General features: G+C 73.2%; 42 protein-coding genes and 1 pseudogene (1 of these 43 running past the window's edge). 26 read left to right on the top strand and 17 right to left on the bottom strand.

The genetic code is table 11. The features are described 5' to 3' along the window. Positions 1-681 carry the 3' portion of a LacI family DNA-binding transcriptional regulator gene (locus tag ACFV1W_RS23445; RefSeq protein WP_380419170.1) on the top strand. 354 nt of this gene lie to the left of the window's left edge, so 681 of the gene's 1035 nt are visible here — the last part of the coding sequence; its start codon lies beyond the left edge, outside the window; its stop codon occupies positions 679-681. A 17-nt stretch (positions 682-698) separates the two neighbouring features. On the opposite strand, the gene ACFV1W_RS23440 is transcribed toward ACFV1W_RS23445, so the two are convergent. Next, positions 699-2228: a cellulase family glycosylhydrolase gene (locus tag ACFV1W_RS23440; protein WP_380419169.1), complete on the bottom strand. Its 1530-nt coding sequence runs from the start codon at positions 2226-2228 to the stop codon at positions 699-701. Positions 2229-2335: 107 nt separating this feature from the next. Continuing rightward, complete coding sequence (locus ACFV1W_RS23435) at positions 2336-4351, bottom strand: glycoside hydrolase family 6 protein (RefSeq protein WP_380419168.1); 2016 nt, start codon at positions 4349-4351, stop codon at positions 2336-2338. 370 nt (positions 4352-4721) lie between these two features. Between ACFV1W_RS23435 and ACFV1W_RS23430 the strand changes: the two genes are divergently transcribed. Both ACFV1W_RS23430 and ACFV1W_RS23425 read left to right on the top strand, forming a co-directional pair. Further along, positions 4722-7703: a glycoside hydrolase family 48 protein gene (locus ACFV1W_RS23430; RefSeq protein ID WP_380419167.1), complete on the top strand. Its 2982-nt coding sequence runs from the start codon at positions 4722-4724 to the stop codon at positions 7701-7703. A 380-nt stretch (positions 7704-8083) separates the two neighbouring features. After that, complete coding sequence (locus ACFV1W_RS23425; RefSeq protein ID WP_380419166.1) at positions 8084-9556, top strand: endo-1,4-beta-xylanase; 1473 nt, start codon at positions 8084-8086, stop codon at positions 9554-9556. 201 nt (positions 9557-9757) lie between these two features. On the opposite strand, the gene ACFV1W_RS23420 is transcribed toward ACFV1W_RS23425, so the two are convergent. Then, positions 9758-10789 carry a LacI family DNA-binding transcriptional regulator gene (locus tag ACFV1W_RS23420; RefSeq protein WP_380419165.1) on the bottom strand — a complete coding sequence of 344 codons (1032 nt, stop codon included), beginning with the start codon at positions 10787-10789 and terminating at the stop codon, positions 9758-9760. Between the two features lie 208 nt (positions 10790-10997). On the opposite strand from ACFV1W_RS23420, the gene ACFV1W_RS23415 reads away from it, so the two are divergent. From ACFV1W_RS23415 to ACFV1W_RS23400, 4 genes and pseudogenes are all read left to right on the top strand, one after another. Then, a complete protein-coding gene (locus ACFV1W_RS23415) occupies positions 10998-12290 on the top strand; it encodes an ABC transporter substrate-binding protein (RefSeq protein WP_380419164.1) in 1293 nt (430 codons plus the stop codon). Then, positions 12287-13190 (top strand): annotated as a pseudogene (locus tag ACFV1W_RS23410) (carbohydrate ABC transporter permease). Before ACFV1W_RS23415 ends, ACFV1W_RS23410 begins: the two are co-directional and overlap by 4 nt. Then, a complete protein-coding gene (locus ACFV1W_RS23405; RefSeq protein WP_380419163.1) occupies positions 13190-14008 on the top strand; it encodes a carbohydrate ABC transporter permease in 819 nt (272 codons plus the stop codon). Before ACFV1W_RS23410 ends, ACFV1W_RS23405 begins: the two are co-directional and overlap by 1 nt. An 86-nt stretch (positions 14009-14094) precedes the next feature. Continuing rightward, positions 14095-16386 (top strand): glycoside hydrolase family 3 N-terminal domain-containing protein, encoded by a 2292-nt coding sequence (locus ACFV1W_RS23400; protein WP_380419180.1) that lies wholly within the window; start codon positions 14095-14097, stop codon positions 16384-16386. 30 nt (positions 16387-16416) lie between these two features. On the opposite strand, the gene ACFV1W_RS23395 is transcribed toward ACFV1W_RS23400, so the two are convergent. Beyond that, positions 16417-17382, bottom strand: coding sequence for an alpha/beta hydrolase family esterase (locus ACFV1W_RS23395; protein WP_380419162.1), 966 nt, complete (start codon positions 17380-17382; stop codon positions 16417-16419). 1076 nt (positions 17383-18458) lie between these two features. Here ACFV1W_RS23395 and ACFV1W_RS23390 point away from each other — a divergent pair. Continuing rightward, entirely contained in the window at positions 18459-19178 is a 720-nt protein-coding gene (locus ACFV1W_RS23390; RefSeq protein ID WP_380419161.1) for a FadR/GntR family transcriptional regulator, read from the top strand. Positions 19179-19578: 400 nt separating this feature from the next. Here the strand turns inward: ACFV1W_RS23390 and ACFV1W_RS23385 are convergent, their stop codons facing one another. After that, on the bottom strand, positions 19579-21717 hold the full coding sequence (locus ACFV1W_RS23385) for an alpha-galactosidase (RefSeq protein WP_380419160.1): 2139 nt from the start codon (positions 21715-21717) through the stop codon (positions 19579-19581). A gap of 521 nt (positions 21718-22238) precedes the next feature. On the opposite strand from ACFV1W_RS23385, the gene ACFV1W_RS23380 reads away from it, so the two are divergent. Then, positions 22239-22640, top strand: a complete 402-nt coding sequence (locus ACFV1W_RS23380; RefSeq protein ID WP_380419179.1) for a nuclear transport factor 2 family protein — start codon at positions 22239-22241, stop codon at positions 22638-22640. Positions 22641-22688: 48 nt separating this feature from the next. On the opposite strand, the gene ACFV1W_RS23375 is transcribed toward ACFV1W_RS23380, so the two are convergent. After that, positions 22689-23255, bottom strand: coding sequence for a PadR family transcriptional regulator (locus ACFV1W_RS23375; RefSeq protein WP_380419159.1), 567 nt, complete (start codon positions 23253-23255; stop codon positions 22689-22691). A 146-nt stretch (positions 23256-23401) separates the two neighbouring features. Further along, entirely contained in the window at positions 23402-24154 is a 753-nt protein-coding gene (locus ACFV1W_RS23370) for a DUF72 domain-containing protein (protein WP_380419158.1), read from the bottom strand. 212 nt (positions 24155-24366) lie between these two features. On the opposite strand from ACFV1W_RS23370, the gene ACFV1W_RS23365 reads away from it, so the two are divergent. The 3 genes from ACFV1W_RS23365 (at position 24367) to ACFV1W_RS23355 (ending at position 28613) form a co-directional block, all read left to right on the top strand. Further along, the gene (locus ACFV1W_RS23365; protein ID WP_380419157.1) at positions 24367-26073 is read left to right on the top strand and encodes an immunity 49 family protein; all 1707 of its coding nucleotides are present in this window, start codon (positions 24367-24369) and stop codon (positions 26071-26073) included. 190 nt (positions 26074-26263) lie between these two features. Further along, positions 26264-27883, top strand: a complete 1620-nt coding sequence (locus tag ACFV1W_RS23360; RefSeq protein ID WP_380419156.1) for a hypothetical protein — start codon at positions 26264-26266, stop codon at positions 27881-27883. Between the two features lie 175 nt (positions 27884-28058). Continuing rightward, positions 28059-28613: a hypothetical protein gene (locus ACFV1W_RS23355; RefSeq protein WP_380419155.1), complete on the top strand. Its 555-nt coding sequence runs from the start codon at positions 28059-28061 to the stop codon at positions 28611-28613. 207 nt (positions 28614-28820) lie between these two features. Here the strand turns inward: ACFV1W_RS23355 and ACFV1W_RS23350 are convergent, their stop codons facing one another. Continuing rightward, a complete protein-coding gene (locus ACFV1W_RS23350) occupies positions 28821-29900 on the bottom strand; it encodes a glutamate--cysteine ligase (protein ID WP_380419154.1) in 1080 nt (359 codons plus the stop codon). Positions 29901-30011: 111 nt separating this feature from the next. Here ACFV1W_RS23350 and ACFV1W_RS23345 point away from each other — a divergent pair, with 111 nt between their 5' ends. Next, positions 30012-31478: an aminotransferase class I/II-fold pyridoxal phosphate-dependent enzyme gene (locus ACFV1W_RS23345; RefSeq protein ID WP_380419153.1), complete on the top strand. Its 1467-nt coding sequence runs from the start codon at positions 30012-30014 to the stop codon at positions 31476-31478. A 64-nt stretch (positions 31479-31542) separates the two neighbouring features. On the opposite strand, the gene ACFV1W_RS23340 is transcribed toward ACFV1W_RS23345, so the two are convergent. Beyond that, positions 31543-32349 carry an AraC family transcriptional regulator gene (locus tag ACFV1W_RS23340; RefSeq protein WP_380419152.1) on the bottom strand — a complete coding sequence of 269 codons (807 nt, stop codon included), beginning with the start codon at positions 32347-32349 and terminating at the stop codon, positions 31543-31545. 92 nt (positions 32350-32441) lie between these two features. On the opposite strand from ACFV1W_RS23340, the gene ACFV1W_RS23335 reads away from it, so the two are divergent. The 3 genes from ACFV1W_RS23335 (at position 32442) to ACFV1W_RS23325 (ending at position 34679) form a co-directional block, all read left to right on the top strand. Then, on the top strand, positions 32442-33110 hold the full coding sequence (locus ACFV1W_RS23335; protein ID WP_380419151.1) for an alpha/beta fold hydrolase: 669 nt from the start codon (positions 32442-32444) through the stop codon (positions 33108-33110). Positions 33111-33215: 105 nt separating this feature from the next. Then, complete coding sequence (locus ACFV1W_RS23330) at positions 33216-34004, top strand: phytanoyl-CoA dioxygenase family protein (protein ID WP_380419150.1); 789 nt, start codon at positions 33216-33218, stop codon at positions 34002-34004. 120 nt (positions 34005-34124) lie between these two features. Further along, on the top strand, positions 34125-34679 hold the full coding sequence (locus ACFV1W_RS23325; protein ID WP_380419149.1) for a hypothetical protein: 555 nt from the start codon (positions 34125-34127) through the stop codon (positions 34677-34679). Between the two features lie 93 nt (positions 34680-34772). On the opposite strand, the gene ACFV1W_RS23320 is transcribed toward ACFV1W_RS23325, so the two are convergent. Beyond that, positions 34773-35876: a glutamate--cysteine ligase gene (locus ACFV1W_RS23320; RefSeq protein WP_380419148.1), complete on the bottom strand. Its 1104-nt coding sequence runs from the start codon at positions 35874-35876 to the stop codon at positions 34773-34775. A 257-nt stretch (positions 35877-36133) separates the two neighbouring features. Here ACFV1W_RS23320 and ACFV1W_RS23315 point away from each other — a divergent pair, with 257 nt between their 5' ends. Together ACFV1W_RS23315 and ACFV1W_RS23310 are read left to right on the top strand one after the other, a co-directional pair. Beyond that, the gene (locus ACFV1W_RS23315; protein ID WP_380419147.1) at positions 36134-38503 is read left to right on the top strand and encodes an Orn/Lys/Arg decarboxylase N-terminal domain-containing protein; all 2370 of its coding nucleotides are present in this window, start codon (positions 36134-36136) and stop codon (positions 38501-38503) included. 246 nt (positions 38504-38749) lie between these two features. Next, on the top strand, positions 38750-39133 hold the full coding sequence (locus ACFV1W_RS23310) for a hypothetical protein (RefSeq protein ID WP_380419146.1): 384 nt from the start codon (positions 38750-38752) through the stop codon (positions 39131-39133). A 144-nt stretch (positions 39134-39277) separates the two neighbouring features. On the opposite strand, the gene ACFV1W_RS23305 is transcribed toward ACFV1W_RS23310, so the two are convergent. The 3 genes from ACFV1W_RS23305 to ACFV1W_RS23295 form a co-directional block, all read right to left on the bottom strand. After that, complete coding sequence (locus ACFV1W_RS23305) at positions 39278-40534, bottom strand: sugar ABC transporter permease (RefSeq protein ID WP_380419145.1); 1257 nt, start codon at positions 40532-40534, stop codon at positions 39278-39280. Then, complete coding sequence (locus tag ACFV1W_RS23300) at positions 40531-41319, bottom strand: ATP-binding cassette domain-containing protein (RefSeq protein ID WP_380419144.1); 789 nt, start codon at positions 41317-41319, stop codon at positions 40531-40533. The genes ACFV1W_RS23305 and ACFV1W_RS23300 overlap by 4 nt, the downstream gene beginning before the upstream one ends. Before the next feature lie 170 nt (positions 41320-41489). Continuing rightward, positions 41490-42584, bottom strand: a complete 1095-nt coding sequence (locus tag ACFV1W_RS23295) for a sugar ABC transporter substrate-binding protein (protein WP_380419143.1) — start codon at positions 42582-42584, stop codon at positions 41490-41492. A gap of 579 nt (positions 42585-43163) precedes the next feature. Here ACFV1W_RS23295 and ACFV1W_RS23290 point away from each other — a divergent pair. From ACFV1W_RS23290 to ACFV1W_RS23280, 3 genes are all read left to right on the top strand, one after another. Further along, entirely contained in the window at positions 43164-44387 is a 1224-nt protein-coding gene (locus ACFV1W_RS23290) for a GDSL-type esterase/lipase family protein (RefSeq protein ID WP_380419142.1), read from the top strand. A gap of 157 nt (positions 44388-44544) precedes the next feature. After that, the gene (locus tag ACFV1W_RS23285; RefSeq protein ID WP_380419141.1) at positions 44545-45285 is read left to right on the top strand and encodes an ATP-binding cassette domain-containing protein; all 741 of its coding nucleotides are present in this window, start codon (positions 44545-44547) and stop codon (positions 45283-45285) included. Beyond that, positions 45282-46064 (top strand): ABC transporter permease, encoded by a 783-nt coding sequence (locus ACFV1W_RS23280; RefSeq protein ID WP_380419140.1) that lies wholly within the window; start codon positions 45282-45284, stop codon positions 46062-46064. Before ACFV1W_RS23285 ends, ACFV1W_RS23280 begins: the two co-directional genes overlap by 4 nt. Before the next feature lie 90 nt (positions 46065-46154). Here ACFV1W_RS23280 and ACFV1W_RS23275 read toward each other — a convergent pair whose 3' ends face one another. Further along, entirely contained in the window at positions 46155-47000 is an 846-nt protein-coding gene (locus ACFV1W_RS23275) for a TauD/TfdA family dioxygenase (RefSeq protein WP_380419139.1), read from the bottom strand. Between the two features lie 4 nt (positions 47001-47004). After that, positions 47005-48507, bottom strand: a complete 1503-nt coding sequence (locus tag ACFV1W_RS23270) for an IucA/IucC family protein (RefSeq protein ID WP_380419138.1) — start codon at positions 48505-48507, stop codon at positions 47005-47007. A 48-nt stretch (positions 48508-48555) separates the two neighbouring features. Here ACFV1W_RS23270 and ACFV1W_RS23265 point away from each other — a divergent pair, with 48 nt between their 5' ends. After that, a complete protein-coding gene (locus ACFV1W_RS23265; protein ID WP_380419137.1) occupies positions 48556-50109 on the top strand; it encodes an IucA/IucC family protein in 1554 nt (517 codons plus the stop codon). Between the two features lie 17 nt (positions 50110-50126). Here the strand turns inward: ACFV1W_RS23265 and ACFV1W_RS23260 are convergent, their stop codons facing one another. Next, complete coding sequence (locus tag ACFV1W_RS23260) at positions 50127-50705, bottom strand: dienelactone hydrolase family protein (RefSeq protein ID WP_380419136.1); 579 nt, start codon at positions 50703-50705, stop codon at positions 50127-50129. Positions 50706-50952: 247 nt separating this feature from the next. Here ACFV1W_RS23260 and ACFV1W_RS23255 point away from each other — a divergent pair, with 247 nt between their 5' ends. Together ACFV1W_RS23255 and ACFV1W_RS23250 are read left to right on the top strand one after the other, a co-directional pair. After that, the gene (locus ACFV1W_RS23255) at positions 50953-53502 is read left to right on the top strand and encodes a collagenase (protein ID WP_380419135.1); all 2550 of its coding nucleotides are present in this window, start codon (positions 50953-50955) and stop codon (positions 53500-53502) included. Between the two features lie 143 nt (positions 53503-53645). Next, a complete protein-coding gene (locus tag ACFV1W_RS23250; protein ID WP_380419134.1) occupies positions 53646-54260 on the top strand; it encodes a YbaK/EbsC family protein in 615 nt (204 codons plus the stop codon). A gap of 17 nt (positions 54261-54277) precedes the next feature. Here the strand turns inward: ACFV1W_RS23250 and ACFV1W_RS23245 are convergent, their stop codons facing one another. Beyond that, entirely contained in the window at positions 54278-55132 is an 855-nt protein-coding gene (locus tag ACFV1W_RS23245) for an erythropoiesis-stimulating protein (RefSeq protein WP_380419133.1), read from the bottom strand. Between the two features lie 508 nt (positions 55133-55640). Between ACFV1W_RS23245 and ACFV1W_RS23240 the strand changes: the two genes are divergently transcribed. Both ACFV1W_RS23240 and ACFV1W_RS23235 read left to right on the top strand, forming a co-directional pair. Next, entirely contained in the window at positions 55641-57176 is a 1536-nt protein-coding gene (locus tag ACFV1W_RS23240) for a nitroreductase family protein (RefSeq protein ID WP_380419132.1), read from the top strand. Between the two features lie 78 nt (positions 57177-57254). Next, a partial coding sequence (locus ACFV1W_RS23235) for an acyl-CoA dehydrogenase family protein (RefSeq protein WP_380419131.1) occupies positions 57255-57671 on the top strand: 417 nt, incomplete at its 3' end.

Below are 57671 nucleotides of genomic sequence, written 5' to 3'. Positions count from 1 at the left end.
CGGGAGCGGCTGACCCGCTATCTCACCGCCCGCCGGGTGGACGGCGTCCTGCTGGTCTCGGTGCACCAGGACGATCCGCTTCCCGAGCTGCTGGAGCGGCTGGAGCTGCCCGCGGTGCTCGGCGGCCGCCGCTCGGAGGAGGAACCGCTGAGTTACGTCCACGCCGACAACGCCGGCGGTGCCCGGGCGGCCGTGCGGCACCTGCTCTCCCGGGGCAGGGCGGCCATCGGGACCGTCACCGGGCCGCTCGACATGGAGGGCGCCGCGGCGCGCCTGGTTGGTTACCGCCAGGCGCTCGCCGAGGCGGAGGTGCCGGCGGACGAGGGACTCGTCGCCCATGGGGACTTCACCGAGCGCGGCGGCCGCGAGGGCATGCGGGAACTGCTCGCCCGCCGGCCCGGACTGGACGCGGTGTTCTGCGCTTCGGACCTGACGGCGGCGGGTGCGTTGCAGGCGCTGCGCGAGGCCGGCCGGCGGGTGCCGCAGGACGTCGCCGTGGTCGGCTTCGACGACTCCGTGGTGGCTCGGCACACCGAGCCGCGGCTCACCAGTGTGCGACAACCGACTGAGGAGATGGGGAGGTTGATGGTCCGCTCGCTGCTGGAGGAGATCGCCCGGCCGGGCCGGTTCCGTCGGCAGACGGTCCTGCCGACGGAACTGGTGGTGCGGGAGTCCTCTTGACCGGGTCGGCCCGGCCGCTACGTGCCGGCCAGGTGGGCGCGGTAGCCGGCGCCGAAGGCCGTCGGCGTGCCGTCGTAGGAGCTGATCAGCGCCGGGCCGCTGCCGCAGTCCCAGGTGTTCCAGGCCCAGGCGAGGTAGGAGACGCCGTGCTGGTCCAGCCAGGGCAGCAGGGCGTCCAGGTAGCCGTGCGCGCAGTCGTTCTCGCCCAACTCCCCGGCGACGACCGGCACCTGGGCGGCGAGCGGGGCGATCTGGCCGTCCCAGCAGGAACCGGTGCTGCAGGCGTTGAAGTTGTACGAGTGCCAGGACGCGGCCAGGTTGTGCAGCGGATCGTCGGGCCGGTGCGAGGCCCACTGGGTGAGGTCGTTGGCGTACTCCTGGCCGCCCAGCATCAGGACGTTGTCCGCGCCGGTCGAGCGCACCGCGTCGACCATCGCCTGCATCCCGGCGACCTGGTAGCCGATCCCGGGGCAGCTGCCGCCGTCCCGCCAGCAGGTCCAGCCGCTGTCCTCGCTCCCGGTGGCGCGTGACGGGTACGGCTCGTTGAACAGGTCGAAGACGATCGCGTCGTCCCCCTTGAAGGTCTGGGCCACCGAGGTCCAGAACGGGATCGCGCCGGCCGCGTCCGGCATGGGCTTCTGGCAGGTGGCGTTGGCGTCCGGGCAGCCGGCGGACGGTCCGGTGTACGCCCCGTCGCTCCAGTGCAGGTCCAGCACCACCACCAGGCCGTTCCGTTCCAGCAGGTCGACGTAGCTGCGCACCGCACCGATGTAGGCCGAGCCGGAGTAGGCGGGGTCGACATCGGAGTGGCCGAGCCAGCAGTCCTCGTTGAGTGGCACCCGGACGGAGTTGACGTGCCAGGACTTCATCGTGGTGACGGACGCCTGGTCGGCCGGGCCGTCGAAGAATCCGCGGCCCTGGACGCACATGAACTCGGCCCCGGAGCGGTCGACCCCGTGCAGGGTGATCGGGGAGCCGTCGGCCTTCGCCAGCGTCCTGCCCGCGACGTGCACGGCCGGGGCGGGCCCGCTCGGGGGCGGCGTGGTCGGCGGCGTGCCGGTCGGTGTGGGGGAGGGGCTCGGCGACGGGCTCGACCGGGGCCCGCAGGGGGTGCCGTTGAGGGTGAAGGCGGTGGGGGCGGTGTTGGCGCCGTTGTAGGAGAAGTTGGCGCTGGTGGTGTAGGCGGCGCCGGGGTTGATGGTGGGGGCGTAGCCGGGGTTGGTGACGGTGACGGCCTGTCCGGTCTGGCTCCAGGTGCCGTTCCAGCCGTTCTGGAGGGTCTGGTTGCCGGTGTAGGAGTAGCCGAGGGTCCAGCCGTTGATGGGGGTGGTGCCGGTGTCGGTGATGGTGAGGTTGGCGGTGAACCCGCTGCCCCAGTCGTTGACGGCGTACTTCACGTCGCAGGAGGTGCCGGAGGCGGGGGCCGGGGCGGAGGTGGTCGCGGAGGCGGTGAGGGGGAGCACGGCCAGGGCCGCGCACGCGGCGGTGGCGGCCGCCAGTACGGTCGTGCGGGCAGGGGCGGTACGGGGTGGGACGCTACGGGGCATGCCGGGTCCTCGTGGGTGGGGGCCTGGGCCGCGGGTGCGGCCCTGGCCGGGTGAGGTCAGCTCGCGGGGCGGGTCAGTTCGCGTGGGCGACCGACCCGCCGCGCGGGTCAGCTAGCGGTGCAGGTCAGCGTCGGAGCGGTGTTGCCGCCCGAGTAGGTCGCCTGGAAGCCGAAGCTGGTGGTGCCGTTGGGCGCCAGCGCGCCGTTGTAGGCCTGGCTGGCGGCCGTCACCGCGTTGCCGCTCTGGGCGGTGGTGGCGTTCCAGCTGTTGGTGATCTGCTGGTTGCCGCCCCAGGACCAGGTGACCGTCCAGGACTTGGTGGCCGTGCTGCCCGTGTTGGCGACGGTGACACCGGCGGTGAAGCCGCTGCCCCAGTCGTTGCCCACCGTGTAGCTCGCGGAGCAGCCCCTGCTGCCACCGCCACCGCTCGCCGCCGCCGTGGTGCCGGTCACCGCGGCCGAGGCGGCGGAGACGTTCCCGGCCGCGTCCTGCGCCGTGACGGTGTACTGGTAGGCGGTGGCGGCGGAGAGCCCGGTGTCGGTGTAGGCGGTGGTGGTCACGGTGGCGACCTTGGCCCCGTTCCGGTACACCGAGTAGCCGGTCACGCCGGCCGGGTCGGTGGAGGCCGTCCAGCTGAGCGACACGCTGCTGCTGGTGGTGCCGGTGACGGTCAGTCCGCCCGGCACGCTCGGGCCGGTGTTTCCGCCGGAGCCGCCGCCGAACGCGGGGTAGGCGTTCTGCACCAACTGCCGGAACTGGGCCGGGAACCACTGGCCGGCCGGGATGTTGCTGCCGGGGATGGAGTCGGTCGGGTAGGTGTTGCCGTTGCCGTCGCTCTGGGTGCCGTTCGGGTCGCAGTGCGGGTCGCCGTGGGGGTGGGAGGCGTCGGGGTAGTCGCCGTCCGACTCGCCCGGCGGCTTGACCCAGAGGAACGCGATGATCGGGCTGCCCGCACCGTACGGCAGGGACTGCGGACGTTCCCCGATGCCCGAGCCGTTCACGTTGCACCAGTCGCCGCGGAAGGGCTTCCGGTCGACCTTGTTGGCTGCGACGTACGCGTCCACCGTGGTGGGGGTGGAGTCGAGCGCGGTGGGCCGGCCGGCACCGCCCCAGCCGTTGCGCGAGGTGTCGACCAGCATGCCGATGCTGCTCGGGAACCCGTTGGACACCAGGGTGGAGTACATCGCGGCGTCGTAGTGGTACTCGTCGAACGCGGGGTTGTACTGGTAGAAGTTCGCCGACTTGAGCGGCTGGCCGCCGACCGTCAGGTCGGGGTTGGTGAGGAACGGCTCGGTGAGCGGCGTGGTGTTGGCGGTGTCGCTGATGAAGCCGTCGATGCTGGCGAACCCGGCGGTGGTGGCCTGGGCGACCTTGGCGTACTCCTTGCCCGCCGGAACCATGTTGTTGGACCAGCCGAGCCAGCCCGCGTGGCCGATGTCCAGGTAGTTGTACACGTTGGGGACCGCGTGCAGCTTGTTGAGCGCGTACTCGATGCCCGACTCGTAGTACGGGGTGGCGGTGGCGCAGGTCGGCTTGGACTGGTTGGTCACGGCGTTGGGCAGCGAGTCCGGCTCGATGACGGCCGCGATCCGGATGCCGGCGTACTTCGGGTTGGCGAGCAGGGCCGCGATCGGGTCGATGTACTGTGCCTCGTAGGTGGCCAACCCGGCTGCGGTGGCGGGGAGTTCCCCGTTGGAGGCGATCGCGGCGCAGTCCCGGCCCGGCAGGTCGTAGATGACGACCTGGAACACCACCGGCGTGGTTCCCTGCTGCTGCTGGGCGAGTGCGTGGTCCAGGTGGGCCTGGAGGCCGAGGTGGGTGGCGTCGCCGGCGATCGCGCCGATGTGGTCCATCCAGACGGCGGTGGGGTTGGCGGCGACCTGGGACTCCAGAGCGCCCAGGGTGCCGCCGTCGGCCGCGGCCTGGGCCTTGACCTCGGCCGCGAAGTCGGGGTTGAGGTAGCCGGTGGCACCGGCGAACGGGTTGGTGACGTGAACGGCGGCCGCCGGGGCGGGCGCCGCGTGCGCGGGGGCGGCGGCACCGATGCTCGGCAGCAGGCCGGTGGCGCCGAACAGCGTGGCGGCCGCTGCCGTGCGGAGCCGACGCAGGACGGGATGAGGCACGTCCGGGTCCTTTCCGATGGGTGGGGATTCCTGACGGGATCGCGGTTGTTCGAGTGGGAACGCGCCCACTCCGGGCGCAGCGATCCCTTCACATCAAGCCAGGACCCGAGAAACGGCGTCAATAGCGGCGGGAGCGCTCCCAGAAGACGCTGTAACTTACACGCCGCCGATCCGGGCGGCCCACCGCCCCGGGGCCCGGCTCCGCGCTGGTCGCCGCCGTGGTGCGGCCCCGGCGGGCCCGTCGGCCGGCCCTGCCGGGCCCTGTGGGCGCTTCCCATGCCGGGCCCGCACCCCCACGATGTCGCAACACCTCCGTCCGCCGCGCACCCCCGGTCCGCGCGGCGGTACCCCACCCATCTGGAGGACGCGCATGCGACGCAAAGCCCTGCACGGCAGGGGCGACCGGCCCACCATCACCGCGACGGCCACCGCACTCGCCCTGATCGGCGCGGCGGGCGGTGCCCTCACCGCACCCGCTGCGGCGGCCACCGGGCTGTCCTGCGGCGTGAGTTACGCCGTCAACGACTGGGGCAGCGGGTTCACCGCCAACCTCACCATCACCGACACCGGCGCCACCCCCATCAACGGCTGGACCCTCGGCTACTCCTACACCGGCAACCAGACCCTCCAGAACGGCTGGAACGGCACCTGGAGCCAGACCGGACAGGCCGTCACCGTCACCAACCCCGGCTACGCCCCCACCATCAACCCCGGCGCCGCCTACACCACCAGCGCCAACTTCTCCTACAACGGCGCCAACACCGCCCCCACCGCCTTCACCCTCAACGGCACCCCCTGCCGCGGCGCCCACCAGCCCCCGACCGTCTCGCTCACCGCCCCGGCCGCCGGGCAGACCTTCACCCCGGGTTCCACCGTGACGCTGTCCGCCGACGCGGCCGCCGCCGACGGCACCGTCTCGAAGGTCGACTTCTACGCCTCGACCTCGGCCGGCAGCAACACCCTGATCGGCACCAGCAGCACCGCGCCCTACACCGTCAAGTGGGCGAACGTGGCGGCGGGCGACTACTCGATCACGGCCGTTGCCACCGACGACGCCGGTGCCACCACCACCTCTAGCCCGGTCGCGATCAAGGTGGCCGGTCCGAGCGTCGTGGTCAGCCCCGCCTCGCTCGCCGTCCAGCAGGGGAGCACCGGCACCTTCACCGTCGCGCTGTCCCAGGCGCCGACCGCCGACACCACGGTGACGGTGGCCCGTTCGGGCAGCGACCCGGACCTGAGCGTGACCTCCGGCGCCGCCCTCACCTTCACCCCCGCCAACTGGAACGTCCCGCAGACCGTCACCGTCGCGGCCGGGACCGACGCCGCCCAGGTCGGCGGCACCGCCACCTTCACCGCTGCCGCGGCCGGCTTCGGATCCGGCGCCGTCACGGTGACCGAGGCGGCCCGGACCTCGGGCTACGACCAGTACTTCCTGGACCTGTACAGCAAGATCAAGAATCCGGCCAACGGGTACTTCAGCCCGCAGGGCATCCCCTACCACGCGGTGGAGACCCTGGTGGTGGAAGCGCCCGACTACGGCCACGAGACCACCTCCGAGACCTACAGCTACTGGCTGTGGCTGGAAGCCGACTACGGGCGGGTCACCGGCGACTGGACGGGCTTCAACAACGCCTGGACCAGCCTGGAGACGAACCTGATCCCCAGCCACGCCCAACAGCCCGGCCAGAGCACCTACAACCCGGCCAAGCCCGGCCAGTACGGTCCGGAGAAGGCCCAACCGGACCAGTACCCGGTCAAGTTGAACGCCAACGTGCCGGTCGGCACCGACCCGCTGTCCGCCGAGCTGAACACCGCCTACGGCAGCCCGGACGTGTACGCCCCGGCCTGGCTGCTGGACACCGACAACAAGTACGGCTTCGGGCAGTGCGAGGACGGCACCAGCAAGCCCAGCCTGATCAACACCTTCCAGCGCGGCCCGGAGGAGTCCGTCTGGGAGACCGTGCCCCAGCCCGACTGCGACGTCTTCAAGTACGGCAGCAGCGGCTCCGGCTTCCTCAGCCTGTTCAACGACGGCGGCGGGTCGTTCAGCAAGCAGTACAAGTACACCGACGCGCCCGACGCGGACGCCCGGCTGGTCCAGGTCGCCTACTGGGCGGAGCAGTTCGCCAAGGCGCAGGGCAGGAGCGCGGCCATCACCGCGACCCTGTCCAAGGCCGCCAAGCTCGGCGACTACCTGCGCTACTCGCTCTACGACAAGTACTTCAAGCAGGCGGGCAACTGCCTGGGCTCCACCACCTGCCCCGGCGGCACCTCCAAGGCGAACGAGCAACTCGGCCTGATGACGTGGTACTTCGCCTGGGGCGGGGCGGCCGACGGCAGCTGGTCCTGGCGGATCTCCGGCTCCGCCGCCCACCAGGGCTACCAGAACCCGATGGCGGCCTGGGCGCTCGCCAACGACCCGGCCCTGAAGCCGCTCTCGCCGAGCGGCGCCACCGACTGGGCGGGCAGCCTGGACAAGCAGCTGCAGTTCTTCCAGTGGCTGCAGTCCGGCGAGGGCGGCATCGCCGGCGGCGCCACCAACAGCTGGGGCGGGAACTACGGTGACGACGCGGCACCGCCGGCGGGCGACCCGACCTTCTACGGCCTGTACTACGACTGGCAGCCGGAGTACCACGACCCGGCCTCCAACCAGTGGTTCGGCTTCCAGACCTGGTCGATGGAGCGGTTCGCCGAGTACTACTACGCCACCGGCGACACCCGGGCGAAGGCCATCCTCGACAAGTGGGTCCCGTGGGCGGTGTCCGTCTCCCGCGCCGACCCGGCCACCGGCACCCTGACCACCCCCGACAAGCTCAGCTGGACCGGCGCGCCCGACACCTGGAACGCCACCAGCCCCGGAGGCAACACCGGCCTGCACGTCACCGCGAGCGGCACCGCGACCGACGTCGGCGTGGCCGGCTCGCTGGCCAAGACCCTCGCGTACTACGCCGCCAAGTCCGGTAGCAGCGGCGCCCGGAAGTTCGCCCAGAACATCCTGGACACCCTGCACGCCAAGTACACCGACCGCCTGGGCTACTCGGCCGCCGAGGCCCGCCCCGACTACAGCCGCTTCACCCAGCCGTACTCGCCGTCCACCCACCAGGGACTGTACGTCCCCTCCGGCTGGACCGGCAGCTACCCAGACGGCACCAGCATCAGCTCGGCCAGCAACACCTTCCTGTCCATCCGGCCCTGGTACACCAAGGACCCGCAGTGGTCCAAGGTGCAGGCGTACCTCGACGGCGGCGCGGCACCGGTGTTCAACTACCACCGGTTCTGGGCCGAGGCGGACATCGCCACCGCCTTCGACACCTTCGCCCAGCTGTTCCCGACGGTGAACCCGGGCAGCTGAGCGGCCCGCCCGGCCGGGCCCGCCCGCCCGCGCCCCGATCCCGGCCCCGGTTCCGCGCACCGCCGCGGAGCCGGGGCCGCAGGCGCGTGCAGGGGAAGGCACCTGTCCAGGAAACCCGGCAACCTCCGGCCGGAATCGGCCGCGCTTCGGCGGGCGTTTCCGAAACATCATCGAAACATTCAAACACGTATTGACGAGCCCCGTGCACTCCGAGTTACCTAGCCACGGAAGCGCAACCCACCCGGGCGCCGTCGCCGGACGACCGCCGCAGCGCTTCCGTTCCCCGAACCGACGGCCCCACCGCCGTCATCGCTCGTGCGCCACGACCCGCCGACGGTGCGGGTGCGCACGTCCCCCTGGAGCGACGCTGGAGGGCGACCATGCCTCTTCGAAGGACCCTGATCGGAATTCACCGTGCCTGGACCGCCGCACTGGTCCTGGCGCTGGTTCTCGCGGCCGGCGCGCTGGCCGCGACGACCCCGGCCGCGGCGGCCGGCAGCACGTTGAAGGCGGCGGCAGAAGCGAGCGGCCGGTACTTCGGCACCGCCCTGTCGGACGGCGACCTCGGTGTCGGCGGGGAAACCGCCGTCGTCGGGGCGCAGTTCGACGCGCTGACCCCGACCAACGAGATGAAGTGGGAGACCACCGAGCCGTCCCCCGGCTCGTACGACTTCGGGCCGGGCGACCAGCTCGTGCAGTTCGCCCGGGCGCACGGCACGCGGGTGCGCGGCCACAACCTGGTGTGGCAGAACCAGCTCCCCGGCTGGATGACGAACCTGCCGCTGAACCAGGTGCGCTCCGCCATGGAGGCGCACATCACCGCGGAGGCCACCCACTACAAGGGGCAGGTCTATGCCTGGGACGTGATCAACGAGCCGTTCAACGGCGACGGCTCCCTCGTCCCGGACGCGTTCTACCGGGCGATGGGAGCGGACTACCTCGCCGACGCGCTGCGCACCGCGCACGCCGCCGACCCGGCCGCGAAGCTCTACATCAACGACTACAACATCGAGGGCGTGAACGCGAAGAGCGATGCGCTCTACAGCCTCGCCCGGTCGCTGCTCGCCCAGGGCGTGCCGCTGGGCGGCATCGGGTTCGAGAGCCACTTCGTCGTCGGCCAGGTCCCCGCCGACCTGCGGGCCGACATGCAGCGGTTCGCGGACCTGGGCCTGGACGTGGCCGTCACCGAACTGGACGACCGGATCCAGCTGCCAGCCTCCGCGGGCGCCCTCCAGCAGCAGGCCGCCGACTACGCCGCCGTGGTGCGGGCCTGCCTGGCCGTCTCCCGCTGCGTGGGTGTGAGCCAGTGGGGCGTGGACGACGCGCACTCCTGGATCCCCGGCACCTTCCCCGGGTACGGCGCCGCCACCATGTACGACGACAACGACCGGCCCAAGCCGGCCTTCGCGGCGGCGCTCTCCGCCCTCGGCGGTTCGAGCACCGGCGGCGGTGGCGGCACGACGGGCGAGCTGCGCGCGGTCGGTGCCGGCAAGTGCCTCGACGTGCCGAACGGTTCGACCACGGCCGGCACCCAGGTGCAGGTCTACAGCTGCTGGGGCGGCACCAACCAGATCTGGACGCACACCTCCGCCGACCAGCTGAGCGTGTACGGCGACGCGAGCCGGATGTGTCTGGACGCCTCCGGGCAGGGCACGGCTCCCGGCACCAAGGTGGTCGTCTGGCCGTGCAACGGCCAGGTCAACCAGCAGTGGCACGTGAACACCGACGGCACCGTCAGGGGCGTCCAGTCCGGTCTGTGCCTGGACGTGTCCGGCGGCTCCACCGCCGACGGCGCCCTGGCCCAGCTGTGGACCTGCAGCGGCCGGAGCAACCAGCAGTGGACCCTCGGCTGACCGAGCGGTGCGGTGCGGCCGGACGGCGCCGGGTTCCCCGGCCGGCCGGCCGCACCCCTTTTCGCTTTTCGCGGTCCCGGGGCCCGGGCGCCCGACGGCCCGGCCGGCTCGACGGCCCGGACCGCCCGACCGGGACCGCCCGACCGGGACCGCCCGACCGGGACCGCCCGACCGGGACCGCCCGACCGGCCCGACCGCCCGTCAACCACGCCCCGCCTGGCCGGGGACGGCCGTTCGCGGCGGGGCGGTGCTGCTGCGCTGGACCAGGCTGGTGGCCAGGTCCACCCGGAGCGTGCCGGGCTGCACCCCGCGGGCCAGGTCGATCACCAGACGGGTCGCCACCTCGGCCATCTCGGTCAGCGGCTGGCGCACGGTGGTCAGGGGCGGCCCGACCCAGCGGGCCAGCGGCAGGTCGTCGAAGCCGACCACGCTGAGATCCTCCGGAATGCGCAGTCCCAGCTCACGGGCGGCCTCGTACAGGCCGAGCGCCTGGAGGTCGTTCCCGGCGAACACGGCGGTCGGCCGATCCGGCAGGCCGAGCAGCTCCAGTCCGAGCAGGCGTCCGGACTCGTGGTGGAAGGAGCCCTCGCGGACCAGGTCCGCGTCGTACGGGATGCCCGCCATGTCGAGCGCCGCCCGGTAGCCGCCGGCCCGGGCGCGGCTGCACATCATCCGGGCGGGGCCGCCGATCAGGCCGATCCGGCGGTGTCCGAGGTCGAGCAGGTGCCGGGTGGCGGCGAGGCCGCCGTCCCAGTTGGTGGTGCCGACGGCGGGCACGTCCTGGCCGGGGTCGCCGGCCGGGTCCAACACCACGAACGGGATGTCCCGGCGGGCCAGTTGCTCGCGCAGCGAGCGGTCCAGGTCGGACAGCACCAGCACCACACCGGTGGGGCGCCGCGCGAGCACCCCGTCCACCCAGGACTGGCCGGGGCCGTGCCGTTCGGCGGACTCGGAGAGCACGATGCTCAGTCCCTCCTCCCGGACGGCGTTCTCGACGCCCCGGATCACCTCCACGGCCCAGGCGCTCTCCAGCTCGTGGAAGACCAGCTCCAGCAGCGGGCTGGCCCGGCGGTTGCCGCGCCGCCGCCGGTAGCCGTACCGCTGCAGCAGTTCCTCCACCCGCTCCCGGGTGGCGGGCGCGACGTCGGCGCGCCCGTTCAGGACTTTCGAAACAGTCGGCGCGGAGACTCCGGCCTCCTGCGCGATCTCGGCGAGCGTGGCCGCTCTGGTCACGGGTTCCTCCTGCACTGCCCCTGCTGGGCGAACTCCGTCGTGGATGGCTGTACGGGACGGCCGCGGGTGGCCGTACCGCACGGATGCTAGCCCCCCGGACGAGTCGCGGGCCGATCCCGTCGGGGCTCTTGACGGACGGTCACCGCGGATCTAGGTTTCGCAGAACATTCGGCAACTTGCTCGAAACATTCGAAACAGAGGGCAGGATATGCGATCGAGAGTCGCCGCGGTCACCGCGGTCACCGCACTCGTCCTGGGGACGTCCGCCGCCTGCGGCTCGGGAGGCTCCTCCTCCGACTCCGGCGACGGCACGATCCACGTGCTGGTCTACGGTGACGCCGCCAACAAGGTCGAGAAGCAACTCGTCGACACCTTCAACAAGACCTCCAAGGTCAAGGCCGTGCTGGACACCATCCCCGGCGCGGACTACCAGCAGAAGCTCCAGACCGTGATCAACACGCCGCGGGCCCCCGACGTCTTCTTCAACTGGGGCGGAGGCTCCATCCGGCCGTTCGTCAAGGCGGGCCTGCTGCTGCCGCTGGACGACTTCATCGCCAAGGACCCGGGCCTGAAGGACAACTTCCTTCCCTCGGTCTTCAATTCGGCGGTGGTGGACGGCAAGCCGTACGGGGTGCCGATGCGCGGCACCCAGCCGGTGCTGCTGTTCCACAACAAGAAGGTGCTCGCGGAGGCCGGGCTCACCCCGCCGAAGACCTGGGACGACCTGGTCGCCGCCACCAGGGCCCTGAAGGCCAAGGGCATCACGCCGATCGCGCTCGGCGGCGGCGACCAGTGGCCCACCCTGATGTGGTTCGAGTACCTCTACGACCGGATCGCCGGCCCCGGCCTGTTCCAACGGGCGCTCGGCGGCGACCGCGAGGCCTGGGCGAGCGAGGACAGCCGCAAGGCGCTGGCCACCCTCGAACAGCTGGTCGCCGCTGGTGCCTTCGGCAGCAACTACGACTCCGTCAAGTTCACCGACGGCGGCTCCCCGGCCCTGGTCGCCAAGGGCAAGGCGGCCTTCGAGCTGATGGGGTCCTGGTACTACTCCACCCAGCAGGACGCCAACCCCGACTTCGCCGAGTCCGGCCTCGGCTACACCGGCTTCCCGGCCCTGAACGGGGGCAAGGGCGACCCGGCCGATGTCGTCGGCAACACCAACAACTTCTACTCCGTGCTCAAGAGGACCAAGCACCCGGAGGCCGCCGCGGCCTTCCTCAAACTGATGTACTCCGACGAGTTCGTGAAGGCCCAACTGGCCATCGGGAACCTGCCGACCACCACCAGTACCGTCAACTTCCTCGACCTCTCGGCCAGCCCCGGGTACTCCAAGGCCCAGTACGAGCTGGTCAAGGCCGCCCCCTCCTTCCAGCTCTCCTGGGACCAGGCGTACCCGCCGAGCGCCATGACCCCCATGCACACCGCCGTCCAGCAGTTCTTCGACGGCAGGCTCGACGCCGACGGCTTCATCAAGGCCATGCAGGCCTTGCCGACCTCATGACGCGCACCGGGCGCCCGGGCGCGGCGGCGGCGACCCGCCCGGGCTTCCTCTGGGCGCTGCCGGCGGCGGTGTTCTTCCTGATGTTCGCGCTCACACCGCTGCTGCTGGTCGTCGTGCTCTCCTTCACCAGCTGGGACGGCATCGGCACACCGCGCTTCAACGGCCTGGACAACTGGACCGCCCTGCTCCACGACCCGGTGATGCTCCAGTCCGTCTGGACCACCCTGCTGCTCACCGCCCTCGGCGTGGTGACCCAGACGCCGGTCAGCATCCTGCTCGGCGTCTGGGCCGCCGGACACCAGCGCAACCGGGCCGTCCTCTCGGCGGTCTACTTCGTGCCGCTGCTGCTCTCGGCCACCGCCGTCTCGGTGGTGTGGCGGGCCGTCCTCGACCCCAACTTCGGCGTGCCGGCCCAGCTCACCTGGTTGTTCGGCGACGGCAACCTGCTGGGCGGCAAGGGCGGCGCGATCGGCGTGCTCACCTTCGTCGGCGTGTGGCAGTTCACCCCTCTGCACGCCCTGATCTACCAGGGCGGCGCCCGGGCCATCCCCCAGGTGCTCTACCAGGCCGCCGCCGTCGACGGCGCCGGCCGGGTACGGCAGTTCCTCCACGTCACCCTGCCGCAGCTGCGCAACACGATCATCACCTCGGTGATCCTCATGGTGGTTGGTCGGCGGACTGACCACCTTCGACACGGTGCTGATCCTCACCCAGGGCGGCCCCGGCACCGACACCACCGTCACCGCCTACTACATGTACCAAAAGGCCTTCAAAGGCTTCGACTTCGGTGTGGGCTCCGCCATCGCACTGGTCCTCGTGGTGGTAGCCACCCTGATCTCGCTCGCGGTCGTCCGGCTCTCCGGCTACGACCGGATGCGCGGCACGGCGGAGGGCCTGTGATGCGACGACGCCCCAACGTCCTGGCCGGGTTCGGCTCCCTGGTGTGGCTGGTGCTGGTGGGCCTGCCGCTGTACGTCCTGCTGATCGCCACCTTCCGCACCCGCTCCGACTACTCCACCGAGGGCCCGCTGAAGCCGCCCGCCCGATGGACCCTGCGGAACTACCTGACGGACCTGTCGAACGGCTTCGGCCAGGACTTCCTCAACACCCTGACCGTCACCGCCGGTGTGGTCGCCATCGTGCTGCTGGTCGTCCCGCCGCTCGCCTACGCCATCGTGCGCGCCCGCGGCCGGGCGACCGGCTGGGTGTTCCGGCTGTTCCTGCTCGGGCTGGCGATCCCCGCGCAGGCGGTGATCGTGCCGATGTTCTACGTCATCAGCCAGACCGGCCTGTACGACCACCTGATCGGCGTCATCCTCCCGACGGCGGCCTTCTGCCTGCCGGTCTGCACCCTGGTGCTGAGCGGTGCGATGCGCGACATCGGCCCCGAGCTCTACGAGGCGATGGCGATGGACGGCGCGTCCCCGGCACGGGTGTTCCGCCGGCTGGTGCTCCCGCTGTCCAAGGGCGGACTGTCCTCGATCACGGTCTTCGCCGCCCTCCAGGCCTGGAACGGCTTCCTCTTCCCGCTGATCCTCACCCAGTCCGACTCCACCAAGGTCATCACCCTCGGCCTGTACGAGTTCCAGACCGAACACGGCGTGGACGTGCCCGGACTGCTCAGCGCCGTGGTGCTGTCCATGCTCCCCGTCCTCATCGTCTACCTGTTCGCCCGCCGCGCCCTGGTCCAGGGCCTGACGGGGGTCGGAGGAAAGTGAACGACCACCGCAACCCCGAGCCCGCACCCGCCTGGCGGGACACCTCGCTCACCCCGGAGGCCAGGGCCGACGCCCTGATCGCCGTGATGACCCTGCGGGAGAAGACCGCCCAACTGGTCGGCGTCTGGGTCGGCGCCGACGCCGACGGCGAGGAAGTCGCGCCCCACCAGCACGAGATGGAGCCGCCACCCGACCTCGACACCCTCCTGCCCTTCGGGCTCGGCCAGCTGACCCGGCCGTTCGGCACCGCCCCGGTCGACCCGGCGCTCGGCGCGCTCTCGCTGCTGCGCACCCAGCAGCGGATCGCCGCCGCCAACCGCTTCGGCATCCCGGCCCTCGCCCACGAGGAGTGCCTGGCCGGCTTCGCCGCCTGGGGTGCCACGGCGTACCCCGTACCGCTGTCCTGGGGCGCCACCTTCAATCCGGAGCTGGTCCGGACGATGGCCGCGGCCGTCGGACGCGACCTGCGGTCCGTCGGCGTGCACCAGGGCCTCGCGCCGGTGCTCGACGTGGTCCGCGACGCCCGCTGGGGGCGGGTCGAGGAGACGATCGGCGAGGACCCGTACCTGGTCGGCACCATCGCGACCGCCTACGTCCAGGGCCTGGAATCGGCCGGGATCATCGCCACGCTCAAGCACTTCGCCGGGTACTCGGCCTCCCGCGCCGGCCGCAACCTCGCCCCTGTCTCCATGGGCCCGCGCGAGCGCGCCGACGTGATCCTGCCGCCCTTCGAGATGGCCGTGCGGGAAGGGCGCCCCCGCTCCGTCATGCACGCCTACACCGACACCGACGGCCTGCCCTCCGCCGCCGACCGGGCCCTGCTCACCGGACTGCTGCGGGACACCTGGGGCTTCACCGGCACGGTCGTCGCCGACTACTTCGGCATCGCCTTCCTCCACACCCTGCACGGCGTCGCGGAGGACCGGTCCGCCGCCGCCGCACTGGCCCTGGAGAGCGGGGTCGACATCGAGCTGCCCACCGTCGACACCTTCGGACAGCCGCTGTTCGACGCGGTCGTCTCGGGCACCGCCCCGGAGCGGCTGATCGACCGGGCGCTGCGCCGCGTCCTCGTCCAGAAGGCCGAACTCGGGCTGCTGGACGCCGACTGGTCGCCCGTACCGGCCGCCCTCGCCGACGCGGACCCGAGCGAACCGCGGGCGCTGCGCGGCCTGGTCGACCTGGACCGGCCCGCCAACCGGGCGCTCGCCGCCGAACTCGCCGAGCAGGCCGTGGTCCTGCTGCGCAACGACGGCCTGCTGCCGCTGGGCGAGCCCACCCGGATCGCGCTGATCGGCCCGAACGCCGACGAACCCACGGCGGTCCTCGGCTGCTACTCCTTCCCCGTGCACGTCGGCAGCCGGCACCCGGACACCCCGCTCGGCATCGGACTCCCCACCCTGCGCGAGGCGCTGGCGGCCGAGTTCCCCGGCAGCGAGCTGTGCACGGCGCGCGGAGTCACCGTCGACGGCGAGGACACCGCAGGCATCGCCGAAGCCGTGCGGGCCGCCGAGCGGGCCGATGTGGTGGTGCTCGCCCTCGGCGACCGGGCGGGGCTGTTCGGGCGCGGCACCAGCGGCGAGGGCTGCGACGTCGCATCGCTCGACCTACCCGGGAGACAGGGGCAGTTGCTGGACGCGGTGCTGGACACCGGCAAGCCCGTGGTGGTCACCCTGCTGGCCGGGCGCCCCTACGCCCTCGGGCGCGCCGTCACCGAGGCGGCCGGGATCGTCCAGTGCTTCTTCCCGGGGGAAGCCGGGACGGAGGCGCTCGCCGGGGTGCTCAGCGGGCGGGTCAACCCGTCCGGACGGCTGCCCGTGTCCGTCCCCGCCCACCCGGGGGTCCAGCCCTCGACCTACCTGGCCGCCCGGCTGGCCCAGGCGGGCGGCGTCTCCAGCACCGACCCGACACCCGCCTACGGCTTCGGGCACGGGCTCGGCTACAGCGAGTTCGCGTGGTCCGGCCCGGAGGTGCGGGAGGCCGAGACCGGCACCGACGGCGTGTTCCGGCTCGCCTTCGAACTGCGCAACACCGGCCCGCGGGCGGGCACCGAGGTGGTGCAGCTGTACCTCCACGACCCGGTGGCAACCGTCGTCCAGCCGGTTCAGCGGCTGATCGGCTACCGGCGGATCCCGCTGGCAGCCGGAGCCGCCTGCCGGGTGGAGCTGGCCCTCCCCGCCGACCTGGCTTCCTTCACCGGCCGCGACGGCCGGCGGATCGTCGAACCCGGCGCCCTGGAACTGCGGATCTCCGCCTCCAGCACCGACCCCCGCCTCACCGTGCCGCTGCGCCTCACCGGCCGGGCACGAGCACTCGACCACACCCGCCACCTCCACCCGACCGTCACCGTCCACGACCTCCCACCGGCCGGCACCCCGTGACGGAGGAAGCCCCTCGGCTCCGAAGCCGGTTCAGCTGCGGGCCCGCACGGGGCCGCTGCCGTCCAGCCCCATGAAGTGAACGGCGTAGGCGGCCATCGGCGTGCCCTTGACGGGCAGCTGGTGGCCGGCGCCGGTGATGCTGTACGTCTCGACCTGCGTGACGCCGGAGCGGTTGGCGTACCGGGCCCGGTTCCAGTCGGTGGCCGGGGTGTCAGTGGACGACGGGGTCTGGCGCACCCCGAGGACGTTCGTCCACTGCTTGGTCTCCTCGCCGAGGTCGCGGTGGTTCAGGATCGGGTCGGCGGTGCCGTGCCACAACTGCACGCGGGGGCGGCGCCCGGTGTAGCCGGGATCGGCACGGCGCACCAGGTCGCCCCACTGCTGCGCCGTCATGGAGACCTGGCCCCCGGCGCACGGACCGTTCCAACCGCGCACGGTGCCCGTGTGGAAGCAGTGGTAGGGCACGCCCATGAACGCGGCGCCCGCCCTGAACACGTCCGGGTAGTCGGCGAGCATGACGTTCGTCATCATCCCTCCCGACGACTCGCCGGTGACGTACACGGCGTCGGGGTTCCCGCCGTAGTGCTGCTCCGTGTACCTGATCATCGACATCAGCCCGACCGGGTCACTGCCGCCGTTGCGCGTCAGCGCCTGGTCGGACGAGACGTCCCAGCAACTGCCGCCGGGGCTGGTCGAGGGGTAGACGACGATGAACCCGTACCGGTCGGCCAGCGCTCCGAAGTCGGTGCTGGAGTACAGGTAGGGCCCGGAGCCCTGGCAGCCGTGCAGCGCCAGCAGGATCGGCGGGTGCGCCCTGACGCCGTTCGGCACGTACACGTACATCTGCAGGTCGGTCGGGTTGTCGCCGAATCCCGTGATCCGGGTCAACGAGGCGGCGCCGGCCTGGGGAGCGACGGACAGGCTAGCCCCGAACGCGGCGCCGATCGCCAGCAGCACGGCGAGCAGTCGGGACTTCAAGTACCGGGAAGGCAGCATGGGACCTCTTCTCGACGGGCTGTCGACGCTGCATCAGTGACCGTCGGTTGTCCAGGAGCAGTCAAGGCCCCTCCGCCACACCCCGGCGATACGGCCGGTGGGTCCGGTCCCGCTGGTGAAAGTTTCACCGTGACGGCGGCACGGCCGGCCGGGCCCCCTTCCCCGCGACGGACGGCGGAGAGGGGTCAGACGCACCAGAACAGGAACGGCTTGCAGGCAGGCGTCGCCGTTGCCGTGGGAGCGGCCGGGCTGGGCGACGGCCGGGTGGGCGGCGCCGTGGCGGGCGCCGTCGGCCGGGGAGCGGTCGGCTCGGTCGGGGCGGCGTGCGACGGCGTGGCCGTCGTCCTCGACGCGCCGGGCCGGGCGCCGGTGGCCGACGGCTGCGTCAGGGGGCTCGCCGTACCCGGCGCGGCCGTCGCCCTTGCGGGAGCGCTCGCGGGCCCACGGGTGGACGGTGCGGCCGTCGACGTGGACGCCGTCGTAGCGCCCGACGTGAGCGGGACCGCCTCGCCGTCGTCCTGGCCGAAGGCCACCACAGCGGTGGCCAGTCCGACCGCCGTCACACCGAGCGCGGCCAGCGTGAGCCGGGCGCCGCGCCGCCGGGTCGTTCGGCGCCGGGCCCTCCGCGGCGCGGGAGCCGCGGTGGGCGGGTCCGTGACCGGGCGTTCGGGGTCCTGCTGGGGGAGCGCCTCCTTCGGCCGTCCACAGCCGGGGCAGGAGAGGGCGCCGTTGAGATGCCGTTGGCAGAGCGTGCAGTAACTCATTCGTTCTTCCGTAGGTGCCCGCGTGCCGCGGCGGGTGATCTGCGGAGCCTACGCAGAACTGCCCCGCACGCGACACCGGCCCGGCGCGAGGCTTCTGCGGAGATCACGTGTGGTTCGCGTGCGCGCGACCGGGCGGATCCTCGCACCGCCGGTCCTCGTCGCCTCCGGCCCGACAGATGGGATGGATCCGGCCCCGGGCACCCCGGATACGTCCAGGGCGATCGGAGAACCACCAGGCCGGACAGGCTCGTTGGCGCGGGCGGAAGAGCTCGTTCCCTTCCAGGACATGGGACCACCTGCTACGTTGGCGCCGTGTCCCTGACTGACAGAGCAATCGCCCGGATCCGCCGGATGATCAGGGAGGGCGAGCTGCCCCCCGGAGCGAAGCTGCCCCCCGAACAGCAGCTCGCGGCCGAGCTCGGGCTGTCCCGGAACCTGATGCGCGAGGCGGTCAAGGCACTGGTCGTCGCCCGGGTCCTGGAGATCCGACGCGGCGACGGCACCTACGTGACCAGCCTGGCGCCCGGCCTGCTGCTGGAGGGTCTCGGGGGCGCGGTCGAACTGCTCCAGGGGGACACCGTCCTGGAACTCACCGAGGTGCGCAGGTTGTTCGAGCCGGTCGCCACCGCGCTGGCCGCCACCCGTATCACCGACGAGGACCTCGCCGAGGTGGAACGGCACCTGACGGCCATGCGGGACGCCCGGGACGACGTCGAACTGCTGCTCCAGCACGACGCGGCGTTCCACCGCGCGGTGACCTGCGCCACCCGCAACGAGACCCTGGCCACGCTGCTGGAGCACATCTCCGGACGCACCCTGAGCGCCCGGGCCTGGCGGGGCCTGGCCGACGCGGACGCGGCGGGGCGGACCCTCGCCGAGCACGAGGCGATCCACCAGGCCCTCGTCGCCCGCGACCCGAACCTCGCCCAGGCCGCCGCCCTGATGCACGTCAGCACCACCGAGCGCTGGCTGCGCGACCACCTCGCCGGAGGAGAGCGCGTCCCCGCCGCCCCGTGCGCGGAGCGTGGTTGACGAACGGACTCGATCCCCGGGAGCGGGCCCAGGTCTTCGGCCGCACGGCGGTCCGGGCCTACGGGCTGCCCGAACCGTGACCGAGGAGCCCTGGCATGCGGACACCCCCTTCAGGACGGCGGCCGCCACGGCGCCGCCGGTGTCGGCCCCTGACCGCCTTCTTCCGGCCCGCACGACCCCGGGACGGGCATCGGGCCGCCCGACCGGACGGACCCCGGGCCGACGCAGGCCCGGCAGCCTCGTGCGGAAACCCTCTGGTACCGCCGCCCCGCCGCCGACTTCCCGGAGGCGCCGGGGAACGGCCGGTGGTACGGGGGACGCCTCCCGCCCGGCTCGGTGGCGGGGGAGGCCTCCCGTCCGGCGCGGCGGCGGTGCGCGGTCCCGGCCCGGTGGGCGGGGATCACTCCCGCGCGGCGGTCGGCTGTGCCTGTGCTTCGACCACCAGCGCCTGGCCGGGACGGTTGGCCAGGTGCGGAGCGGCCAGACCGACCTGGGCCAGGTACCGGCCGGTCACGGTGAGCGCGGTCGTCCGCCGTGCCCAGGCGGGCCAGGTGTGCTCGGGGGAGGAGAGCTCGGGGCGCACGCGCACGGTGTAGCGGACCGCGGGCTCCAGGCCGGGGAGCCGTACGGGCGCCCCGTTCTCGGCGACGGAGGTGTCCAACTGGACGTAGGCGAAGACGGCGTGGGCGCGGTCCCGGGAGACGACGCCGTGGACCCAGGCGGCGGGGTCCGGGTGGTCGGTGCGGACGACGTCGCCGCCGTGGAGCAGCGGCCGCAGCTGCTTGTAGGCGCTGACCCAGGCGGTGAGCGCGCTCAGGTCGTCCTTCGACCAACCCGAGATGTCGGACTCGATGCCGGCATGGCCGAACAGGGCGGTGGCGCAGCGGAAGGCGAGTCCGGTGTCGCGGTGGCTGATGTGGGCGGGGGCGGAGCCGACGTGGGAGCCGATCAGCTCGTAGGGCAGGAGCAGACCGGTCCAGCGCTGGATGGCCTGGCGTTCGATCGGGTCGATGTTGTCCGATCCCCAGATCCGGTCGGTGCGGTCGAGGATGCCGAGGTCGGCGCGGGCCCCGCCGGAGGAGCAGGACTCGATCTCCAGCTCGGGGTGGCGGGCGCGCAGTTCGTCCAGGAGCCGGTAGACCGCAGTCGTCTGCGCGTGCACGCCGGGTCGGCCGTCGTGGACGGCGTCGGCGAGGTCGCGGTTGTGGTCCCACTTGAGGTAGTCGATGCCCACTTCCCCGATCAGGGTGCTGATCCGGTCCAGCAGGTAGGCGTAGGTGCCGGGGTGCGCGACGTCCAGGACGTGCTGGTTGCGCTGCTCGAACGGGAGGCGTTCGGGGTCGGCGAGGAGCCAGTCGGGGTGGGCGCGGGCCAGGTCGGAGTCGGGGTTGACCATCTCTGGCTCGAACCAGAGACCGAACTGCATGCCGAGCCCGTGGACGTGGTCGGCGAGCGGACGGAGTCCGTCGGGCCACACCTCCCGATCGACGTACCAGTCGCCGAGGCCGGCCCGGTCGTGGCGGCGGTGGCGGAACCAGCCGTCGTCCACGACGAACCGCTCCACGCCGACCGACGCCGCGGTGCGTGCGAGGGCGTGCAGCCGCTCGGGATCGTGGTCGAAGTAGACCGCCTCCCAGATGTTCAGGGTGACCGGCCGGGCGGTGGCCGGGTGCCGGGGCCGGGCTCGGAGCATGTCGTGGAAGCCGCGGCTGATACCGTCCAGGCCCGTCCCGGCGGTCGCGAAGTACACCCACGGGGTCTGGTAGGACTCGCCCTCGGCCAGTCGGATCTCACCGGCGTCCAGGAGCTCGCCGCCACCGAGGACGGTCGTCCCGTCGGCCAGCCGCTCCGCGTACTGGACGTGGTTGCCGCTCCAGGCGGAGTGCACGCCCCAGACCTGGCCGTGCCGGAAGCCGAAACCCCCGGTGCCGGCGAGCAGCAGCCCGGCATCGAAGCCGGTGCGGCCCCGGCGGCTCTCGCGCGACCACACGCCCTGCCGCAGCGGGGCGCGCTGCGGGGAGCGCTCACGGGCCCAGCGTCCGGCGAAGTCCAGCAGCTCCACGGCATGGGCGGGTACCGGCAGCACGCACGCCAGCACGTCCAGGGTGTAGGTGTCCGCCGCCGTGTTGGTCAGGGCGTGGCGCAGCCGCACCACCCCGTGCTCCGTCATCTGCAGCTCGGTGTCCAGTGCGAGCCCCGCGCCACGGTCCAGGGCCCGCACGCGGACGGCGCCGCCGCGGCCCTCGTCGGCGCGCACGCCGACCGGTTCGGCGAGCTCGAACCGCGGGGGGCGGACCCGGCCGTCGCGGTGCCCGGTCAGGGCCGGGCGTCCGAACCAGCCCTGCCCCTGACCGGGCACCAGGCTCCCGGCCTGGTGGCGCGAGGTCCGGCCCACGGCGTCGAGCACCTGCGCGGCATCGCCGGCGCGGAAGCCGGGATCGGCGCCCCAGTGCAGCACCCGGGGGATGTCGGGTCCGGTGACGTCGAGCGCGAGGGCCGCGTCACCGGCCGACAGCACGACGAGGTTCGACTCAGTCATGTGGTCCTCGTTCAGGGGTGATCCGGTCACCGTAGCGGTCAACGAGCCCTGCCGTGCCCTGCCTCGCCGTGCCCGCCGGGGTGGCGGCCCTGCTCCTGGCCGGAGCAGCTGTGAACGCTGACATCGATGACCCTTGGCCACGTGCACTCGTAGAGATATCACGTGTGTTCTCCCACTGAACATCCCATGGATGGGCCGAACTTGAGACTTTGGCAGGGGGCGGAACCCGCAAAGCCCCTCGACATCCGCTGCTCGGCCGATCTCGCCCGGGCCGTGTCGCCCCTCATGCATCCCATGTCCGGCGCCGAGCGGTCCACCGTGGCGCAACCCAGGTCTCCGACCCGGCCGCGCACGTCCGGATCGGCAACGTCACCGGCGGTCTCCGTCCGGTGGCCCGCCGCCCCTCCGGCGGGACTCCTCGCGCCCTCGCGACCGGAGCTCGCCGCACCCTCGACAGCGCATGGTCACGAGACTAGGCTCGCGCGCAGCAGATACTCAATTCGTTGACTATGGAGCCCGCCGTGCACCCCTTCCGCGCAGCCGTCGAGGCCGGTGACCACGACACCATCGAGGCACTCCTGGCCGAGGACGTCGTCTTCACCAGCCCCGTCGCCTTCAAGCCCTACCCCGGCAAGGCCATGACCGCCGCGATCCTGCGCGGTGCCGCTCGGGTCTTCGAGGACTTCCGCTACGTCCGCGAGATCAACGGCACCGACGGCCGCGACCGCGCCTTCGTCTTCAGGGCCACCGTCGACGGCCGCGAGGTGCACGGCTGCGACTTCCTCCACTTCGACGAGGACGGGCTGATCGACGAGTTCACGGTGATGGTCCGCCCCCTCTCCGGCGCGCAGGCGCTCGCCGCCGCGATGGGCGCGCAGTTCGAGCGGATCACCGCCGAGGTGCCGGGCGCGTCCGCGGCCTGAGCCCGAGTGCGGGATTCCGCCGATCTCCGAGCGGGAGCCCGGCCTGTGCTACGCCGACCTCGCCGTGACGCGCCGCTCCAGGACCGCGAGCGCCTGCTCGCACCAGCGCCGGTTCTCACGCTCGAACGACAGCCCGCGCATCAGCGTCAGGTACGGCCCGATCCGTTCCGCCGTGGCGAGATACTCGTCCTCGAAACGCCCTTCCAGCAGACGCGTCCGCAGGCGCTCGTAGCGGTCGATCTTGGCCTGCGCCCACGTCAGGCGTTCGAGCAGCGCCGCGCGCACGGCGCCCGGGTCGCCCGCGTCCACGGCCTGCACCTGGACGAGGAGCTCGTCCCGGATCGCGGACGGCCGCGGCGGCGAGGCCGTGAACGAGCGCAGCGCGGCGCGGCCGGCCTCGGTGAGGGAGAAGAGCCGCTTGTTCGGCCGCCGCTCCTGCTCGACGACCCGAGCGCTGATCAGCCCCTCGGCCTCCATCCGGTCCAGCTCCCGGTACAGCTGCTGCGGTGTGGCCATCCAGAAGTTCGCCACCGACGCGTCGAACGCCTTCGCCAGGTCGTAGCCGGATGCCTCGCCCTCCAACAGGGTCGACATGATCGCGTTGCGCAGTGCCATGCCGCCAGCCTAGCGAGGGCCTCTCCGCGATGGCCACTGATGCGATCATTCAAGAAGTTGTCCATCGGGTGCGACGGAGGGCCTGGTGGATCTCGGGGGTTCCCCGGGGCCACCGCTCGGCCGCGTTCCGGGGCATCGCCCACGCGCTACGGTGTCCGGGTCACGGTACGGCCCGCCCGCGCGGCGGTGGCCGCGAACGCGCTCGCGTCGAGCACCGCCGCGCCACCCGGGTCGTTGTTGAAGTACACGAAGACCTCGGCCGAGTCCGCCCAGTTGTCGGCGATCCGGTGCACCCAGCCCGCCAGCGCCTGCCGCCCGTACCGCGGCCGGGGCCGGGCCCGACCGGCGTGGCAGCGCAGATAGCCCCATTCGCAGGTCCGCCACAGCGGGGTGACCGGGCGTGACTCCCGGTCCGCCCAGCACAGGGCGGCGGCCCGGGCGGTCAGCACCGCGCGGATCTCCGGCGTCCACCAGGACGGGTGTCTCGGCTCGACGGCGACCCGCACGCCCGCCGGGAAGGCGGCCAGGCAGCGGTCCAGCAGCTCGGCGTCCGCGCGCAGGGTGGGCGGCAGCTGGAGCAGTACGGGGCCGAGCCGCTCCCCGAGGCCCTGGGCCGCCGCGAGCAGCCGCTGAACCGGCTCGGCGGGCTCGCGCAGGCGCTTGATGTGGGTGAGGTAGCGGCTGGCCTTCACCGCGAACACGAAACCCTCAGGGGTTCGGGCGCGCCAGTCGGCGAAGGTGTCCGGCGAGGGCAGACGGTAGAAGGCGGCGTTGCTCTCCACCGTGGCGAACCGCTCGGCGTACTCCTCCAGCCAGCGCCGCTTGGGTGTCCCCTCCGAGTAGAGCAGCCCGCGCCAGTCGTCGTACTGCCAACCCGAGGTACCGACGATCAGGGACATGCCTCCAGCAAACACCCCCGCGCCCCGTGACGGCGGGGAGGATCGTGCCGCCACCGCCGTGGTGATCACCGCCCCGGGCGGGTCGGGCCCGGCGCTCGCCCCTCACCGGGCCGTGACGAGGCCGGGGACGGTGTGCTGAGGGAGCCGGCGGACCGCGGTGTCCGACCCACTGCCTACTCTGGGTCCAAGTCGATGATCAAGGGGGCAGGACCGTGCGGATCGAACGTCACCAGGTGGACGCGGAGCGGGTAGCGCAGGCCGGCGAGGACTTCGTGAACCGGATCGGGAGGCAGGTCCATTCCTACTCCCGCGCCGGCCTGATGACCACGACGGAGTGGCAGCTGATCGCCGACTCCTTCCTCGACTACCTCGGAGCCCTCTCCACCACCCGGCCCGATCTGGACTCGCCCGAGGCCAAGGCCGTCCTCAAGGACGCCGCCGAGGCCGCCGCGGGCGCCGTCTCCTTCGCCGCCTACTACCCGCACGACAGCTTCAGCGTCTTCCTCGACTACCCGAACTTCGGAATGGGCTACGACCCCGAGTACGGGCAGGAGCGCGACCCCCGTCACCGCGTCACCGCCCAGGAGTGGGTCGACGCCCTCTGCCTGGCGATCGTCGCGGACAAGGTCTCCGCCCACGGCGAAGCCTTCTGCTGGGCACGGCAGTTGATGCCCGACGAGCCGGTCACCCCCGCCCTCGAACTCGTCGACGGCTTCGTCGGCCACTTCTTCGAGGAGGCCGCCTCCGCCGCTGCCCCCACCCCCACCTCCACCGAACCGCAGCCCGCTCTGCGCGCGCTGCGCGCCGTGACCGACGGGGACCGCGACGCCTTCGACGCCGCCCTCCTCACACTCCTCCAGGACGGCCCGCACGGCACCGGCCCCGCCGGCCTCCTGCCGCTCGTCCCGATCGCCCTCGCCGCCCTCGCGTACCGCACCCACGGCTGGACCCCGGCGGTCGACACCGACTACCTCCCCCACGCCCTGGTCACCGGCTTCGAGACCCCCGGCCCGCGGGTCCGGGCACTGGGCCGCGACCCGCGTCCCGACGCCGTGGCACTCCTCGCCGCAGGCCCCGTCGACCTCGACCGGCCGAGCCCGGCCCGGCCGCTCGGCCCGGACAGCGTGGCGCGGTTCGAGCGGCGCACTCTGGAGGCCATCACGCCGAAGGAGGGCGAGCCGCTGGACGCGTGGGAGCTCACGGGCGCCCTGCGCCACCAGAGCCGCCTCCTGTCGGCGCGTGCCTCGGAGTCCGCCGACGCCACCGATGCCCTGCTCGCCAACCTGCGGCTCGGCTCCCAGCTGGGGGCCGCCGTGTTCCGGGTCGCCCTCGCCGAGCCGGGCACCGAGGCCGAGGTGACGATCGACGGCCGGACGCTGCGCTTCCCCGCCCGCCGGGACAGGCACTTCGGCCCGGCCTTCTGGGAGACGGCCCTGTCCTTCGCCCTGATCACCGGTAGTTCAGAGGACCTCGAACCGCTCGTCCTGGCCGGTCCGACGATCGCCGCCGAGGACCGCTACCCGTTCGCCTCGTACCGCACCGCCCTGCACGACCACCTGCGCGGAGCCGACCCGCTCCCGGCCACCGAGCGGGCCCTGCGGGAGCTGGAGCGGACCACGGACCAGGGCTTCCTCCCGCCCCCGGTCGTCCTCTTCTCGCAACTGGTCAAGGGCGACGAGACCAGCTTCAACCTCGCCCTGCTGGACGCCCTGGAAGCTCACCGCGACCACCACTCCGTCGCCGACCGTGCCACCGACACCGGTGCCGCGCTCAGCCTGGACATCCTCGGCCTCGCCTGCCACGCCCGCCGCACCCGCGGGTGGGCCGTCCACGTCCGGTCGGCCTATCTCCCGTCGCGCCTGCTCCAGGCGGCCGGGCGCGCCCCACGAGGTGTCCGGGAGCAGGAGGCCGCACTCTGACCGCCCGACGGACGGCCCCGCGGGTGTCGACGCACCGCTTCCGCCGTACCGTCGCGCAGCCGTGGACCCGTCGGCGCCGGGGCTCCGTCGCGCACGCAGCGGCGGAGCCGGGCGGCGGACTATCGTGTCCGGTCCGGGGGGCGGGCCGCCTCGCGCGGCAGGAGAAGCGGTCGATCGGCGGGGGGCTCGCATGCTGAAGGGACTGGCCCAGTGGGGTCAGCAGCTCTACTGGACGAGGTTCACGGACCAGCGCCTCGGCCCGGCTCCGCGGGGCAGCAGTGACCCGGGCCTGCTGCGCAGTGGGTTCGCCCCCTGCCTGCTGACGGTCCTGCGGCTGGCGGCGCACCAGGACACGGGCGGGAGGAGCGACCGGGACCTGGCGGCGGCGCTGGTGCGCGCCGGTCATCTCGCCCGGGCGGTCGAGCTGGTGCGGTCGGGCGCGGGTCGGTCCGGGCCGGAAGCGGATCTCGTCCGCCTGGTGCGGGCGGCTGGCGAGGGCGGGGATCTGGACGGTGCTCTGGCGCTCGTCGAGTCGCTGACCGACCGCGCACTGCGGGACAGCGCACTGGTCGACCACATCGCGGCGGTGGCACGCGCCGGTGACCACGAGGGTGCCGCCCGCCTGGCCCGGACGGTCCGCTATCCGCACAACTGGCCGCGCGCTTGGGCCGGGCTGGCGAAGGCGGTGGCGGACGGCGGTGACTTCCGGACCGCGCTCGGATACGCGGCCAGGGCCGACGAGTGCGCCGGCCGTGGCGCGGAGTCGGGGGCCGTGCTCGTGACGGCCATGGAGATCGCGCATACCGCCGGCGACCACGTGCTGGCGAGCACCTTCGCCGACCGCGTGGAGGACCTCGTCCGCCGTGCGGGCCGCGAGGGCGTCGGGCAGCGCGCCTTCCTCGTCGCGGTGCTGACCGCCGAGGCCCGCGCCGGCGACCTGGACCGCCTCGACGCCGTGCTGCGCAGCGTGGCCCGTGGCGCCGCCGCGAGGGCGGCCGAGGAGGCCGAGGCGGCGGTGGTGGCGGCGGAGCGTGACGCCGACCCCGACGTCCTGTGTCTCACGATCCGCGCCCGGCCCAGCCCGCACTTCGACGCGAGGATCGTGCCCGAGCTGGTGGAGGCGATCGCCGGGAGCGCCGACCGAGAGGTGGCCCTCGCCGTGGCCGACCGGGCCGAGGAACTGCTCCGCCGCGACGTCGGCTTCGAGAGCTTCGCGCTGCGGGAGGCCATGACCTTGCTGCTGGCCCGGCACGGGCAGCTCGAGCGGGCCGTGGCACTCGCCGACCGGATCGTCGAACCCGGTCTGCGGTCGGCGCGGACGGCCGAAGTCGTCGAGGCGCTGGCCCGGTCCGGGGACACGGACCGGGCCGAGGCCCTCGCTCATGCCCTGGCCGACCCCCGGGCGCGGAGCCGGGCGTTGATGGCGGTCGTCGGCGAGCTCGCGCGGAGCGGTGAGACGGCCCGGGCCGAGGCCCTCGTCCCCGCGATACCCGACCGCTGGGGGCGGGGCGAGGCACTCATCGATGTCGCCGCTGCGCTGGCCCGCCAGGGCGAGCCGGAGCGGGCCGAGCAGCTGGCCCACACGATCCCCCACCGCCGCGCGCGGGCGCGGGCCCTGGCCGCCCTGGTGGAACCGTCGGAGCCCGCCCGCGCCCGCCGGCTGGCCGCCCGGGCCGTGTTCCTCGGCGGCTGGGCGCTGGTCCTCGACGACCTGGAGCGGATCGCCCCCGGTGCGCTGGTGGCCGTCGCCGACGAGGTGATGAGCCGGCGGAAGGCACGCACTCCCGGCACGGAGGAGCCGCAACGGTGAGGACGGCCCCCGGCGGGTACTGCGCGGTACTGCCCGGCGCGCCCGTGTCGGATGTGCCGGGGCTCGGCCGGGGGGACCCGCACAGCCGTTTCGTACCCACGCCGCCGGGCAAGCGCCGGACGTGGCGGGCGGCGGCGCGGCCGCGGCCCGCAGCAGAGCGGAGGACGACGCGACGATGACCAGGACCCATCCCGGCACGGCCACGCGCCACGACGCGCGCACGATCGACCCGGACCTGTTGGGCATCTACCTGAACGACCACCTGGCCGGGGCGACCACCGGTGTGGAACGCGTGCGCCATCTGGCACGGGCGACCGCCGGATCGCCGCTCGGCCGCGACCTCGGACCGATCGCGGCCGAGATCGCCGAGGACCGCAGGACGCTCCTCGCCATCATGCGGAACCTCGGCGTACCCGTGCGCCGCTACAAGGTCGGCGCGGCGTGGATCGCCGAACGCGCCGGACGGCTGAAGACCAACGGCCGCCTGGTGCGGCGTTCCCCCCTGAGCACCTTCTTCGAGCTGGAGATGCTGCGCCTGGCGGTGGAGGGCAAGGCGGCCGGGTGGCAGACCCTGCGCAGGCTGGCCTCCGACCACGGCCGGCTGGACGCCCGGCTCCTCGACGCGCTGCTGGAGCGGGCCCGGAGCCAGCAGCGGATCCTGGAGCAGTGGCGGGACAGGAGGATCCGGGAGACCTTCGAAGGGCCCGGTTCGGCGACAGGCGGACCCTGACCGCCGGCCGGTAAGGGCCGGCCACGAGGACATTGTGACGGGTCGGCGCGGGAGCCGGCGACCGCCGGTCTCCGTCGGCCGCCGGGGGCGGCCGGGCGGGCGGCTATGAAGCTGCCGGGGGTGGTGCGGGTGGGACGCGGACCAGGAGGGCCGCGTCGTCGCGGTAGCCGACCCGGGGGGCCGTGACGGGTTCCGGCGAGCACCGGCTCAGGCGGTCTCGTCGACGATCAGACCGACCAACGACGCCCGGCCTCCCCGCCGCAGGGCGCGCCGCTGCCGGATCGCGCCGTTGCCGTCCTGGTGGAGGCGTCCGAGCAGCCACGCCGCCCGGTCCAGGTCGCCGACGGCCGAGAGCGCTTCCTCCACCTGGGCGAGCAGCGCCGCGACGGCCTGCGCGGCCGGCACCGGGCTGCCGGTCCTCGGGTCGTGCAGCAGACCGGTCGTCCCGTACCGGGCGGCGTACCAGCCCGTCGCCCGGACGAACTCGGGATCCGGGGGCGGCGTCCGCGCCCCGGTGAGCGCGGTGGCGCACAGGCCCCGGACGAGCCCGGCCACCACCACGGCCTCGTCCACCGTGAGCTGTACGTCCATGGCCCTGACCTCCACCGTCGGGTACCGCTCGGACAGCCGGGCCTGCCAGTACAGCTGTCCGGTGTCCTCGATCAGTCCCCGCTCCACCAGGGCGCGGATGCGCCGGTCGTAGTCCGCGGCGCCGGCGAACGCGGGCGGCGGGCCGGACACCGGCCAGCGGTCGAAGACGACCGTGCGCCAGCTCGCGAAGCCGGTGTCCCGGCCGTGCCAGAACGGGGAGTTCGCGGCGACCGCGGTCAGCACTGGCAGCCAGGGCCGCAGCCAGTTGAGGACCCGCACGCCCGCCTCGCGGTCCGGGACGCCGACGTGGACGTGCATGCCGTTGATCAGTTGCTCGTCGACGAGGGCCCGTGCGGTCCTGCGGAGCCTGCGGTAGCGGGGAGTCGGGGTCACGGGGACGTGCAGCCGGTCGGTGAAGGGCACCGACCCGGTGGCCGCCAGACGACAGCCGCTCGCCCGGGCGGCCAGCGCCAGGCTGTGCCGCAGGCGCAGCAGGTGTCCGCCGACCTCGTCGAGACTCCGGCACACCGGTGTGGCGACCTCGATCTGCGCCTGGCTCAGCTCCCGCTGCACCTCCCCCGAGGTCAGGGCGCGCTGGCCGTCGGCGGCTGCCTGGACGGCGGCCGCGCGGGCCACCGGCACGCCGCCGACCGGATCGATCAGGACGTACTCCTCCTCGACGCCTATGGTCAGCACATTCGCGCGGTTACCCGCCGGGCCCGGTCCGAACCGTCGGTCGACGTGCGCGCCGCGCGGGCCTCCCGGCCGCCGCGGTTTCCTTCCGGACTTCCGGGGCAGCCGCCGCTCATGGACCAGTCCCAAGCCCCCGTCCTGGAGGCCCTCTCGGCCCTCCACACCAACCCGATGACCGCCTTCACACCACCCGGCCACCGGCAGGGCCGCGGCACCGACCCGCGCGTCCTGGAGGCGCTCGGCGCCGACGTGTTCCGGTCCGACGTCCTGGCGACCGGAGGCCTGGACGACCGGACGTCCTCCCGGGGCATCCTGCACCACGCCCAGGAGCTGATGGCCGAGGCCGTCGGCGCCGACCACACGTTCTTCTCCACCTGCGGCAGCTCGTTGTCGGTGAAGGCGGCCATGCTGTCCGTCGCCGGACCGCACGAGGAGCTGCTGGTCGGCCGGGACGCCCACAAGTCCGTCGTGGCCGGCCTCGTCCTCGCCGGCATCCGCCCCGTCTGGGTCGACCCCCAGTGGGACCCCGACCTGCACCTCGCGCACCCCCCGTCGGCCGACTCCTACCGCGCCGAGTTCGAGCGGCACCCGCAGGCCCGCGGCGCACTGGTCACCTCGCCCACCCCGTACGGCACCTGTGCGGACCTCGCCGCCATCGCCGAGGTGTGCCACGCCCGCGGCACCCCGCTGATCGTCGACGAGGCGTGGGGGGCGCACCTGCCCTTCCACCCCGACCTGCCGAGCTGGGCCATGGACGCCGGCGCGGACGTGTGCGTGACCTCCGTCCACAAGATGGGCTCCGGCCTCGAACAGAGCTCGGTCTTCCACCTTCAGGGGGACCGGATCGATCCGGCCGTGCTCAGCCAGCGGGAGGACCTGCTCGGCACCACCAGTCCGTCCGTCCTGGTGTACGCCGCCCTCGACGGCTGGCGCCGGCAGATGGTGCAGCACGGCCGCGACCTCTACGACCGGGCGCTGCACCTCGCCCACGAGTTCCGCCGGGACGTCGACCGGCTCGACGGCCTGCACGTCCACGGCCGCGAGGACTTCTGCGGTGACGCGCGCGCCGCCGACCTCGACCCCCTCCAGGTCATCATCGACATCTCCGCGCTCGGCACGACCGGCTACCTCGCGGGCGACTGGCTGCGCTCCCACCACCAGATCAACCTGCACCTGTGCGACCACCGTCGGATCAGCGCCCAGCTCAGCCACGCCGACGACGGCACCACCACCCGGGTCCTGCTCGACGCCGTCACCGAGCTGGTCGACATCGCGCCCACCCTGCGCCCCCCCGGCCAAGTCAACGTCCCCGGCCCCTCCGACCTGCGCCTGGAACAGGTGATGCTGCCGCGCGACGCCTTCTTCGGGCGCACCGAAAAGGTCCCGGTCGAGAAGGCCGCCGGGCGTGTCGCCGCCGAGATGCTGACGCCCTACCCGCCCGGCATCCCCGCCGCGCTGCCCGGCGAACGCCTCAACGGCGAGGTGGTCGGCTACCTGCGCACCGGCGTGCAGGCGGGCATGCTCATCCCGGACGCCGCCGATCCGGCGCTGGACACCGTCCGGGTGGCCGTCGAGGAGTGAACTGCCGAGGGGCGATCACGGTCCAGCCCCCTGACGACTCGGCGCCCGCCTGTCCGCCCGGAATTCACCGGCCGGCCCGACGTCCTGCTCGGTAGCGGCCCGGGGTCGTTCCGACGACGGAGGTGAACGCTGTGATGAAGCCGCTGGGATTGGCCCAGCCGCACGCGTAGGCGGTCCGGGTGGTGTCATGGCCGTCGGCGAGCAGCACGAGCGCGTGCTGGATGCGCAGCTGCGTGCGCCACTCGTAGAAGGTCATGCCGAGTTCGTCGTGGAACAGCCGGCTGAGGGTGCGGGTGCTGGCTCCGACCGTCCTCCCGAGTTCGGCCAGTGTGGCGTTGTCCGCCGGCGTCCCGTACAGGATCCGGGCGACGGCTCGCAGCCGGTCGTCGCGTGGCTCCGGCAGGTGCAGTGGCTGTTCGGGCGCCTCGTGGAGTTCGTCGACGAGGACGCGGAGGAGGCGGGAGCGCTGGGAGCGGCTGTAGTCGGACGCGGTGTCCTCGTAGTTCCGGGGGCCGGTCAGGGCGAGCAGGACCTCGCGGGCGAGGCCGGAGGTCTGGAACACGGCGGGACGGTCGGGTAGCAGCCGGGCCAGCGACGGCGCGAGGAAGACGATCCGCATGTCGGTGTCGCCGTGGGCGCGGTGGCGGTGGGTGAACTCGGCCGGGGTCCACGCGACCCGGTTGGCGGGCACGATCGACGTCCCGCGCTCGGTGTGGACTGCCAGGACTCCGCCGGCTGCGTAGACCAGGTGTCCGCGGGGGTGCGACTGCGCGGCGCTCGCTTCGCCCGAGGGCCAGAAGTGGCGCCCGCCGGACGGCCACACATGTGACGCCACGTCAGCGGTCCGATGGGGTTGGCGGTGTACGGGCATCAGTTGGCAGCCTATCGGTGGCAAGCCACTCCGTGATCCGGTGAGACTCCTTCCGTACCGAGCCGCACGGCGAGAGACACAAGGAGAAGAACATGGCGACGTTCGTCCTCGTACCCGGCGCGTGGAAGGGCTCCTGGGCGTTCGAGGCAGTGGTTCCGCTGCTGGAGCGTGCCGGCCACACCGTTCACGCCCTGACCCTGACCGGCCTGCGGCCCGACGACGACGATGCGACGGTCGCGACCGCCGACCTCGACACCCACGCCGAGGACGTGTTGCGACTCCTCGATCGCCACCGCATCACGGGCGCGACGCTGGTCGGCCACAGCTACGCGGGGATGGTGATCGCCGCGGCCGCCGATCGCGCGGCCGGCCGGATCTCCCGACTGGTGCACCTCGATGCCTACGTACCGCGCGACGGCGAGTCGTGCTGGTCGGCAACGAACGACCACGTCCGGGGAGTGTTCGCCGCCGGCGCCGCGGCCACCGGGTACTCCGTCCGGCCGCCGGGCGACCGCGATCCGCGCCGCCGGCCGCACCCGCTGGCCTCGTTCATGCAGACGGTCCGGCTCACCGGCGCGGTGGAACGGATCCCCCGTCGGACGTTCGTCTACTGCTCGGGCTGGGAGGACCGGACGCCGTTCGCCGAGCCGCGCACCCGGCTGGAGGCCGACCCCGCGTGGCAGGTCCACGAACTCCCGACCGGCCACGACGCGATGCACGAGGCGCCGGAGGCGGTCGCCGCACTGCTGACGGGCGGATGAGCGGTACGTGCGCCCGTCAGGTCGCCGCCGGGCCGGTGCCCGCCCGACAAAGGCGGTGCGGGAAATGTCGGGTGAGGGGGAGGGGCGTCGCCGCACGATGGGGTCATGGATGACACGACCTTGGTTTCCTCTTTCCTGCGCGACGGCTTCGTGAAGCTGGAGGGCGCCGTCGCGCCGCGTGTGGCCGCGGACTGCGCACGGTTGCTGTGGCGGGAGACGGGCTGCGACCCGGACGACCGGTCGACGTGGACGCAGCCCGTGCACTGGGTGGCCGGCATGGCGCAGGGACCGTTCGCCGCCGCGCCCAACTCCCCGTCCCTGCACCGCGCGTACGATCTGCTCGTCGGCGCGGGACGCTGGGAGCCGCGCTATTCGCTGGGCACCTTCCCGCTGCGCTTCCCGCACGAGGAGGAGCCGGACGACGCGGGCTGGCACATCGAGGGGAGCTACCTGCCGGAGGGCGAGAACTGGTACTTCGCGAACCTGAGGTCCCGGGGCCGGGCGCTGTTGATGCTGTTCCTGTTCAGCGAGGTCGGTGCGGAGGACGCCCCTACCCGGATCCGGGTCGGCTCGCACCTGGACGTGCCGAAGGTCCTGGCGGAGTACGGCGAGGAGGGGGCGAGCGGGCTGACCCTCGCACCCGATCTGGTGGCGGCGTCCGAACACCGGCCACTCGCGCTCGCCACCGGTTCCCCGGGCGACGTCTTCCTGTGCCACCCCTTCCTGGTGCACGCGGCCCAACCGCATCACGGGGTGCGGCCGCGCTTCCTGGCCCAGCCGCCGCTGATGCCGGCCGAGCCCTACGAACTGGAACGGGCCGACGGCGCGTACTCGCCCGTGGAGATCGCGATCCGCCGGGGCCTGGGACAGGACGCCCCCGACCCCGTTTCCTGACGGAGCGCCGCGCCGGTCCAGCCGTCGGTCGCGGGCAGCCGGTGATCCGGAGGCGCGTCAGGGCGGTGATCAGCCCAGGCGTAGGCTCTCGCCAGACCGTAGCCGTCACGAGAGGCAGACATGGGGCAGAAGATCATCCGGTTCTCGGACCTGACCGGGACGCACGTGGAGGACGACGAGGACCTGGTGCGCATCGTGGTGCGTCAGCACCCCGACCTGGAGGACGGGCCGGTCGAGATCGAGGCCCTCAGCGGTGAGCTGACCGCTGTGGAGGAGCTGGCGCTCGACCTGGTCACGATCGAGCTGCACCGTCCCGGTTCCGACGAGCCGGAAACGGTGGTGCTGGAAGCCGATGCCTTCAACCGGCTGGCCTCCGTCGGCCCGATGGCCGAGGTGCTGCGGGCCGCCAAGAAGGCCGCCCGCACCGTCCCGAGCCAGCTCGTGCCGGCCGGCGCCAAGGAGCGGGTCAACTACGCGAGCCTGGAGCACGCCGGCCGGCCGCACAAGGGCCGCACCACCGACGCCGAGAAGCAGCTCGTGCGGCAGCACCTGGACGAGATCAACGAGCGGCTGGCCGAGGAGGGCGTCCGGACGATCGAGCTGGGCAACGCCGAGCACGTGGCCCGGTACGGGCTGGAGGATCTGGCCCGAGAGCGTGGCGTCACGCTCGGCTGACCGCCGGCGCGACGGACGGTGCCGTTCCACGTCGCCCCACGTCGCCGGGACGCTTCCGGTGACGCGACGCCGCCCGGCCGGCACGGCCCGTCCTCAGGGCGTACGGGTCACGGTGGAGCCCGCCAGGTGCTCCGCCAGCCCCGGCCAGCCCTGCTCGCGGTACCAGCGCCGCTGCCGGTCCGCGCCGTTGCCCGTGCGCTCGAACTCCCGCCACAGCTCGGCCACCCGGCCGGTGTCACCGGCCGCCTCCAGGCCCGGAGCGGCGTAGGCACGCAGCTCCTCGACCACGGCGGCGGCCGGGTGGGCGGTGCCGTCGGCGGGGGAGACCAGCTGTCCGTGCACCCCCGTGCGGGCGGCGTGCCATGTCGCGGCCCGCAGCAGCTCCTCCGGGGGCGACGGGCGCGGGCGCCCCTGCCGTTCCTCCAGGACGGCCGTGGTCACCAGGGCCCGGACCAGGCCGGCGAACAGCTCGGCGTCGGCGACCGTCAGCTGGACGTCCGCCGCCCGCACCTCCACGGTCGGGTAGCGCTCCGACAGCCGGGCGTGCCAGTACAGCTGCCCCGCGTCGGAGATCGCCCCGGCGGCCCGCAACGCCGCCACCCGCTGCCGGTAGTCCGCGGCGTCGCGGAAGGCGGGCGGCGGCCCGCTGACCGCCCACTGGTCGAAGTGGACCGTGCGCCAGCTGGCGAAGTTGGTGTCATGGGCGCGCCAGTACGGCGAGTTCGCGCTCAGTGCGATCAGCACCGGCAGCCAGGGCCGGAGCCGCACCAGGGCGCCCAGGCGCTCCTCCTCGTCGGGGACGCCGACGTGGACGTGCATGCCGTTGAGCATCAGGTCGTCGACCAGCGCGGGCGCCTGCCGGCGGGCCCGCCGGTAGCGCTCGTGGTCGGTGACGGGCACCGGGCCCGGCGGCCCGAAGGGGGCCGAGCCGACCGGGACGACCCGGCAGCCGTGCTGGGCCGCGGCCGCGCTCAGCCCCGCGCGCACCCGGGTCAGGTGGCGGGCCACCCCCGCCAGGTCCTCGCAGACCGGCGTCGCGCTCTCCACCTGTACCTGGAGCAGTTCGTGCTGCGCCTCGGCGGGGCGCAGCGCGGGTGCCAGCGAGGCGGTGGCCAGGACCTCGGCGGCCCGGGGCAGCGGCGTGCCGTCGCGGGGATCGACCAGCAGGTACTCTTCCTCGACTCCGAGTGTCAGCATGCCGCTCCGCTACCCCGGGGCGGCTTCCCTACACCGGGCACCCGCACCCCGGCTGTCCTCCCGCGGCGCTCCACGCGCCCGTGCCCCGTTCGGATGAATCACCTGGAAAGGGCATCGTCCTCCTCCGGGACCGGGCGAAGATGTCACCGCACCCGCACCCGCACCCGCACCCGCACCCGGGCAGCGGGCTCGCGTGCTCCTGCACACCCATTGCTCCGCGCCTGCGCGGGCACGCACCACGAGGCCAGGGAGTCACGATGGCGAACGGCACCGTTCTGCTGGCACTGCGCAACGACCCCCTCGCCGGCGGTGTGAGCGCCGAACAGATGCGCAGGATCGGCAAGGAACTGGAAGACCGCGGCCTGGAGTTGCGCTGGGCCGGTGACAGCAGGGATGCCACGGCGACGCTTCAGATCGAGGCCGGCCTGGCCGCCGCGGTCGTGGCGTGGGGCCTGCCGCGCCCGCCCGGTGACAGCGGAGCCGCCGGCGCATCGGAGAGCGGGGCCGAACTGCCCACCGGCGGGGCCGAGGTGCTGGACCGCATCCGCCACCGGTTCAAGGACCTGCCGGTCTTCCTGCTCATGGCGGACGGCTCCGACCACGACCTGGAGCAGCTTCCGCTGTGGGTCGCCGAGGCCGTCATCGGCTACATCTGGCCGCTGGAGGACACGCCCGCGTTCATCGCCGGCCGGGTCGCGGCCGCTGCCGCCGCCTACCGGCGCGAGGTCCTGCCGCCGTTCTTCAGCGCACTGCGGCACTTCGACGACGCCCACGAGTACTCCTGGCACACCCCGGCGCACTCCGGCGGCGTGGCCTTCCTCAAGTCAGCGGCCGGCCGCGCCTTCTTCGACTACTACGGGGAGCGGCTGTTGCGCACCGACCTGTCCATCTCGGTCGGTGCGCTCGGGTCCCTCTACGAGCACTCCGGCCCGATCGGCGAGGCCGAACGCAACGCGGCCCGGGTCTTCGGCGCGGAGCGCACCTACTTCGTCCTGCACGGCGACTCCACGTGCAACCGCATGGTCGGTCACTACAGCGTCACCTCCGACGAGATCGCCCTGGTCGACCGCAACTGCCACAAGTCCGTCCTGCACGGCCTGGTCGTCACCGGCGCCCGGCCGGTCTACCTCGTGCCGACCCGCAACGGCTACGGCCTCGCCGGACCGCTGCCGCCCGCCGCCATCGGCGCCGAGGCCGTCGCGGCCCGCGTCGCCGCCAATCCGCTGGCCGCCGACGCCCTCTCACCGCACCCGCAGTACGCCGTCATCACCAACTCCACCTACGACGGCCTGTGCTACGACACCGTCGCCGCGGCCCGGGCCCTCGCGCCCAGTACACCGCGCCTGCACTTCGACGAGGCGTGGATCGCCTACGCCCGCTTCCACCCGCTCTACCGGGGCCGGTACGGCATGGCCGTCGCCCCGGACACCTTTCCGGAGCCGCAGCGGCCGACCGTCTTCGCCACCCATTCCACGCACAAGCTGCTCGCCGCCCTCTCGCAGTGCGCCATGGTCCACGTCCGCCCCTCGCCCCGCGCGCCCGTCGAACACCACCGCTTCAACGAGGCGTTCATGATGCACGGCACCACCTCGGCGTTCTACCCCGCCATCGCCTCCCTCGACGTGGCGACCGCCATGATGGACGGGCCACAGGGCCGCTGGCTCATCGACGAGGTCGTCACCGAGGCCGTCCGCTTCCGCCAGGCCGTCGTGCGCACCGGGCGCCGGATCGTCACCGCCGGCGACCGGCCCGGGTGGTTCTTCGGCATCTGGCAGCCCGAGACGGTCACCGACCCCGGCACCGGCACCACCATGGCGTTCGCCGACGCACCGCTGTCCCTGCTCGTCACCGAGCCCTCCTGCTGGCAGCTCGAACCCGGCGCCGCCTGGCACGGCTTCGACGGCCTGACCGACGGCTACAGCCTCCTGGACCCGATCAAGGTCACCATCACCTGCCCGGGCGTCACCGCCACCGGCCGGACCGAGCCCTGGGGAATCCCGGCGCGCATCCTGACCGAGTACCTGGCCGACCGCGGCATCGTGGTGGAGAAGACCGACAGCTACAGCACCCTCGTCCTCTTCTCCATGGGCATCACCAAGGGCAAGTGGGGCACGCTCATGGACGGCCTGATGGACTTCAAGGCCCTCTACGACGAGGACGCGCCGCTTCACCAGGTGCTGCCGGCCCTCACCCGGAGCCACCCCCGTCACTACCGGGACATCGGCCTGCGCGAGCTGTGCGCACGGATGCACCGCCACCTCACCGACGGCGCGTTCGTCCAGTCCCTCGACGAAGCCTTCCGGCACCTGCCCACTCCGGTCCACCCGCCCCGGCACTGCTACCAGCAACTCGTCCGCGGGGGCACCGAACGCGTCCGCCTCGCCGACGCCGCCGGACGGACCGCCGCCGCGATGGTCACCGTCACCCCGCCCGGCATCCCGGTCCTCATGCCCGGCGAGTCACTCGGCGCCCACGACGGCCCTCTGCTGCGCTACCTCACCGCCCTCGAAGCCTTCGACCGTGCCTTCCCCGGCTTCGGCAGCGAGGCCCACGGCGTCGTCACCGACCCCGACACCGGCGACTACCTCATCGAATGCCTGCTCCCCGCCGCACGACCGCAGCCCTGAGGAGCCCCCGGCGGCAACGCCGGCACCCGCCGTCGGTGTCGAGGCGCTGTGGGACCGGCTGATGCGGGGGGTGCGTCAAGCACGTCCCGACGGGGCGGTACGACACCCTGGAAGTCGACTTCGTCAGAGCCCTCGGGCGCCATCGGTACGCCATCCCGGACCGTCGGAATCGCCGGGATCGGGGTGTCGCGAGCCGAAAGCTGGACAGGCGCGGGAGAGGCACACCGCACGTGAAAGGGGTCGGTGATGACTTCCAGGAAGCCCACGGAGCACAAGTCCATGAACGAGGGCGGCCAGGCCGACCGTCTCGGGGACGAGCACCACGGCTGGTCCGGCGATATCGATGCCGAGGAACAGCAGCCCAACGACAGCGCGCACCGCTCCTTCCACCCCGAGAAGTACGCGCCGGGGCCCGGCCCGGGGCGCGAGCACTCGAAGGAGGAGGAGCAGGAGGTACCCGGGCAGACCGTCGAGAGCGAAGGCCCGCGCGGCGAGGAGCAGGGCCCCTCGCAGCACCGGCGCGACCACGGAACCAAGGGCCCGTCGGGCCGTCCGGCCGGCAGCTATTCCCCGGACGTCCGCACGGGCGTCGACCCGCAGGAGTCCGACCGGTCCGAACCCGGCCGCTGACCTCCTCCCGCGCCCCGCGTGCGCAACACCGGCCGCCACCGCCACCGGCGGCGGGCCCCGGTGCCTGCTCCCCGGCCCGGGAGGGGCGGGAAGCGGCCGGCCCGGCATCCGGAGAGCGGATGCCGGGCCGGGTGTGGCTGCGGGTCAGCGTGCCGCGGTCTTGCGGGTGCGGCGGGAGACGGAGTCCAGGACGACGGCGGCGAGCAGCACCGCGCCGGTGATCATGTACTGGATGGCCTGGTTGACGTGGACCAGGTCGAGGCCGGTGATGATCGACTGGATGACCAGGATGCCCAGCAGGGCCGACCAGGTCTTGCCGCGTCCACCGAACAGGCTGGTGCCGCCGATGACGGCCGCGGCGATGGAGTTCATCAGGACGTTGCCGCCGCCGAGCAGCTTGTCGGCGGAGCCCTGCTGGGAGGCGATGAACAGGCCGCCGAGGGCCGCCATGCCGGCGGAGATCATGAAGACCGAGATCCGCACCCAGGCGACGTTGATGCCCGCGCGGCGGGCGGCCTCCACGCCGCCGCCGACGGCGAAGATCTGGCGGCCGTAGCCCGTGCGGCGCAGGACGAAGTCGGTGACGACGACGACGGACAGGAAGACCAGCAGGGGCAGCGGCAGGCCGCGGTCCTGGTTGAGCATGTAGGCGGCGCCGAGCGCGATGACGGCGAGGACGCCGGTGCGCAGCGCGATCTCGCCCGTCGGCCGCGCGGTGAGGCCGGCGGCGGTGCGGCGGCGGGCGTCGAGGATCTGCCCGGCGGCGAAGAGCGCGACGCCGAGGACGGCCAGGCCCCAGGTGTAGGCGATGTCGCCGTCGCCGAGGAAGTAGGTGTCCAGGTTGGCCAGGACGCCGTCGTTGACGACGTTGACGGTGCCCTTGTCACCGAGGACGTACTGCTGCAGGCCGCTCCAGGCGAGCAGGCCCGCAAGGGTGACGACGAAGGCCGGCACGCCGATTTTGGCGAAGAAGAAGCCGTGCAGGGCGCCGATGGCGACGGCGACGGCGACGGCGATGAGGCAGGCGAGCCACTCGTCGTAGCCGGAGCGCACGGACAGGACGGCGGCGATCGCGGCCGAGACACCGGCGACGGATCCGAGGGAGAGGTCGATCTCGCCGAGCAGGAGCACGAAGACGATGCCGACGGCGATCAGGCCGGGGCCGGCGATCCACTTGGTGATGTTGGTGAGGTTGTCGGCGTTGAGGAAGTCGCCGGTGACGCCCTGGAAGATGGCGCCGATGAGGATCAGGCCGAGGACGACGGGCATGGAGCCCAGGTCGCCGTTCCTGGCCCTGCGCTTGAACTCGGCGAGGTAGCCGGCGATGCCGGCCTCGCGGACGAGCAGGCGGGGGTCGACCGCGGGGGCGGACGCGGTGGGGGTGTTCTGTTCGGTGGTCACTTCGTTTCCTCCGCGAGGCGGGCCTGGCGCCGGGTGACGGCGTTCTCGGTGGCGCCGGTGATGGCGGAGATGATCTCCTCGTGCGAGGTGCCGGCCACCTCGAAGACGCCGTTGTTGCGGCCCAGGCGCAGGACGGCGACGGTGTCGGCGACGGCCTTGACGTCGGCCATGTTGTGGCTGATCAGGATGACGCCGAGGCCCCGGTCGCGCAGGCGCTCGACGAGGTCGAGGACCTGGGCGGTCTGCTCGACGCCGAGGGCGGCGGTGGGCTCGTCCAGGATGACGATCTTGGGGTCGCCGACGAGGGCACGGGCGATGGCGACCACCTGGCGCTGGCCGCCGGAGAGGGCGGCGATGGGGATGCGCACGCTCGGGATCCGGATGGACAGGGTGTCGAGCAGTTCGCGTGCCCGCTTCTCCATGGCGACTTCGTCGAGCGTGCCGAAGCTCTTCAGCTCGCGGCCGAGGAAGAGGTTGCCGACCACGTCGAGGTTGTCGCAGAGCGCGAGGTCCTGGTAGACGGTGGCGACGCCGAGGGCCTGGGCGTCGTGCGGGCGGGCGATGGAGACCGTCTCGCCCTCCCATTCGATCGTTCCCTCGTCGATGGGGTGCACGCCGGCGATGGTCTTCACCAGCGTGGACTTCCCGGCGCCGTTGTCGCCCACCAGGGCCACCACCTCGCCTGCGTGTACCTCCAGATGCACGTCGGTCAGCGCCTGGACGGCGCCGAAGCGCTTGGAGACTCCGCGCAACGCCAGTACGGGTGCGCCTGTCACGTGAACCATCTCCTTCTTCCCGGGCACGCCGCGATGGCGCGGCGGCGGCCGGGCTGGCCCGCGCACCGTGCGGCGCGGGCGGGTGAGCGTGGAAACAAAGGGCTGCCGGGGCGGGGTGGGCCCGCCGCGCGGCGCGGGCGGTGCTCCCCGGGGAGGTGGGGAGCTCCGCCCGGGAGCAACTACTTCAGGCCGGCGGCGGCGCAGGCGGCGGCGTAGTCCGCGGTGCAGATGTCGGAGGCCTTGTAGAGGCCGTCGGCGATCACGGTGTCCTGGATGTTGGCCTTGGTGACGACCTTGGGGTCGAGCAGCTTGGCCGGGATGCCCTTGTCGGTGGCGCTGTCGACGCTGGCGGTGGCGACGGTCTTGACGTCCTTGCCCTGCAGCAGGTCGACGGCCAGTTCGGCGGCGCTGTCGGCGAGCGGCTTGTAGGCCTTGTAGATGGTGTAGGCCTGGTCGCCGTTGACGATGCGCTGGACGGCGTCCAGGCCGGCGTCCTGGCCGCCGACGGGGACCTTGATGCCGGCGCCCTGGAGCTGGGTGATGATGGCGCCGGCCATGCCGTCGTTGGCGGAGTAGACGCCCTGGAAGCCGTCCTTGCCGAGCTGGGTGATCGCGGCGCCGATCTTCTGGCCGGCGACGGTGGGCTTCCACTCGCCCGACTGCTCGTAGACGACCTTCTTGACCTTGCCGTCGAGGACCTTGTGGGCGCCGGCCTTGAACTGGCCGGCGTTCGGGTCCGCGTCATCGCCGTTGATCATGACGATGTTGTCGTTGGAGGCCTGCGGGCCGAGCGCGTCCAGCAGGGCCTGGCCCTGGAGCTCGCCGACCTTCTCGTTGTCGAAGGAGGCGTAGGCGGCGACCGGGCCGGTGGCCAGGCGGTCGTAGGCGACGACCTTGACGCCCTTGGCGGCGGCCTCCTGCACCCAGCTCTGGGTGGAGGTGGCGTCGAAGGCGTCCAGCACGATCACCTTGACGCCCTGGGCGATCAGGGTGTCGAACTGCTGCTTCTGCTTGGCGGCGCTGCCCTCGGCGTTGTTGTAGAGAACCTTGCAGTCCGCGCACAGGGCCTTGACCTTGGCCTCGATGAAGGGCTTGTCGAAGGACTCGTAGCGGGTCGAGGACGCGTTCTCGGGCAGCAGCAGGCCGATGGACTTGGTGTCGCCGGAGGCGGCGGCATCCTTCTTGTCGCCGCCGGCCTTGCCGCACGCGGCCAAGGACAGGGCCATCGAGACGGCTGCGGTGGCGATGACGGCGCGACGCGTCGTTGCGTTCATGTGGGGGTGCCTCCCTGACGTCGCCGCGACGGTGCGGCGGAGTGGCTGGAGTCAACCCTCCCGCGCCAGATTGAGTCAAGAAGTAAATCCAAGACGAGACCTTTTCAGGCCTATTCGTTATCTTCTTGAACACACTCGGAACAGCAGACGGCACCTTCGACCACGGGGCGCCGGTCGGAGGATCCGGCTGGGCGCGACTCGATCCGAGGGTGGGTGCCATGAACACACAGAGACGCAGGTTGAACCGTCGGTAGCGGTGGCCGGAGTGGCCTGGCCCGACTGCCGGGACTGGACGAGACTCTTGGGGCGCATGTCCCACCGGGACGTCTTGTGGGGACTGTGCGTTCAAGACGTGTCGATCGGGCTGTTCGCGTGGGCCGGCTGCGGACCCCGACGGCAGGGCTCCCGCCGGCGGGAGCACCCGGCCGGGCCGGATGCCACGCCTCGACTCGCCTGCCGTGGACGGTTGTTGACGTACCGTCAGTCGGTCCGGAACGACGCACGGGTGGGGACGAGCAGGACGTCCGCAGGTCGAGGAAGCCGCTGCACGTCGGGCCGCAGGACTGGGAAGCTTGGGGCATGCAGGATCAGGCACTGTTCACCACGCCCGTCGAGCCCCTGCTGCGCGGGGCGCTGGAAGTGGAGCACACCGAGCACGGTGTGCTGCCGCAGCGCTTGCCCGGCTGGGTGCGTCGGCAGTTCCCCGACGAGTTCCTGTCCATGACGGCGGCGCAGCCGTCCGGGGTGCGGTTGGCCTTCCGTACCCGGGCCCGCACCGTCGAGCTGGCGGTGCATCCCACCAGGACGATCTTCGTGGGCTTCCCGCCGCGCCCGCCGGGCCGGTACGAGCTGGTGGTCGACGGGCGGCCGGCCGGGTGGGCCGCGGCGAGCGGCGGCCACCTGCGGGTGGTCGATCTGGTGACCGGGGCCGACGATCTGCGGCTCGGGCCGCCCGGCACCGTCCGGTTCGCGGACCTGCCCCCCGGGGTCAAGGACGTCGAGCTCTGGCTGCCGTACCAGGAGGTCACCGAACTGATCGAGCTGCGCACGGACGCCCCGGTCGAGCCCGCGCCGCGACGCGGACGGCGGGTGTGGGTGCACCACGGCAGCTCGATCAGCCACGGCTCCGACGCCGACGGCCCGACCGGCATCTGGCCGGTGCTGGCCGCGACCGCGGGCGGAGTGGACCTGGTCAACCTCGGCTTCGGCGGCAACGCGCTGCTCGACCCCTTCCTGGCCCGGGTGATCCGGGACACCCCGGCGGACCTGATCAGCGTCAAGCTCGGCATCAACCTGGTCAACACCGATCTGATGCGGCGGCGGGCCTTCACCGCGGCGGTGCACGGCTTCCTCGACACCATCCGGGACGGGCACCCCGAGGTGCCGCTGCTGGTGGTCTCCTCCGTGTACTGCCCGATGCACGAGGACACGCCGGGCCCGTTGGTGACGGAGTTCGCCGACGGGCGGCCCCGGTTCCGGGTCTGCGGCGATCCGGCCGAGGTCGTCCTCGGGCGGCTGACCCTGGGGGTCATCCGCACCGAGCTGGCCCGGATCGTCGAGCGGCGCTCCGCCTCCGACCCCCACCTGCACTACCTGGACGGCCGCGAACTGTACGGTCCGGCCGATCACGCCGAGTTCCCGCTGCCCGACGAGCTGCACCCGGACCAGTCCGGTCACCGGCGGATCGGCGAGCGCTTCGCCGCCTCCGCCTTCGGCCCGGGCGGGCCGTTCGCCCTGCCCGGTGGCGGGGGCGGGGAGGGCCGGGCGCCGCGGCCGTGCGCGGACGGGGCGGGACCCGGGTGATGCCCGTCAGTGGTGGTCGGCGGTCAGTCGTCCGTACGAGTGGGCGCGAGGTGATCACCACGGCTGCCGGCGGCACGACTGGCACGATGGGGCGCATGGACCGATTCCTGGCCGGGTGGCCTGGCCCCGCCCGCCGCCCCACCGGCAACGGAGGCCCGTGAACGAGCCCTTCGCCATCGCCGTTCGCACCCGCACCCGCGGTCGGGGCAGCGCCGGGGTGCAGGCGCCCCCGTCGTTCCTCCTGGACGGGGTGACCGTGCGCCGCGCCGGGCGGCTGCTGCTGGACGGCCTCTCGACGTGGATTCCCGGCGCCGCCTGCACGGCGCTGGTCGGGCCGTCGGGAGCGGGCAAGTCGACGCTGCTGCGGTTGCTGAACCGGCTGGCGGAGCCGACGTCCGGGGAGGTCCGCTTCCGGGACACGCCGCTGCCGGAGTACGACGTGCTGGAACTGCGCCGCCGGGTGGGGCTGGTCGGTCAGCACCCGGTGCTGCTGACCGACCGTGTCGTGGACGACCTGCGGGTGGGCCGCCCGGACCTTCAGGAGGAACAGGCCGCCGTGCTGTTGGAGCGCGCCGGCCTGCCGGCCGGGATGCTGGCGCGGGCCACGGCCGGGCTGTCCGGTGGCGAGGCCCAACGGGTCTGCCTGGCGCGGGCGCTGGCCGTCGGTCCGGAGGTGCTGCTGCTCGACGAGCCGACGTCCGCCCTGGACGCGGAGAGCGCGCGGGCGGTGGAGCACACGATCAAGGACCTGGTCGCGGACGGACTCGCGGTGGTGCTGGTCAGCCACAACGTGCCGCAGGCGCGCCGGGTGGCCGACCACGTCCTGGTCCTGCGCGGTGGACGTCTCGTCGGCTCGGGGCCGGCGGACCGCGTCGACTACCTGCGGAAGGGGACGTGAACACGGCCGTACCGGGCTGGGCCGGGGTCACCGCCTCGATCGCCCTGGTGGTGCCGGCGATCGCGGTCGCCTGGCACCGGCGCCTGGACCTCGCCCGGGACATCGCCGTTGCCGCCGCACGCGCCGGAGTCCAGCTCGTCGCCGTGGGCGCGGTCCTGCTCCTCGTCTTCCGGCACACCGGCGTGGCCGGCGCCGCCGGCTGCCTCGCGCTGATGGTGATCACGGCCGGGCGCGTCTGCGCGGGCCGCTCCGCCGGGATGCCCCGCGCGCTGCCGATCGCCACCACCGCGGTCGCCGTCGGCTCCGCCGCGACCCTCGGCGTGCTGCTCGCCCTCGGGGTCGTCGCCCCCCAGGCCCGGGTGGTGATCCCGGTCGGTGGCATGGTGGTCTCCGGCGCGATGCAGGCCACCACCCTCCTCCTGGTGCGCCTTCGCGACGAGGCCCGCACCGCGCGCCCCGCCATCGAGGCCCGTCTCGCCCTGGGCCTGCCCGCCGTCGACGCCTTCGCGCCCCAGCTGCGCTCGACCCTGCGCACGGCGCTGATCCCCGCCGTCGACGCCACCAGGACCGTCGGCCTGATCAGCCTGCCCGGTGCGATGACCGGCCTGATCCTCGCCGGTGTCGACCCGCTCACCGCGATCCGCTACCAGATCGTCGTGATGTACATGATGCTCTCCGCTGCTGCCCTGGCCGCCCTCACCGCCGCCCACCTGGCCGAGCGGGCCCTGTTCGACGACGCCCACCGGCTACGGTCGCTCACCGCCGGGGCCCGACGATGACCGCCCGTTCGCGGGGCGGTGCCTCAGCGGAGTTCCGGAGCGCCCCACCGGCGTGCGCCGGGCCCTCGCGGGCGCGGCGCCGGCGCGCGCTCAGTCCGCCCACGCGCGGGTGAGGCAACGGGCGGCGGACGGGGCGGGTGGGTCGGTGAAGGCGGTGCGGCCGTGCAGGACGACGGTGTTGTCCAGCCAGAGGAGGTCGCCCGGGCGGAGGAGGAGGCGGAGGACGGTGCGGGGGTCGGCGAGGAGCCGGTCGACGGCGTCGAGGGCCGCGTGGTCGTCGGGGCTCAGGGGCGCGCCGGCCTCGTGGTGGGCGCGTTCGATCCCGCGCCTGTTGTAGTGGACGCGCAGCTCGTCGCCGTGGCGTCGGAAGACGGGGCGGACGCGGTCGAAGCCGGCGCCCCGCCCGAAGTGGAAGTCCCGGTGGAGCCGGGGAAGGGCCCAGGGAGCCTCGGCGAGCAGGCGGTTGTGCACGGTGTGGCCGCTGACGAGGAGGGTCTCGCCGCCGTGCGCCGCCGGTCGTACGGACAGCAGTCCGAGCAGTTTGGGCGGATGGGGGGCCGGCGTCCGGTCGGTGTGCGGGGTGAGGGCGAGAGCGGTCTTGCCCAGGCCGGCGTTGTCGGCGACGGTGATGAAGCCGCCGGGATCGGCCGGCCACGGCGTGCCCAGGGAGGCGGCGAGCCGGTGACACAATGCCGCGCACTCCTGGTCGGTGCGGCCGGCCACCGGGAGGCCCCGGATGACGACGAACCCTCGGCCGTGCCGCACGCGTCGGGCGACGCGCGCGGCCAGCTCCGCCAGGTCCGGCGGCGCAGGCTGCTCCGGCTGGCCGTCCAGTGCGCGTGAGCAGGCGGGCGGCAGGGGGATCAGCCAGTCGGACTCGCTGAGGGCGGGGCCGTTCCATGCCGTGGGTGCTTCGACGGGGACGGGCTGGGGCATCTGCTCACCTTTCCGCGGCGCCTCGGACGGGATTGGGTAGGTGCGCCCACCGGTCGCCCGCCGGTGAGAGCCGCATCAACGTCAGGGCCTTGACGGGCAGTTCCTCCGTTCGCAGCGCCTGCAGGTCCGCCGTCGGGGAGAGGTCGCGGGTGGCGGCTTCGAGGAGGGCGCCCAGCTCCGCGGTGCTCCCGGCGAGGGGGCCCAGCGCGCCCGTGACCAGGCACCCGAGGACCTTGCGGCGGAGGGCGGTGGGGTCGTCTTCGAGCAGCCGGCCGGTCATCGGCGGCGCCGGGAGGCCGTGCCGGGCCAGCCGGGCCGGGCTGATGCGGATGTCGGCGAGGTCCCGGTAGACGAGCCGGCGGGGCCGTCCCTCCCGGTCGACCACCACGAGGAGGTTCTGCCCGTGCGCTTCCAGGGCCACGCCCAGGTCGAGCAGCTCCAGGCAGACGCCGAGGGCCAGCCGCGCGAACTCGGTGGTGCGCGCCGACCGCCGGTGCGGGTCGTGGGAGGCGAAGTGCCCGGACAACTCGGCCACGGGCACCACCTGTTCGCCCGTCCCGGCATGGACGTACGGTGATTCGCGCAGGACGACCGCCAGGTCCGGCGTGCCGGCCCCGGCCGCCGCCAGCGTCCGGGTGATGTGCAGCCGGCCGCCCAGGCGGTCCGCGACCCGGGCTGCCAGCTCGGACGTGGCCCGCGCGTGGGCCACCGAATAGGCCGAGATGTCCCGCACCTGGGACGTGAGCCGGGCGCTCAACGCCGTCTTCACGTGGACCTGGCGGTCGAGGGCGAGCGTGCGCAGGGACAGCAGCGGATGGGCGGGCGGACCGGGCAGCACAAGTCGGCCGCGGAGGACGTGCTCGGCCTGCCAGGGATGCACCGGGAGCAGTACGGTCTCCCCGTCCCGCCACTGCGAGGGCCACGAGCCCCGCACGGTCGCACCCGTCACCGGCGTGAGCCGCAGCCCGACCACCGGCCGGTGTTCGGGCGCGTAGGCCAGCTGCTCGGCGGCCGAGAAGCCGGGCCGGGAACGGCAGGTGGGGTGGTACGGGTGGCCGTCGGGGGACCGCTGCTCCCACTCCCAGGGCTCCGACGGCGGCCCGGCCGGGGGAGGAGCCGTCCGGGAGAGCGCCAAGGAGGCGGTGCTGTGGTCGAGTTCGGCGGCGAACGGCTCGCCGCCGGGCACCTTCAGGGCGGCCATCAGCGATGCCGGATGGTCGTACGGGACGCCGTCCAGCTCCACGGCGGCGACCGCCGTTCCCGTCGCCCACGGGTCGGACGGCGGGCCGTGCAGCAGTCGCCCGTCGGTGAGCCGGACCGAGAGCCCGTCACCGCCGCGGGCGCGGTCGGCGATCCAGGGCAGCGGTTCGTGGACCAGTCCGCGCCACAGCCGGGCCAGCACCGCCGCCCGGGCGCCGGGCAGGGCGGCGAGGTAGGCGGCCGTCAAGTCCGGTCGGAAGCCGGCCAGTTCCTCGGCCAGCTCGCGTTCGGCGGGGGTGTCGCACACCCCGATGTTCTACCGCGGGCGAACACCCGCCACACATACTGCTCCTCGATGAATACTTTCGCCCGAGAAGCCGATGCACTGGCCATGGCGCCCCTGCTCAACTGCCTGCTGAGGGAAGCGGCCCTGCCGACCGGAGAAGCGGCCCTGCCGACCGGGGACGCGGCCGCCGGTCGCGCGGTCCACCGTCTGCGCGCCACCGGTCGGCTGCTGCGGGTGCGCACCGGCCACCCCTGCGGTGCACCCGAGTTGTGGACCGGCACCGCCTGGCAGCCCGTGCGTCACAGCGGCCTCATCGGCCTCGCCGCCCAGGAGATGCGGGCCGTCACCGGGCGCCCCAACGCCGCTCTGGCCGCCGAGATGGCCGCCGGCCGTGAGATCGTCGAGGCCATCCTCGCCGCCCGCTCCCGGGCCGTCCCGCCCGACAACGTGTGGCTGCGCTCCGAACAGGCCCTGGTCATGGGCCACCCGTACCACCCGGCGCCCAAGGCCCGCACCGGCGGCGGGCCGCCCGGTTCCTGGCTGCGCTACGCGCCGGAGACGCACGGCCGCTTCCCCCTCGTGCTGCTGGGCGTGCGCGAGGACACGGTGGTGGACGACGGCGACACGCGCGCCCTCGACACCCTGGGCCGGGCGCCCGACGGCCTCCGGCTGCTGCCCGTCCATCCCTGGCAGCTGGACCTCACCCGCCACCGGCCGGCGGTCCGCGCCGCCTTCGCCGAGGGCCGCCTCGTCCACCTGGGCCACACGTCCTGGGACGCCCGCGCCACCGCCTCGGTGCGCACGGTCCACGTCCCCGGCGGGGACGAGCGGCCCGGGGCGTCCGGGGACCTGTTCCTGAAGTTCAGCCTGGAGGTGCAGATCACCAACGACGTCCGGCGGATCCGCCGGCACGAGCTGCGCCACGCGCTCCGCACCGACCCGCTGGTCAGCGCGGCCTTCGGGGCGATGGACGGCCCCGCGGCATGGCTGAGCGAACGCGGGTACCGCACGGTCCGCGGCCTGGAGGAGACCTTCCCCGTCCTGGTCCGCGACGGCCTGGACGACCACCTGCTCCCGGGTGCCACGGCGCTGCTGACCGCGGCGCTCACCGAGGGCTTCGACGGCGACCCGCTCGACCGCCTCACCGAACCGCTGCCCTGGTGGTCGGCCTACCTGGACTGCGTGGTCCCGCCCGTGCTGGAGGCGTACGCCCGCCACGGCATCGCCGTCGAGTGCCACCTCCAGAACACGCTGATCGCCGTCGGCCCGGAGGGCCTGCCCGTCCAGGCCCTCTTCCGCGACGCGGAAGGCGCCAGGGCGATCCCGCCGACGCCCCGGGGGGCGGCCTGGCAACGGCTGGTCTACTGCCTGGTCGTCAACAACCTGACGGGGATCGCCGGCGCGCTCACCCGGCGCTTCCCCGACGCGGCCCCGGCCCTGTGGACCCTGGCGCGGCAGGCGGTCCAGCGGTGCGACAAGGAGTTCGGCCTGCCCGCGGCCGAGACGCTGCTCGCCGCGGAAACCGTCCCGTGCAAGGCCAACCTGCTGTCCCGTTGGATCGGCGCGGACGCCACCGAACCGCGCTACGTCCCCGTCCCCAACCCGCTGGCCGTCCGCCCCTGAGCGATCCCTGCCCGGGGTCACCCGACGCGGTCGAGGAAGTCGAGCACCCGTCGGGTGACCAGGGCCGCCGCGCGCTCGTCGTACGACGGCAGGCTGCTGTCGGTGAACAGGTGCCGATCACCGGGGTAGAGGAACAGCTCGGCATCCGCCGCCGTCCGGACGAGCGCGCGGGCCGCGTCCACATCGCCCTCCCCGGCGAAGAACGGGTCCGCGTCCATGCCGTGGACCTGGACGGGTACGCCCCGGGGCCAGGCGCCGCCGAACTCCGTGGCCGGGAGACAGGCCTCCAGCAGCAGCGCGCCCCTGGCGCCGGGGCGGGTCTGGGCCAGCTTCTGCGCCGGCAGCACGCCGAGCGAGATCCCGAGGTGGACCAGCCCCGCGGGCAGCCCCTCGGCGGCGGCCGTCCCGCGCTCGACGAGCGTGCCGAACCCGACGCCCTCCGCGTAGCCGATGCCCTCGTCGAGCCCGCCGAACACCCGCCCCTCGAACAGGTCCGGGACGTGGACGCGGTGCCCGGCCCGTCGCAGCCCCTCGGCGAACTCGCGCACCCCGGCGGTCAATCCGTGCCCGTGGTGGAAGACCAGCACCTCAGCCATGTCGTTCTCCTCGTGCCGCGGTGCCCGTGCGGCGCCGCGGCACGAGTATGGCGCGCGCCACTGACACCGGCGGACATCCGGCGCGGGGGCGGGGCCGCCGTCGCTCCGCATCCGAAGGGCCGACTGCAATTTCAAAGTGATATGTCACACCCTATTGATTGCGTCCGGTCACCCGTGACACCGTGCCAGGCGGGCCTTCACGGCAAGCGCGTGTGGCTCACCCCCACCCCCACAGCAAGGAGTGACGATGCGTCACCGACTTCGGCTACCCCGAGCACTGGCCGTGCTCGCCGCCGCAAGTACCGCCATCACCGGCTTCGCCGCCGCGCCGAGCTTCGCCGCCCCCACGGCGCAGGCCGGTCAGCGGACGAGCCAGGCCCCCCACCCCGGGCACCCGGGAGGCATAGCCCCGACCGGCACCGCCTTCGGTCTCGACACCCACGCGCAGACACAGGCGGGCCGGCTCGCACCCGCGCAACTCCCGCCGCTCTCCCCGCAGTCGGCGGCGCCGCAGGCCCCGAAGCCCAAGCTCGCCAAGGCCCCGGCGCAGGCCGGATCCGGCGGGACCACCGCCGGGACGGCCGACGGCTCGTGCACCCCGGCCGACTTCAGCGGCCGCACCGGCGCGGGCCTGGTCGGCTACGTCCAGGGCTCGACCGTCGACTGCATCAGCTCGCTGTTCCGCATCACCGGCGGCGACGCCAACGGGGTGTTCAGGCAGAGCCAGATGCTCGCGGTGGCCGACGGCCTGCGCACCGCCGCCGCCTCGTACACCGGCGACAACTCGAACGGCATCTACCAGCTGGTCTACTTCCTCCAGGCCGGCTACTACGTGCAGTACTACCACCCGGGCGACGTGGGCACGTACGACGCGACCCTGACCAAGGCCGTCCAGGCCGCGCTCGACACCCTGGTGGCCGGCCCGCACTTCCTGGACGTCAACGACGGCAACGGCCAGGTCGAGGGCCAGGCGATGATCCTCACCGACAGCGCCAACCTCCAGGCCCACTACCTGAAGACGTACCAGCAGGTGCTGAGCGCGTACAACAGCTCCTGGGACTCGTCCTGGTACATGGTGAACTTCGCGAACAGCGTGTACACCCCGATCTTCCGCGGCCACCAGAACGCCGACTACGTCGCGGCCGTGACCGCCGACCCGAGCCTGATCAACACCCTCGACAGATTCGCGCTGGACCACAAGGGCATGCTCGGCGGCAACAACTCCTTCCTGGACTCCAACGCCGGTCTGGAGACGGCCCGGTTCATCGAGCACCCGGCGCTGGTGAACACCGTCCGGCCGCTGATCAAGGGCCTGATGGACGTCTCGTCGATCACCGGTCCCAGCGCGCCGCTCTGGGTCGGCGTCGCCGGCATGGCCGCCTTCTACGACAAGGCGAACTGCTCGTACTACGGCGTCTGCGACCTGCCGGGGCAGCTCAAGGCCGCCGCCCTGCCGGTCAGCCACACCTGCGACTCCAGCCACACCATCCTGGCGCAGAGCCTCACCGCCGCCGACCTGTCCGCCGTCTGCGCCAGCCTGCAGAACCAGGACCCGTTCTTCCACAAGCTGGTCAAGGACGGCGGCCCGATCGCCGGCCAGTACGAGAACTCGCTGCAGATGGTGGTCTTCGCCTCCCCGCGGGACTACCAGACCTACGCGGGCGGCATCTACGGCGTCAGCACCAACAACGGCGGTATCACGCTGATCGGCGACCCGACCTCCCCCACCAACCAGCCGATCTCGCTGACCTACCAGAACGGCGACGACGGCTTCACCGCGGGCGTCTGGAACCTCAACCACGAGTACACCCACGCCCTCGACGGCCGCCTCGACATGAAGGGTGACTTCAACCAGCAGATCTCCGTGCCCGACGTCTGGTGGATCGAGGGCGTCGCCGAGTACGTGTCCTACAGCTACCGGAACGTCACCGACACCGGTGCGATGGCCGAGGCGCCCAAGCACACCTACGCGCTCAGCACGCTGTTCCAGAACACCTACGACAACAGCGACACCACCCGCACCTACCCGTGGGGCTACCTGGCGGTGCGCTTCATGGCCGAGAAGCACCCGGACGTCATCCAGAACATGCTGGGCCACTTCCGGACCGGCGACTACACCGGCGGCTACGCGGTCTACAACTCCATCGGCACCGCGTACGACGCCGAGTTCAACACCTGGCTGGACGCCTGCGCCGCCGGCGCCTGCGAGGTGGGCGGCGCACCGACCGCCGCCTTCAGCGCCGTCCCGTCCGGTCTGAACGTCCAGTTCACCGACCGGTCGACCGAGTCCGGCGGCGGCGGCATCGCCTCCTGGGCCTGGAACTTCGGTGACGGCGCCACCTCCACCGACCGGAGCCCCGCGCACAGCTACGGCAAGGCGGGCAGCTACACCGTCAGCCTCACGGTGACCGACGGCAACGGGAAGACCAACAGCATCACCCAGTCCGTCACGGTCAGCGACCTGGTCGGCTGCACCGCCGCCGACACCCGGGTGCTGGACAAGAACTGCTCCCGCACCAACCAGTCCGCGACCGCCGGGAACCTGGACTACTACTACATCTACCTGCCGGCCGGCGCCACCACCCTGAAGGTACACAGCTCCGGCGGCACGGGCACCGCGTACCTGCTCTACAACCCCGACGGCTGGGCCACGCCGAACGCCTACACCAACGGCTCGACCACCTACGGCACCACCGACCAGAGCCTGACCGTCACCAACACCACGGCGGGCTACCGCTACATCAGCCTCTACGCCCAGACCGACTTCAGCGGCGTGACCATCACCACCCAGTACTGACCCCGGCCCCCGCGCGGCGGCCCCGAGCGCAGCCCGCCCGGCCCCCGCCCGTCGTCACGCGCCCGTGGCCGTCCCAGTGAACTCCGGTCCGCGGCGCGCGGGTTGATTGGCTGCGGACGGCGGGCGTTCGCTAGGGTGCTTGCATGAGCGACCAAGTGACGCCTCCCTTCGGGAAGTTCCCGACCGTCCGCCCGGCACTCGACGTGCGGGAGGAGCTGCCCCCGCCGGTGGCCGAGGCCCTCGCGGGCTGGGACGCGCCGGAGGCGGCCGGGGCGGTGCTGTACGTGGACACCGATCCGGAGAAGGCGGACACCGCGGTGTTCTGCGAGACCTACGACGCGCCGCTGGAGTACTCGGCGAACTGCGTGGTGGTGGCCGCCAAGCGGGGCGGGGAGGTCACGATGGCCGCGTGCGTCGTCCTGGCCACGACCCGGCTGGACGTGAACCAGGCGGTCCGCAAGCACCTCGGGGCGCGCAAGGCCTCGTTCGCCCCGATGGACGCGGCGGTCGAGGCGACCGGGATGGAGTACGGGGGCATCACGCCGGTGGGTCTCCCGGGCGGGTGGCCGCTGCTGGTGGACGAGGCCGTGGCGGCGGCGCCGCACGTCCTGGTCGGCAGCGGGCGCCGTCGCGGGAAGCTGATCCTCCCGGGGCGGGCGCTGGCCGCGCTGCCGGGTGCCGAGGTCGTCCCGGGCCTGGCGGTCGCCGTCGAACCCGCTGCGGAGCCTGACACGGAGCCCACCGCCGTCGAGGCCTGAGCGGCGCGCGGGGTGGGTCAGGAGCAGCCCTCCCGGGAGCGCGGCGGGACGAGCCAGCCGCGGGCCTGGGCGGCCATGCCCGCGCTGAACCGGCCGGTGGCGTCGAGCTGTTCGAAGAGCTCGCGGACGATGCGCCGCATCGTCCGCGAGGAGACGCCGATCTCGCGGGCGATCGCCTCGTCCTTGTACCCGAGCTGCATCAGCCGCAGGACCTGGTACTGGCGCGCGGTGGGCCCCTGGCGGGGCGGCGGAGCGATCTCGGCCGGGCGGGCCTCCTGCCAGCAGAACTCGAAGGTCTGCACGAAGAGGCTGACCAGGTCGGGGTTGCGGACCACCACCAGGGCGGGTTCGGCGCCGTCGCCGCTGTCCGGCGGCGGGACGAAGGCCAGGCTGGCGTCCAGCACGATCAGCCGGTAGGGGAGGGTCGCGGAGATGCGGATCTGGCCCCCGGCCTTGCGCAGCGCCTTCAGGTGGGCCCGGCCGCGCGGGACCCGGAGCATGGACTCGCTGTGGATGGTCCGGATGGACACGCCCCGGCCCAGCACCTCCTCGTCGCGGCGCCGTCCGGCGACCAGGTGCGGCGCCGCGGGCGGTGCGCCGGGGTTCATGCTGAGGACCTGGCCCCGCACGGTCGTGGTGGCGTCCTCCAGGAGTTGACGCACCGCCGCCTCGCCGCGGAAGACCTCCACCCCGTGGCCGCCCAGGCGGTCCAGGTGGGCGGGGATCGCCGAGGTGTGGACCTCGGCCAGCTGGCGGTCCAACGCCTCCACCCTGCAGGCGAGTTCACCGATCGCCTGACGGGCCGAGTCGAGGATCCGGCCCATCTGGGCCTCGGGTAACGACGGCTGGCGCCGGTCGGACTGAACCTGCATGTGCACCCCCCAGCTCTGCTCGACACACCCCGCGGCGGCCCCGGCCGGTGCGCGCCCCCTCGGGGTGCGCACCGTCAGTTGCGCCGCGTGCACGAATGGCAACCATGCTCCTTCACGGCCCGTACCTGGAACAACCCCGCATCTCAGTTGCCGGACGTGTTCGGACTATGGCCTGCGTCACACCGCGGGGCCGGTCCCGACGCGTGCGCCGATGGCCGGTCGGGGCCATGGCCGGACTGAGCCATCGGCGTTCGCTGGACAGCCTCGGCGGTCGGCTGGTTGGTTTGCAAATGGCCGCTGAGTGATCGGTACCGTCCCGCGGTGAGAGACGGACCGTGGCGTTCAGCGACGGGTAGGGGGTTGTTCCACGGCTGTCTCTCCGATGCACCGAGCCGCGGTCCGGCAGGTCAGCGCCGGCCGGGGGCCCGGCCCGGAGTGCCGACCCGAGCTGGGGCCGATCCCGTTGTGCGAGGCGCCGCACCACCGATCCGAGAACGCGAGAGGACCTATGGGCGTCGAAGAGTTGACCAATCCGCTGCTGGCCGGGTTCTGGAACGAGACGCGCCTGCGATCGAGTCTGGAGACGATCTCCCCGGCCGCCGACCACACGGATCCAGGGGCGAGCGTCCAGTGGACGCGGATCGCCGAGGCCCTCGGACTGGGCCACGGCGAGCGCTCGGGGGCGGTGATCACCAAGGGCAGGACCCTGATGCGGGCCCGGACCACGCCGTCCGCCGGGGCACTCTACCCCTTCGAGGTACTGGTGGCCTTCCAGGACGGCCACCAGTACGCGCTCTACCACTACGACGCGGCCGGCTGCAGCCTGCGCCGGCTGGCCGCCGTCGGCCGCCACGAGGTGGCCGACATCCTGACCGCCGCACCACCGCCCGACCCGTCGGCGGCGGGCGCGGACGAGACCTCCCGACTGCCCGCCGCGGTGGTGGCGGTGGTGGCCCGGCCCTGGCACGCGATGCGCAAGTACGGCCGGCGCGGCTACCTCTACACCCACCTGGACAGCGCCCACGCCGCCACCAACATCGCGCTGGCCGCCGCCGACGCGGGCTTCGGCCCCACCGTCCGGCTGCGCTTCGACCGCCGGGCCCTCTCCCGGCTGTTCGGCCTGGAGAACCTGTGCCGGGAGCCCCAGGCCCTGGTCACCCTGACCGCCCCCGCCGAGGGCCGCCCGGGCGCGTCCGGCGGCCGGACGCCCAACCCCTTCGCCGTACCGATCTGGTGGCACGACGGCGGACGCGGCCTGGAACAGCCCGACGGCCCCGAACGCGAGGCCTGGGACCTGGTCAGCCCGATCAGCACCTACCACCAACCCCGGGGCCTGCCCCTGCGGTTCGGCACCACCGCCTCCATCCGACCGGCCGGCACCCGCACCGGCGCCGCGGTCGCGCTGGCCGGCCCGGACGACACGGCCGCCCTCGACGACTTCGGCCGGACCGTGCTCAGCCGGCAGTCCGCCAAGGGCTTCCTGGCGAAGCCGGTCGAGGCCGACGCGCTCGGACGGGCGCTGGCCGCCGTCCGCGGCGGCATCGCCGTCGACTGCGCGGACGGCCCGCTGGCCGGCCTGCGGCTGCTGGTCCGCAACGTCGACGGCCTCGCCCCGGGCGCCTACGAGTACGACCCGGCCGGCCACCGGCTGCTGCCGGCCGGCGGCGACGGCGGCTCGGAGGAGGCGGTGGTCGCGGCCTGCATGAACCAGGGCGTCGCGGCCGGCTGCGCCGCACTGGTGGCGCTGCACGCGCCGGTGCGCCAACTCCTCGGCGAGCGCGGCCAGCAGGGGCTGGCCGAACTCCACTTCCACGCCGCGAGCGCCGCCCAGCGCCTGTGCCTCGGGGCGGCCGCGCAGCGCGTCGGCATCACCTGCCTCGGCGGGTTCGACGCCGGTCGGATCGCCGGACTGGCGCGGCTGGCGGACGAGGAGGAGGTCATCTACGTGGTCGCGGTCGGCATCGCCGACGAGAACGCCGTCAAGTGGGACCGGGCGCCGATCGCCTACAGCCACGGACGGGACCCGCGGCAGCCGACCGGCTGACCGCGGTACGGACGAGACCCGCAGCCGAACCCGACCTCGAAGCCGAGGCTCGACCAGAGAGAGCAGTGTGTGGTTTCCATGCTGAACAATGGCATCCTGTCCGAGCAGCTGACGGACGGTCACCGCGACTTGCGGGCCCGGGCGGCGGACCACTTCACCCCCCAGTGGCTCGACAAGTGGCGCGCCTCGCCCGACGGGCACCTGCGCCGGGAGACCTGGCAGGACCTCGCGGCGAACGGCTTCATGGGCGTGTCGCTGCCGCGTGAACTCGGCGGCCAGGGCCTGGGCCTGCTCGGCGCGCTGGTCCTGGGGGAGGCGCTGGTCGGCGCCCGGGACGGCGGCATCGCCCTCGCGATGCACGTGCAGAACGAGATCGCCTGCGAGTGGCTGGTGTCGGCCCGGGACGAGGCGCTGCGCGACCGGTACCTCCCGGGCCTGCTCTCCGGGGAGCTCGTGGCCTGTCAGTGCGACACCGACCCGTCCCCCGAGGAGCCC

It is taken from the genome of Kitasatospora sp. NPDC059648 (genome assembly GCF_042734825.1).
GTDB lineage: Bacteria > Actinomycetota > Actinomycetes > Streptomycetales > Streptomycetaceae > Kitasatospora.
The sequence above is the reverse complement of the archived record's forward strand: the minus strand, read 5'-3'. Positions and strand labels throughout refer to the sequence as shown.

Excerpts from the sequence above, each read along its gene's own strand:
- ACFV1W_RS23440 (WP_380419169.1), bottom strand. The coding sequence starts at position 2,228 with ATGCCCCGTAGCGTCCCACCCCGTACCGCCCCTGCCCGCACGACCGTA.
- ACFV1W_RS23430 (WP_380419167.1), top strand. The coding sequence starts at position 4,722 with ATGCGACGCAAAGCCCTGCACGGCAGGGGCGACCGGCCCACCATCACC.
- ACFV1W_RS23425 (WP_380419166.1), top strand. The coding sequence starts at position 8,084 with ATGCCTCTTCGAAGGACCCTGATCGGAATTCACCGTGCCTGGACCGCC.
- ACFV1W_RS23415 (WP_380419164.1), top strand. The coding sequence starts at position 10,998 with ATGCGATCGAGAGTCGCCGCGGTCACCGCGGTCACCGCACTCGTCCTG.
- ACFV1W_RS23405 (WP_380419163.1), top strand. The coding sequence starts at position 13,190 with ATGCGACGACGCCCCAACGTCCTGGCCGGGTTCGGCTCCCTGGTGTGG.
- ACFV1W_RS23400 (WP_380419180.1), top strand. The coding sequence starts at position 14,095 with ATGACCCTGCGGGAGAAGACCGCCCAACTGGTCGGCGTCTGGGTCGGC.
- ACFV1W_RS23395 (WP_380419162.1), bottom strand. The coding sequence starts at position 17,382 with ATGCTGCCTTCCCGGTACTTGAAGTCCCGACTGCTCGCCGTGCTGCTG.
- ACFV1W_RS23385 (WP_380419160.1), bottom strand. The coding sequence starts at position 21,717 with ATGACTGAGTCGAACCTCGTCGTGCTGTCGGCCGGTGACGCGGCCCTC.
- ACFV1W_RS23375 (WP_380419159.1), bottom strand. The coding sequence starts at position 23,255 with ATGGCACTGCGCAACGCGATCATGTCGACCCTGTTGGAGGGCGAGGCA.
- ACFV1W_RS23370 (WP_380419158.1), bottom strand. The coding sequence starts at position 24,154 with ATGTCCCTGATCGTCGGTACCTCGGGTTGGCAGTACGACGACTGGCGC.
- ACFV1W_RS23360 (WP_380419156.1), top strand. The coding sequence starts at position 26,264 with ATGCTGAAGGGACTGGCCCAGTGGGGTCAGCAGCTCTACTGGACGAGG.
- ACFV1W_RS23355 (WP_380419155.1), top strand. The coding sequence starts at position 28,059 with ATGACCAGGACCCATCCCGGCACGGCCACGCGCCACGACGCGCGCACG.
- ACFV1W_RS23345 (WP_380419153.1), top strand. The coding sequence starts at position 30,012 with ATGGACCAGTCCCAAGCCCCCGTCCTGGAGGCCCTCTCGGCCCTCCAC.
- ACFV1W_RS23340 (WP_380419152.1), bottom strand. The coding sequence starts at position 32,349 with ATGCCCGTACACCGCCAACCCCATCGGACCGCTGACGTGGCGTCACAT.
- ACFV1W_RS23335 (WP_380419151.1), top strand. The coding sequence starts at position 32,442 with ATGGCGACGTTCGTCCTCGTACCCGGCGCGTGGAAGGGCTCCTGGGCG.
- ACFV1W_RS23330 (WP_380419150.1), top strand. The coding sequence starts at position 33,216 with ATGGATGACACGACCTTGGTTTCCTCTTTCCTGCGCGACGGCTTCGTG.
- ACFV1W_RS23325 (WP_380419149.1), top strand. The coding sequence starts at position 34,125 with ATGGGGCAGAAGATCATCCGGTTCTCGGACCTGACCGGGACGCACGTG.
- ACFV1W_RS23320 (WP_380419148.1), bottom strand. The coding sequence starts at position 35,876 with ATGCTGACACTCGGAGTCGAGGAAGAGTACCTGCTGGTCGATCCCCGC.
- ACFV1W_RS23315 (WP_380419147.1), top strand. The coding sequence starts at position 36,134 with ATGGCGAACGGCACCGTTCTGCTGGCACTGCGCAACGACCCCCTCGCC.
- ACFV1W_RS23310 (WP_380419146.1), top strand. The coding sequence starts at position 38,750 with ATGACTTCCAGGAAGCCCACGGAGCACAAGTCCATGAACGAGGGCGGC.
- ACFV1W_RS23300 (WP_380419144.1), bottom strand. The coding sequence starts at position 41,319 with ATGGTTCACGTGACAGGCGCACCCGTACTGGCGTTGCGCGGAGTCTCC.
- ACFV1W_RS23295 (WP_380419143.1), bottom strand. The coding sequence starts at position 42,584 with ATGAACGCAACGACGCGTCGCGCCGTCATCGCCACCGCAGCCGTCTCG.
- ACFV1W_RS23290 (WP_380419142.1), top strand. The coding sequence starts at position 43,164 with ATGCAGGATCAGGCACTGTTCACCACGCCCGTCGAGCCCCTGCTGCGC.
- ACFV1W_RS23275 (WP_380419139.1), bottom strand. The coding sequence starts at position 47,000 with ATGCCCCAGCCCGTCCCCGTCGAAGCACCCACGGCATGGAACGGCCCC.
- ACFV1W_RS23265 (WP_380419137.1), top strand. The coding sequence starts at position 48,556 with ATGAATACTTTCGCCCGAGAAGCCGATGCACTGGCCATGGCGCCCCTG.
- ACFV1W_RS23260 (WP_380419136.1), bottom strand. The coding sequence starts at position 50,705 with ATGGCTGAGGTGCTGGTCTTCCACCACGGGCACGGATTGACCGCCGGG.
- ACFV1W_RS23255 (WP_380419135.1), top strand. The coding sequence starts at position 50,953 with ATGCGTCACCGACTTCGGCTACCCCGAGCACTGGCCGTGCTCGCCGCC.
- ACFV1W_RS23250 (WP_380419134.1), top strand. The coding sequence starts at position 53,646 with ATGAGCGACCAAGTGACGCCTCCCTTCGGGAAGTTCCCGACCGTCCGC.
- ACFV1W_RS23245 (WP_380419133.1), bottom strand. The coding sequence starts at position 55,132 with ATGCAGGTTCAGTCCGACCGGCGCCAGCCGTCGTTACCCGAGGCCCAG.
- ACFV1W_RS23240 (WP_380419132.1), top strand. The coding sequence starts at position 55,641 with ATGGGCGTCGAAGAGTTGACCAATCCGCTGCTGGCCGGGTTCTGGAAC.